General features: G+C 71.3%; 54 protein-coding genes, 1 tRNA gene and 1 pseudogene (1 of these 56 running past the window's edge). 30 read left to right on the top strand and 26 right to left on the bottom strand.

Translation table 11 applies throughout. The features are described 5' to 3' along the window. Positions 1 to 317 precede the first annotated feature (317 nt). Both AB0E98_RS15005 and AB0E98_RS15000 read left to right on the top strand, forming a co-directional pair. A complete protein-coding gene (locus tag AB0E98_RS15005) occupies positions 318 to 965 on the top strand; it encodes a 50S ribosomal protein L25/general stress protein Ctc (RefSeq protein ID WP_361702299.1) in 648 nt (215 codons plus the stop codon). A gap of 7 nt (positions 966 to 972) precedes the next feature. Further along, on the top strand, positions 973 to 2,388 hold the full coding sequence (locus AB0E98_RS15000; protein ID WP_361702297.1) for a glutamate decarboxylase: 1,416 nt from the start codon (positions 973 to 975) through the stop codon (positions 2,386 to 2,388). A 2-nt stretch (positions 2,389 to 2,390) separates the two neighbouring features. On the opposite strand, the gene AB0E98_RS14995 is transcribed toward AB0E98_RS15000, so the two are convergent. After that, entirely contained in the window at positions 2,391 to 3,038 is a 648-nt protein-coding gene (locus AB0E98_RS14995; protein ID WP_361702296.1) for a response regulator transcription factor, read from the bottom strand. Further along, a complete protein-coding gene (locus AB0E98_RS14990) occupies positions 3,035 to 4,240 on the bottom strand; it encodes a sensor histidine kinase (RefSeq protein WP_361702294.1) in 1,206 nt (401 codons plus the stop codon). The genes AB0E98_RS14995 and AB0E98_RS14990 overlap by 4 nt, the downstream gene beginning before the upstream one ends. A gap of 205 nt (positions 4,241 to 4,445) precedes the next feature. Between AB0E98_RS14990 and AB0E98_RS14985 the strand changes: the two genes are divergently transcribed. Continuing rightward, a complete protein-coding gene (locus AB0E98_RS14985) occupies positions 4,446 to 4,994 on the top strand; it encodes a heme-binding protein (RefSeq protein ID WP_361702292.1) in 549 nt (182 codons plus the stop codon). Between the two features lie 98 nt (positions 4,995 to 5,092). Here the strand turns inward: AB0E98_RS14985 and AB0E98_RS14980 are convergent, their stop codons facing one another. Then, positions 5,093 to 6,280, bottom strand: a complete 1,188-nt coding sequence (locus AB0E98_RS14980; protein WP_361702290.1) for a glycine C-acetyltransferase — start codon at positions 6,278 to 6,280, stop codon at positions 5,093 to 5,095. A 63-nt stretch (positions 6,281 to 6,343) separates the two neighbouring features. Next, entirely contained in the window at positions 6,344 to 7,384 is a 1,041-nt protein-coding gene (gene tdh / locus AB0E98_RS14975; RefSeq protein ID WP_361702288.1) for an L-threonine 3-dehydrogenase, read from the bottom strand. A 94-nt stretch (positions 7,385 to 7,478) separates the two neighbouring features. On the opposite strand from tdh, the gene AB0E98_RS14970 reads away from it, so the two are divergent. The 3 genes from AB0E98_RS14970 (at position 7,479) to AB0E98_RS14960 (ending at position 10,838) form a co-directional block, all read left to right on the top strand. Next, positions 7,479 to 8,393 carry a LysR family transcriptional regulator gene (locus AB0E98_RS14970; RefSeq protein WP_361702286.1) on the top strand — a complete coding sequence of 305 codons (915 nt, stop codon included), beginning with the start codon at positions 7,479 to 7,481 and terminating at the stop codon, positions 8,391 to 8,393. Positions 8,394 to 8,574: 181 nt separating this feature from the next. Continuing rightward, complete coding sequence (locus tag AB0E98_RS14965; protein WP_361702284.1) at positions 8,575 to 8,898, top strand: putative quinol monooxygenase; 324 nt, start codon at positions 8,575 to 8,577, stop codon at positions 8,896 to 8,898. A 146-nt stretch (positions 8,899 to 9,044) separates the two neighbouring features. Beyond that, on the top strand, positions 9,045 to 10,838 hold the full coding sequence (locus AB0E98_RS14960) for a choice-of-anchor A family protein (RefSeq protein WP_361702283.1): 1,794 nt from the start codon (positions 9,045 to 9,047) through the stop codon (positions 10,836 to 10,838). Positions 10,839 to 10,856: 18 nt separating this feature from the next. Here the strand turns inward: AB0E98_RS14960 and AB0E98_RS14955 are convergent, their stop codons facing one another. Further along, on the bottom strand, positions 10,857 to 11,987 hold the full coding sequence (locus AB0E98_RS14955; RefSeq protein WP_361702281.1) for a dispase autolysis-inducing protein: 1,131 nt from the start codon (positions 11,985 to 11,987) through the stop codon (positions 10,857 to 10,859). A gap of 118 nt (positions 11,988 to 12,105) precedes the next feature. Here AB0E98_RS14955 and AB0E98_RS14950 point away from each other — a divergent pair. Beyond that, positions 12,106 to 12,179, top strand: a tRNA-Lys gene (locus AB0E98_RS14950). Between the two features lie 70 nt (positions 12,180 to 12,249). Here the strand turns inward: AB0E98_RS14950 and AB0E98_RS14945 are convergent. Then, a complete protein-coding gene (locus AB0E98_RS14945) occupies positions 12,250 to 14,508 on the bottom strand; it encodes a germacradienol/geosmin synthase (RefSeq protein ID WP_361702280.1) in 2,259 nt (752 codons plus the stop codon). Positions 14,509 to 14,715: 207 nt separating this feature from the next. Here AB0E98_RS14945 and AB0E98_RS14940 point away from each other — a divergent pair, with 207 nt between their 5' ends. After that, positions 14,716 to 15,414, top strand: a complete 699-nt coding sequence (locus AB0E98_RS14940) for a VC0807 family protein (protein WP_361702278.1) — start codon at positions 14,716 to 14,718, stop codon at positions 15,412 to 15,414. Positions 15,415 to 15,427: 13 nt separating this feature from the next. Here the strand turns inward: AB0E98_RS14940 and polX are convergent, their stop codons facing one another. Further along, the gene (polX, locus tag AB0E98_RS14935; protein ID WP_361702277.1) at positions 15,428 to 17,155 is read right to left on the bottom strand and encodes a DNA polymerase/3'-5' exonuclease PolX; all 1,728 of its coding nucleotides are present in this window, start codon (positions 17,153 to 17,155) and stop codon (positions 15,428 to 15,430) included. Continuing rightward, positions 17,139 to 17,327 (bottom strand): hypothetical protein, encoded by a 189-nt coding sequence (locus AB0E98_RS14930; protein ID WP_361702276.1) that lies wholly within the window; start codon positions 17,325 to 17,327, stop codon positions 17,139 to 17,141. The genes polX and AB0E98_RS14930 overlap by 17 nt, the downstream gene beginning before the upstream one ends. 180 nt (positions 17,328 to 17,507) lie before the next feature. Here AB0E98_RS14930 and AB0E98_RS14925 point away from each other — a divergent pair, with 180 nt between their 5' ends. Beyond that, positions 17,508 to 18,269, top strand: coding sequence for a polysaccharide deacetylase family protein (locus AB0E98_RS14925; protein WP_361702275.1), 762 nt, complete (start codon positions 17,508 to 17,510; stop codon positions 18,267 to 18,269). Between the two features lie 58 nt (positions 18,270 to 18,327). Further along, on the top strand, positions 18,328 to 19,179 hold the full coding sequence (locus tag AB0E98_RS14920) for a peptidoglycan-binding protein (RefSeq protein ID WP_361702273.1): 852 nt from the start codon (positions 18,328 to 18,330) through the stop codon (positions 19,177 to 19,179). Between the two features lie 9 nt (positions 19,180 to 19,188). On the opposite strand, the gene AB0E98_RS14915 is transcribed toward AB0E98_RS14920, so the two are convergent. Continuing rightward, positions 19,189 to 20,424, bottom strand: coding sequence for a serine hydrolase domain-containing protein (locus AB0E98_RS14915; protein ID WP_361702271.1), 1,236 nt, complete (start codon positions 20,422 to 20,424; stop codon positions 19,189 to 19,191). A gap of 185 nt (positions 20,425 to 20,609) precedes the next feature. Between AB0E98_RS14915 and AB0E98_RS14910 the strand changes: the two genes are divergently transcribed. The 3 genes from AB0E98_RS14910 (at position 20,610) to AB0E98_RS14900 (ending at position 22,986) form a co-directional block, all read left to right on the top strand. Then, on the top strand, positions 20,610 to 21,758 hold the full coding sequence (locus AB0E98_RS14910; RefSeq protein WP_361702270.1) for a hypothetical protein: 1,149 nt from the start codon (positions 20,610 to 20,612) through the stop codon (positions 21,756 to 21,758). A gap of 193 nt (positions 21,759 to 21,951) precedes the next feature. After that, positions 21,952 to 22,722: a MerR family transcriptional regulator gene (locus AB0E98_RS14905; protein ID WP_361702268.1), complete on the top strand. Its 771-nt coding sequence runs from the start codon at positions 21,952 to 21,954 to the stop codon at positions 22,720 to 22,722. Positions 22,723 to 22,848: 126 nt separating this feature from the next. Further along, positions 22,849 to 22,986 carry a hypothetical protein gene (locus AB0E98_RS14900; protein WP_361702266.1) on the top strand — a complete coding sequence of 46 codons (138 nt, stop codon included), beginning with the start codon at positions 22,849 to 22,851 and terminating at the stop codon, positions 22,984 to 22,986. A 35-nt stretch (positions 22,987 to 23,021) separates the two neighbouring features. Here the strand turns inward: AB0E98_RS14900 and AB0E98_RS14895 are convergent, their stop codons facing one another. After that, positions 23,022 to 23,762: a class I SAM-dependent methyltransferase gene (locus AB0E98_RS14895; protein ID WP_361702264.1), complete on the bottom strand. Its 741-nt coding sequence runs from the start codon at positions 23,760 to 23,762 to the stop codon at positions 23,022 to 23,024. A 213-nt stretch (positions 23,763 to 23,975) separates the two neighbouring features. Here AB0E98_RS14895 and AB0E98_RS14890 point away from each other — a divergent pair, with 213 nt between their 5' ends. After that, complete coding sequence (locus tag AB0E98_RS14890; protein WP_361702263.1) at positions 23,976 to 24,434, top strand: hypothetical protein; 459 nt, start codon at positions 23,976 to 23,978, stop codon at positions 24,432 to 24,434. Between the two features lie 84 nt (positions 24,435 to 24,518). Here the strand turns inward: AB0E98_RS14890 and AB0E98_RS14885 are convergent, their stop codons facing one another. Next, a complete protein-coding gene (locus AB0E98_RS14885) occupies positions 24,519 to 25,304 on the bottom strand; it encodes a hypothetical protein (RefSeq protein ID WP_361702262.1) in 786 nt (261 codons plus the stop codon). Positions 25,305 to 25,502: 198 nt separating this feature from the next. On the opposite strand from AB0E98_RS14885, the gene AB0E98_RS14880 reads away from it, so the two are divergent. Beyond that, the gene (locus AB0E98_RS14880; protein WP_361702260.1) at positions 25,503 to 26,216 is read left to right on the top strand and encodes a VIT family protein; all 714 of its coding nucleotides are present in this window, start codon (positions 25,503 to 25,505) and stop codon (positions 26,214 to 26,216) included. 94 nt (positions 26,217 to 26,310) lie between these two features. Here AB0E98_RS14880 and AB0E98_RS14875 read toward each other — a convergent pair whose 3' ends face one another. From AB0E98_RS14875 to AB0E98_RS14865, 3 genes are all read right to left on the bottom strand, one after another. After that, positions 26,311 to 26,766: a WYL domain-containing protein gene (locus AB0E98_RS14875; protein ID WP_361702259.1), complete on the bottom strand. Its 456-nt coding sequence runs from the start codon at positions 26,764 to 26,766 to the stop codon at positions 26,311 to 26,313. Positions 26,767 to 26,943: 177 nt separating this feature from the next. Next, positions 26,944 to 27,813: an LLM class flavin-dependent oxidoreductase gene (locus AB0E98_RS14870; protein WP_361702257.1), complete on the bottom strand. Its 870-nt coding sequence runs from the start codon at positions 27,811 to 27,813 to the stop codon at positions 26,944 to 26,946. A gap of 74 nt (positions 27,814 to 27,887) precedes the next feature. Next, on the bottom strand, positions 27,888 to 28,331 hold the full coding sequence (locus tag AB0E98_RS14865) for a hypothetical protein (RefSeq protein WP_361702255.1): 444 nt from the start codon (positions 28,329 to 28,331) through the stop codon (positions 27,888 to 27,890). Positions 28,332 to 28,561: 230 nt separating this feature from the next. Between AB0E98_RS14865 and AB0E98_RS14860 the strand changes: the two genes are divergently transcribed. Beyond that, a complete protein-coding gene (locus tag AB0E98_RS14860) occupies positions 28,562 to 29,989 on the top strand; it encodes a hypothetical protein (protein WP_361702253.1) in 1,428 nt (475 codons plus the stop codon). Positions 29,990 to 30,156: 167 nt separating this feature from the next. Continuing rightward, a complete protein-coding gene (locus AB0E98_RS14855; protein WP_361702252.1) occupies positions 30,157 to 31,182 on the top strand; it encodes a methyltransferase in 1,026 nt (341 codons plus the stop codon). Positions 31,183 to 31,215: 33 nt separating this feature from the next. Here AB0E98_RS14855 and AB0E98_RS14850 read toward each other — a convergent pair. Further along, positions 31,216 to 31,452 (bottom strand): annotated as a pseudogene (locus AB0E98_RS14850) (GNAT family N-acetyltransferase); the annotation flags it as partial. Positions 31,453 to 31,501: 49 nt separating this feature from the next. Then, positions 31,502 to 33,082, bottom strand: coding sequence for an FAD-binding oxidoreductase (locus AB0E98_RS14845; protein ID WP_361702792.1), 1,581 nt, complete (start codon positions 33,080 to 33,082; stop codon positions 31,502 to 31,504). A 164-nt stretch (positions 33,083 to 33,246) separates the two neighbouring features. On the opposite strand from AB0E98_RS14845, the gene AB0E98_RS14840 reads away from it, so the two are divergent. After that, positions 33,247 to 33,960 (top strand): ribonuclease H, encoded by a 714-nt coding sequence (locus AB0E98_RS14840; RefSeq protein WP_361702250.1) that lies wholly within the window; start codon positions 33,247 to 33,249, stop codon positions 33,958 to 33,960. A gap of 10 nt (positions 33,961 to 33,970) precedes the next feature. Here the strand turns inward: AB0E98_RS14840 and AB0E98_RS14835 are convergent, their stop codons facing one another. Then, the gene (locus AB0E98_RS14835) at positions 33,971 to 35,596 is read right to left on the bottom strand and encodes an ADP-ribosyltransferase domain-containing protein (RefSeq protein WP_361702248.1); all 1,626 of its coding nucleotides are present in this window, start codon (positions 35,594 to 35,596) and stop codon (positions 33,971 to 33,973) included. Positions 35,597 to 35,796: 200 nt separating this feature from the next. Between AB0E98_RS14835 and AB0E98_RS14830 the strand changes: the two genes are divergently transcribed. Next, a complete protein-coding gene (locus AB0E98_RS14830) occupies positions 35,797 to 36,474 on the top strand; it encodes a macro domain-containing protein (RefSeq protein WP_361702246.1) in 678 nt (225 codons plus the stop codon). Between the two features lie 17 nt (positions 36,475 to 36,491). Here AB0E98_RS14830 and AB0E98_RS14825 read toward each other — a convergent pair whose 3' ends face one another. Next, a complete protein-coding gene (locus AB0E98_RS14825; protein WP_361702244.1) occupies positions 36,492 to 37,454 on the bottom strand; it encodes an asparaginase in 963 nt (320 codons plus the stop codon). A gap of 87 nt (positions 37,455 to 37,541) precedes the next feature. Next, positions 37,542 to 38,072, bottom strand: coding sequence for a GNAT family N-acetyltransferase (locus AB0E98_RS14820; protein ID WP_361702242.1), 531 nt, complete (start codon positions 38,070 to 38,072; stop codon positions 37,542 to 37,544). A 170-nt stretch (positions 38,073 to 38,242) separates the two neighbouring features. On the opposite strand from AB0E98_RS14820, the gene AB0E98_RS14815 reads away from it, so the two are divergent. The 3 genes from AB0E98_RS14815 to AB0E98_RS14805 all read left to right on the top strand — a co-directional run bounded on the left by AB0E98_RS14815 (position 38,243) and on the right by AB0E98_RS14805 (position 41,112). Beyond that, a complete protein-coding gene (locus AB0E98_RS14815) occupies positions 38,243 to 39,418 on the top strand; it encodes a serine hydrolase domain-containing protein (RefSeq protein ID WP_361702240.1) in 1,176 nt (391 codons plus the stop codon). Between the two features lie 130 nt (positions 39,419 to 39,548). Then, positions 39,549 to 40,766: a hypothetical protein gene (locus tag AB0E98_RS14810; RefSeq protein WP_361702238.1), complete on the top strand. Its 1,218-nt coding sequence runs from the start codon at positions 39,549 to 39,551 to the stop codon at positions 40,764 to 40,766. 112 nt (positions 40,767 to 40,878) lie between these two features. Beyond that, a complete protein-coding gene (locus AB0E98_RS14805) occupies positions 40,879 to 41,112 on the top strand; it encodes a hypothetical protein (protein ID WP_361702236.1) in 234 nt (77 codons plus the stop codon). 86 nt (positions 41,113 to 41,198) lie between these two features. Here AB0E98_RS14805 and AB0E98_RS14800 read toward each other — a convergent pair whose 3' ends face one another. Beyond that, on the bottom strand, positions 41,199 to 41,696 hold the full coding sequence (locus AB0E98_RS14800) for a hypothetical protein (protein ID WP_361702234.1): 498 nt from the start codon (positions 41,694 to 41,696) through the stop codon (positions 41,199 to 41,201). Positions 41,697 to 41,971: 275 nt separating this feature from the next. Continuing rightward, positions 41,972 to 42,574, bottom strand: coding sequence for an ArsR family transcriptional regulator (locus tag AB0E98_RS14795; RefSeq protein ID WP_361702232.1), 603 nt, complete (start codon positions 42,572 to 42,574; stop codon positions 41,972 to 41,974). Positions 42,575 to 42,625: 51 nt separating this feature from the next. On the opposite strand from AB0E98_RS14795, the gene def reads away from it, so the two are divergent. Beyond that, positions 42,626 to 43,303 (top strand): peptide deformylase, encoded by a 678-nt coding sequence (gene def, locus AB0E98_RS14790; protein WP_361702231.1) that lies wholly within the window; start codon positions 42,626 to 42,628, stop codon positions 43,301 to 43,303. Between the two features lie 79 nt (positions 43,304 to 43,382). Here the strand turns inward: def and AB0E98_RS14785 are convergent, their stop codons facing one another. Further along, the gene (locus AB0E98_RS14785) at positions 43,383 to 44,027 is read right to left on the bottom strand and encodes a class I SAM-dependent methyltransferase (RefSeq protein WP_361702229.1); all 645 of its coding nucleotides are present in this window, start codon (positions 44,025 to 44,027) and stop codon (positions 43,383 to 43,385) included. Positions 44,028 to 44,348: 321 nt separating this feature from the next. On the opposite strand from AB0E98_RS14785, the gene AB0E98_RS14780 reads away from it, so the two are divergent. From AB0E98_RS14780 to AB0E98_RS14765, 4 genes are all read left to right on the top strand, one after another. Next, a complete protein-coding gene (locus AB0E98_RS14780) occupies positions 44,349 to 47,171 on the top strand; it encodes a LuxR C-terminal-related transcriptional regulator (protein WP_361702228.1) in 2,823 nt (940 codons plus the stop codon). Positions 47,172 to 47,388: 217 nt separating this feature from the next. Next, positions 47,389 to 48,024: an RICIN domain-containing protein gene (locus AB0E98_RS14775; protein ID WP_361702226.1), complete on the top strand. Its 636-nt coding sequence runs from the start codon at positions 47,389 to 47,391 to the stop codon at positions 48,022 to 48,024. A gap of 101 nt (positions 48,025 to 48,125) precedes the next feature. Then, a complete protein-coding gene (locus tag AB0E98_RS14770) occupies positions 48,126 to 49,004 on the top strand; it encodes a ribosome-inactivating family protein (RefSeq protein ID WP_361702225.1) in 879 nt (292 codons plus the stop codon). Between the two features lie 382 nt (positions 49,005 to 49,386). After that, the gene (locus AB0E98_RS14765; protein ID WP_361702223.1) at positions 49,387 to 49,761 is read left to right on the top strand and encodes a ricin-type beta-trefoil lectin domain protein; all 375 of its coding nucleotides are present in this window, start codon (positions 49,387 to 49,389) and stop codon (positions 49,759 to 49,761) included. A gap of 54 nt (positions 49,762 to 49,815) precedes the next feature. On the opposite strand, the gene AB0E98_RS14760 is transcribed toward AB0E98_RS14765, so the two are convergent. The 4 genes from AB0E98_RS14760 to AB0E98_RS14745 form a co-directional block, all read right to left on the bottom strand. Beyond that, positions 49,816 to 49,956: a hypothetical protein gene (locus AB0E98_RS14760; protein ID WP_361702221.1), complete on the bottom strand. Its 141-nt coding sequence runs from the start codon at positions 49,954 to 49,956 to the stop codon at positions 49,816 to 49,818. Positions 49,957 to 50,030: 74 nt separating this feature from the next. Beyond that, positions 50,031 to 50,453, bottom strand: coding sequence for a hypothetical protein (locus tag AB0E98_RS14755; protein WP_361702220.1), 423 nt, complete (start codon positions 50,451 to 50,453; stop codon positions 50,031 to 50,033). After that, positions 50,450 to 50,884, bottom strand: a complete 435-nt coding sequence (locus AB0E98_RS14750; RefSeq protein WP_361702216.1) for a MarR family transcriptional regulator — start codon at positions 50,882 to 50,884, stop codon at positions 50,450 to 50,452. Before AB0E98_RS14750 ends, AB0E98_RS14755 begins: the two co-directional genes overlap by 4 nt. A gap of 134 nt (positions 50,885 to 51,018) precedes the next feature. Then, positions 51,019 to 52,284, bottom strand: coding sequence for an MFS transporter (locus tag AB0E98_RS14745; protein WP_361702215.1), 1,266 nt, complete (start codon positions 52,282 to 52,284; stop codon positions 51,019 to 51,021). Positions 52,285 to 52,398: 114 nt separating this feature from the next. Here AB0E98_RS14745 and AB0E98_RS14740 point away from each other — a divergent pair, with 114 nt between their 5' ends. The 3 genes from AB0E98_RS14740 to AB0E98_RS14730 all read left to right on the top strand — a co-directional run. Next, positions 52,399 to 52,863, top strand: a complete 465-nt coding sequence (locus tag AB0E98_RS14740) for a helix-turn-helix domain-containing protein (RefSeq protein ID WP_361702213.1) — start codon at positions 52,399 to 52,401, stop codon at positions 52,861 to 52,863. Positions 52,864 to 53,005: 142 nt separating this feature from the next. Further along, the gene (locus AB0E98_RS14735; protein WP_361702211.1) at positions 53,006 to 53,467 is read left to right on the top strand and encodes a hypothetical protein; all 462 of its coding nucleotides are present in this window, start codon (positions 53,006 to 53,008) and stop codon (positions 53,465 to 53,467) included. 53 nt (positions 53,468 to 53,520) lie between these two features. Continuing rightward, positions 53,521 to 55,462, top strand: the 5' portion of a protein-coding gene (locus tag AB0E98_RS14730) for an NACHT domain-containing protein (RefSeq protein WP_361702209.1). Its footprint extends 32 nt past the window's final position; only the first 1,942 of its 1,974 coding nucleotides appear in the window; the start codon lies at positions 53,521 to 53,523; the stop codon falls past the right edge of the window.

The raw sequence follows: 55,462 nt of genomic DNA, 5'->3' as shown, positions 1-55,462 counted from the left end.
GCACCCGGCGACGGCCGGCTGCGGAATGCTGCGCGCCACGATGATTTCACCGTGCTTTCCGGCCGTCACCGGTGATTCACAGGTGACGGCCCATGAGCCGAAGCGCGGCCGCCCGGCTGTGCTCCGGCGTGCGGAGAGGGCGCGCGGACGGGTGGTTCGCCCCGTCCGCCCGGCCCCGGCGACACGGCCGTCGTACGGCATCGGGAAATGGGTTTCTCGGCCGAACGGAGCAATCAGGAATTTCCCGGGCGCTCCGCCCGGATGAACCCGGAATAAACTCGGCGGCCGGAGAGACTCGAATTCCGAGGAGTGCCCTCATGGCCGAAGTGAAGCTTGCCGCCACACCGCGTACCGACTTCGGCAAGGGTGCCGCCCGGCGTATCCGCCGCGACAGCAGGGTCCCCGCCGTCGTCTACGGCCACGGCGCCGCCCCGAAGCACGTCGCGCTCGACGGCCACGCGCTGTGGATGGCCCTGAAGACGCCGAACGTGCTCATCCGGCTCGACATCGAGGGGGGCAAGAGCGAGCTGGTGCTCCCCAAGGCCATCCAGCGCGATCCGCTCAAGGGATTCCTGATCCACGTGGACCTCCTGGCCGTGAAGAAGGGCGAGAAGGTCACCGTGGAGGTGCCGGTGCTCACCGAGGGCGAGCTGGCACCCGGCGGAAACCTGCTGGAGCACATGCTGGACGCGCTGCCGATCGAGGCCGAGGCCACGCACATCCCGGAGTCGTTCACCGTCTCCATCGAGGGCCTGGAGGCCGGTCACACCATCCGCGCCGAGGACATCGAGCTGCCGCGCGGCAGCTCCCTGGCCGTCGACGGGAGCACGGCCCTCCTCCAGGTCGTCGCCGCGCAGGCGGAGGAACTCCCCGAGGAGGAAGAGGAGGCGGAGGAGGGCGCCGAGGCCGCCGCCCCGGCCGAGGAGGGCGAGGCGGAGCAGCCCGCGGAGGGCGGCGAGGGCTGACCCGCGGATGGCACTGCACCGGGGCAGGGACGACCGGCACGCCGCCCGCGGCTACGCGGTCAACCCCTTCTACGGGGAGGCGGACCCGGTCTCCTCGATGGCGCTGGAGCCGCCCCGGCACCGGCTGCCCGACGGGCCGACGACCCCCGGCGCCGCCTATCAGTTCGTCCACGACGAACTGATGCTCGACGGCAATTCCCGGCTCAACCTGGCCACCTTCGTCACCACCTGGATGGAGCCCCAGGCCGGGGTGCTGCTGGCGGAGTGCCGCGACAAGAACATGATCGACAAGGACGAGTACCCGCGCACCGCCGAGCTGGAGCGGCGTTGCGTGGCCATGCTCGCCGACCTGTGGAACGCCCCCGACCCGGCCGCCGCCGTCGGCTGCTCCACCACCGGCTCCAGCGAGGCGTGCATGCTCGCAGGCCTCGCCCTCAAGCGCCGCTGGGCCCTCGCCCACCCGGACCGCTACCCGGGCGGCGGGGCCCGGCCCAATCTGGTGATGGGCTCCAACGTCCAGGTCTGCTGGGACAAGTTCTGCAACTTCTGGGAGGTCGAGGCCCGCCAGGTGCCCATGGAGGGCGACCGCTTCCACATCGACCCGCGGGCCGCCGCCGAACTGTGCGACGAGAACACCATCGGCGTCGTAGCCGTGCTCGGCTCCACCTTCGACGGCTCCTACGAACCGGTCGCCGAGGTCTGCGCCGCGCTGGACGCCCTCCGGGAACGTACGGGCCTGGACGTTCCCGTCCACGTCGACGGCGCGTCCGGCGCGATGATCGCCCCCTTCCTCGACGAGGACCTGGTGTGGGACTTCCGGCTGCCGCGCGTGGCGTCCATCAACACCTCCGGCCACAAGTACGGCCTGGTCTACCCGGGCGTCGGCTGGGCCCTGTGGCGGGACCGGACGGCACTCCCCGATGAGCTGGTCTTCCGCGTCAACTACCTGGGCGGCGACATGCCCACCTTCGCCCTCAACTTCTCCCGCCCGGGCGCACAGGTCGCCGCGCAGTACTACACGTTCCTGCGGCTGGGCCGCGAGGGCTACCGGGCCGTCCAGCGCAACACCCGCAAGGTCGCCCGCGACCTCGCCCGCCGCATCGGGGAGTTCGGCGACTTCCGCCTGCTGACGCACGGCGACGAACTGCCGGTCTTCGCGTTCACCACGGCCGACGGCATCGCCAACTTCGATGTCTTCGACGTCTCGCGCCGGCTCCGGGAGCGCGGCTGGCTCGTCCCCGCCTATACGTTTCCCCCCGACCGCCAGGACCTGTCGGTACTGCGGGTCGTGTGCCGCAACGGGTTCTCGCAGGACCTCGCGGACCTCTTCGTCGACGACCTGGGGACCCTGCTGCCCGAGCTGCGCCGGCAGGAGGCTCCGCTGGACCGGCCGGAGCGGGTGGCTACGGCGTTCCACCACTGACATCACTCGGGAAGCAGCCGCTGCTCCTTCGCCACGGCCACCGCGCCCGCCCGGGTGTCCACGCCCAGCTTGGCGTAGATGCGGCCCAGGTGGGTCTTGACCGTGGCCTCGCTGATGAACAGCGCCCGGGCGATGTCACGGTTGCCGAGGCCGCGCGCGAGCTGGCCCAGGATGTCGCGCTCGCGGTCGGTGAGCGTGCCGGTGGCGGGCCGGGCGCCGCGCAGCCGGGCCATGACCCGGCCGGCGACCGGCGGGGAGAGCGCCGTACGGCCCTGGGCGGCGGCCCGGACGGCCGCGAAGAGCTCCTCGGGACGCTCGGCCTTCAGCAGATAGCCGGTGGCCCCGGCCTCCAGGGCGCGGGTGACGTCGGCGTCCGTGTCGTAGGTGGTGAGCACCAGCACCCGTACCCCGCCCGGCTCGGCCGTGATACGGCGCGTGGCCTCCACCCCGCCGATGCCCGGGCCCAGCTGGAGGTCCATCAGGACGACGTCCGGCCGTAGCTTCGCCGCCGTGGCGACGGCCTCCTCGCCGGTGCCCGCCTCGCCGACGACCTCGATGCCCGGCTCGCTGGCGAACAGGGCGCGCAGCCCGGCGCGGACGACGGCGTGGTCGTCGCACAGCAGCAGGCGGACGGGCGTGGTGGCGGTCATGGCAGCTCCGGGGAGTCGGGGGAGACGAGGGGGAGGGCGGCGGAGACGACCGTGCCCTCGCCGGGCACGGACTCCACGCTCAGCCTGCCGCCCAGCCGGCCCGCGCGGGCCCGCATCGCGGGCAGCCCGTGGCCGCGCCCCGGGCCGGCCGCCGGGGCGGCGGAGGCGTCGAAGCCCCGCCCGTCGTCGGCGACGTCGAGGACCACCTGGTCGTCGAGCCAGGTGAGGGTGAGGGCGGCGGTGCTCGCCCCCGCGTGCTCGCGGACGTTGGCGAGCGCGCCCTGCGCGATCCGCAGCAGCGCCGACTCCGCGCTCTCCGGCAGGGCGACGGGCGTCCCCTCCAGATGGAAGCGCACCGTGAGCCCGGGCACCGGCTCCCGCTCGGCCAGGGCGCGCAGCGCCTCCTCCAGGGGCACCCCGCCCGCCAGGTCGGCGGGGGCCAGGTCCTGGACGAAGCGGCGGGCCTCGGCCAGCCCGCGGGCGGCGACGTCCGCCGCGGCGCGGACGTGGTGACGGGCCGTGCCCGGGTCGGCCGTCCAGATCCGGTCGGCCGCCTGGAGCAGCATCTGCTGGCTGGACAGGCCCTGGGCCAGGGTGTCGTGGATCTCCATCGACAGGCGCTGCCGCTCGGCGAGCGCGCCCTCCCGGCGCTCGGTCGCGGCCAGCTCGCGGCGCGTGCGCAGCAGATCGCCGATCAGGGCGTCCTGCCGGGCCCGCTGTCGCTCCATGTGCACGAAGGCGGCGGTGGCCAGCGCGGCGACGGTGGGCGGGGCGACGACGAGGTTGGGGTCGAAGCCGAAGAGACTGATCTGCGCGGCCACGACGAAGACCGTCAGCCCCGCGATCAGCGCGAGGGAGGCGCGGACGGGCAGGGTGCGCAGGGCGGTGTAGACGAGCGGGACGGCGCACCAGGCGAAGCTCGGGGCCGCGACCACCAGCACCACCCACACCCCGACGACCGCGCCGAGCCACAGCCGCCGCCGCGTCGGGGCGGCGTCGTCGAGGCCCGCGCCGAGCACGTAGAGGATGCCGAGCAGGGTGCTCAGGGCGATGATCCACGGGGTGTCCGGCTGGCCGGGGTGGCGGATCAGGAAGCGGACGAGGGACGCGCCGAGGAGGAGGAAGAAAGCGGTGTGCCGGACGACGGCGAACCACCGTGCGTCGGGGTCGCGGTCGGGGAGCGGTGGGGCGGTGCCGGTCACGTACGTCTGTTCCTTACGAGAACGAAAAGGGTGCCGTCTCCTGTCCTAACCCGTGGCGGTTCCCCTCGCATCATCCGATCGGTCGACCCCGTGTCGTCCGAACCGCTCGCCGATGCCCGCCGGACCGACGACCGGAAGAGGTTGTGATCGCTTCGAGGATGGTGATGTCCCGATCGGCTCCGATCAGTTCCAGCAGGAGTTCCCCATGAAGAGCCAGAAGTTCTCCGTCCGCGCCCGTGTCATCACCGGCAGCGTGGCGGTGGCCGTCGCCGGTGCCGCCACCTTCGGCGCCGTCGCTGCCACGGCGGCCCCCGCCCCCGCCGGCGCCCCGGCCCCGTCCGCCAAGGGCCTGGTCCAGGTGAACCGCCTGTCGGTGGACGCGGCGACCAAGGCCGCGCAGGCCGCGCTCGCCGCCGCGAGGAAGGACGGACAGAAGGTGTCCGTCGCCGTCGTCGACCGCGACGGCAACACCGTGGTGACCCTGCGCGGCGACGGCGCGGGCCCGCAGTCCTACGAGTCCGCCGAGCGCAAGGCGTACACCACCGTCTCCTGGAACGCCCCGACCTCGGAGCTGGTCAAGCGGCTCCAGCAGACGCCGAACCTCAAGGACATCCCCGGCACCCTCTTCCTGCCCGGCGGTACCCCCGTCCAGGACAAGGGCGCCCCGGTCGCGGGCATCGGCGTGGCGGGCGCGCCCAGCGGCGACCTCGACGAGAAGTACGCGAAGGCGGGCGTCGCCGGCCTCGCCGAGTAGGGCGGGCGGCCGCCCGTACACGCCGTGGGGCCCGTCCCGGTGATCCGGAACGGGCCCCACGGGCGTCGCATCGCTCAGGACATCGCTCAGGACATCGCTCAGGCCGAGGCGACCAGCGCGTCGCGGACCTCGCGGAACGCGGCGACCGTGCGCATCACGTCCTCGCGGGAGTGCGCGGCGGACAGCTGGACGCGGATGCGCGCCTTGCCGTTGGGCACGACGGGGTAGGAGAAGGCGATCACGTAGATGCCCTTCTCCAGCAGCGCCGCGGCCATCTGACCGGCCAGCGCGGCGTCACCGATCATCACCGGGGCGATCGCGTGCTCGCCCGGCAGGATGTCGAAGCCCGCGGCGGTCATCTCCGCGCGGAAGAGCTTGGTGTTCTCCCGCAGCCGCGCCCGGCGGTCGCCGGACTCGGTCAGCAGGTCGAGCACCCGCAGCGAGGCGCCGACGATGGACGGCGCGAGGGAGTTCGAGAAGAGGTACGGGCGCGAGCGCTGGCGCAGCAGCTCCACGATCTCGGCGCGCGCGGCGACGTAGCCGCCGCTGGCCCCGCCGAGGGCCTTGCCGAGGGTGCCGGTGATGATGTCGACCCGCTCGGTCACCCCGAACAGCTCGGGGGTGCCGCGGCCCTCCTCGCCGACGAAGCCGACGGCGTGCGAGTCGTCGACCATGACGAGGGCGCCGTAGCGCTCGGCCAGGTCGCAGATCTCGTCCAGGGGGGCGATGTAGCCGTCCATGGAGAAGACGCCGTCGGTGACGATCAGCTTGTGGCGGGCGCCCTCGGCCTCCTTGAGGCAGCGCTCCAGGTCGGCCATGTCACGGTTGCGGTAGCGGAAGCGGGCCGCCTTCGACAGGCGGATGCCGTCGATGATGCTCGCGTGGTTGAGCTCGTCCGAGATCACCGCGTCCTCGGCCGACAGCAGCGTCTCGAAGACACCGCCGTTGGCGTCGAAGCAGGAGCTGTAGAGGATCGTGTCCTCCATGCCGAGGAACCGGGAGATCTTCTCCTCGAGCTCCTTGTGCGGCGCCTGGGTGCCGCAGATGAACCGGACGGAGGCCATGCCGAAGCCCCAGTCGTCCAGGGCCTGCTTCGCGGCGGCGATGACCTCGGGGTGGTCGGCGAGGTCGAGGTAGTTGTTGGCGCAGAAGTTCAGGACCTTGCCGTCGCCCACGCTGATTGCCGCGGACTGCGGGCTGGTGATCACGCGCTCGGACTTGTACAGCCCGGCGTCACGGATGCCCTGAAGCTCCTTGCGCAGGTGCTCGCGCATGTTGTCGAACACGGGGGGACTCCTCGTGGTGTGGTCGTACGCCAGGGGATGACCGGCGTCGGGGGCGGGACCGGGTCAGGGCAGGGCCGGACGGGTCCAGTCGATGACGATCTTCCCGCACTGGCCGGAGCGGGCCGTGGCGAAGGCCTCGGCGTACTGCTCGAAACCGAAGCGGTGCGTTATCACCGGCGAGATGTCGAGGCCGCTGCGCAGCAGCACGGACATCGCGTACCAGGTCTCGAACATCTCGCGGCCGTAGATGCCGCGCAGCGTCAGCATGCGGGTGACGACGGTGGCCATGTCGATGGCCACATCGCCGGTGGGCAGGCCGAGGGCGGCGATCCGGCCGCCGGGGGACATGGTCGCGATCATGTCCTGGAGGGCGTCGGCACGGCCGGACATCTCCATGCCGATGTCGAAGCCCTCGGTCATGCCGAGCTCCGGCATGACGTCGGCGATGCGCCGCTCGCTGACGTCGAGGGCGACGGTGGCGCCCATCTTCTCCGCCAGCGCGAGCCGGTAGGGGCTCACATCGGTGATCACGGTGGAGCGGGCCCCGGCGTGGCCCGCGACGGCCGCGGCCATCATGCCGATCGGGCCGGCGCCGGTGATGAGGACGTCCTCGTTGAGCACCGGGAAGGACAGCGCGGTGTGCACGGCGTTGCCGAACGGGTCGAAGATCGCGGCGACGTCGATGTCGATCTCGTGCCGGTGGACCCAGACGTTCGACTCGGGCAGGACCACGTACTCGGCGAACGCGCCGTCGGTGTGGACGCCCAGGCCGATGGTGCGGATGCACAGGTGGCGGCGGCCGGCCATGCAGTTGCGGCAGGTGCCGCAGACGAGGTGGCCCTCGCCGCTGACGATGTCGCCGGTGCTCACGGTGGTCACGCCGGGGCCGGTCTCGACGACCTCGCCCGCGAACTCGTGACCGACGACGAGGGGCGCGCGGACCACGCGGGCCGCCCAGTCGTCCCAGCTGTCGATGTGCAGGTCCGTGCCGCAGATGCCGGTGCGCAGCACCTTGATCAGTACCTGCCCGGGACCGGCCTCGGGGGTCGGTACCTCGGTCAGTTCGAGACCCGGCCCGGCCGCGGTCTTCACCAATGCCCTCATGGGGGATCACTGTGGCGGCTGTGGACTGTGAAGTCCATCAACGTTATGCGGTGACACCTGTGAAGCTCGGCTTCACAGATGCGATAGTGGACAAATGATCGACCCCCGCCGGCTCAGGGTGCTGAGCGCCCTCGCCGACCACGGCACCGTGACCGCGGCCGCCCACGCCCTGTACCTCTCGCCCTCGGCGGTCTCCCAGCAGCTCGCCGCCCTGGAGGCGGAGACCGGGCACGCCCTGCTGGAGCGGCGCGGCCGTACGGTGCGGCTCACGGCGGCCGGCAGCGTCCTGGCCGGGCACGCGGTGGAGGTCGCCGCCCAGCTGGAGCGGGCCGAGGCCGACCTGGCCCGGTGCTCCACGGGCCTGGTGGGCGAGGTGACCGTCGCGGCCTTCGCCACGTCCATCACCGAGGTCGTCGCCCCCGCCGTGGCCGGCCTCGGCCGGCGGGCGCCCCAGGTCCGGGTGCGGGTCAAGGACGCCGAGGGACACGCCAGCGCCCGGCTGCTGCTGGACGGCGAGGCCGACATCGCCGTGGCCGTCGAGCACCGGGACGCCCTGGCGTCCGACGCCGGGCGGCTGCTGCACGCCCCGCTCTACGAGGAGCCCTTCGACGCCGTCCTGCCGCCCGGCCACCGCCTGGCCGACAAGCCGGAGGTGGACCTCACGGACCTGCGGGACGACCCGTGGATCACCCCCTGGCCGGGCAACCCCGTCCACGAGGCCGTGGTGCGGGCCTGCGAGGAGGCCCGGTTCCGGCCCCGCGTGGAGTGCCTCTCGGACGACTTCTCGGCGGTCTGCGCGCTGGTGGCCGTCGGGGCGGGCGTCGCGCTCGTACCGCGCTCGGCCCTCCACGGCATCCGCCCGGCGCTCACCCCCGCCGTCCGCCCGCTGCGCGGTCCGGGCCCCACGCGCCGGGTGTTCACCGCGGTCCGCCGGGGCAGCGAGGGGCACCCCCTGCTGAGGCTGGCGCTGTCGGAGCTGCGGGAGCGGGCGGCCGCCCTCACGGCGTGAGCCGGGCGGCGGCCCGGGCGACCGCGGCCTGTGGTGACTGCGGCCCGGGTGACCGCGGCCCGGGGCCACCGCGGCCCGTTTTCCGGCAGGGCCGGAATCGGCGGCACCGGCGTTCGCGGGCCGCACGGGGCCGGGGCACGATGGTGTTCGATTCCGTCGTACGCATCCCCCGGGAGCACGCATGATCTTCATCGCCGTCAAGTTCACCATCCGCCCCGAGCGCAGCGCCGAGTGGCTGGACCTGGTCAAGGACTTCACCGAGGCCACCCGCGCGGAGGAGGGCAACGTCTTCTACGAGTGGTCCAAGAGCGTCGACAACCCCCACCAGTTCGTCCTGCTGGAGGCGTTCAAGGACGGCGCGGCCGGTGAGGTGCACGTGGCCTCCGAGCACTTCAAGACCGCCATGGCCTGGATGCCCGACGTCGTCGCGAGCACGCCGGAGATCATCCACGTCGAGACGCCGGGCACCGGCTGGTCCGCGATGGCCGAGGTGACGCCGCGGTAGTGAGGCCGTCCGGCTGAGCGCGCCGGGGGACGGGGCTGTTCGGGTCACGACCCGGCGCGTCGGAATATCTGAAGAGATGGTCAAAGCCATAGTCGGGATCGTGTGACGAAAACGTCGATAAAACGATTAGACCAGGTGGAGACAGAGTGAACGCAGCCACGGCCAGGCCCCCCAACGATCCCCGGACCCGCTTCCGCACCCGCTGCGCGACCTGGCTGCGGCGCACGGCCGCGGGCGCCGCCACCGCGGCCGCCGCACTCGGCGGCCTGGCCCTGCCCGCCCTGGCGGCCCCGCTGCCCGGCGGCCTCGGCCCCTGTCTGCCGGGCAGCTGCCCCCGGACCTATCCCGCCCTCAACAACAGGACGTTCACGGGCCGCGACGACAACATCAACGTCTTCACCGGCGGCGACTTCCGGGTACGCGGCGGCGCCGCCGGGGCCGAGGGCCGGGTGGTGACCCTCGGCGACTTCGACGTGAACAAGTCCTCCGGCGGCGCCCTCTACAACGTGGGCGTCGTCGGCGTCGGCTCCCGCGTCCCCCCGTCCGACGGCGCCGACTTCCTGACCGCCGACGGGGACGTCCTCGTCGCCCCCGGTCAGCGGCTGGACGCCGAGCGCGGCGTCGTCCGGCACGCGGGCGACGTATCCGGCCTGGTCATCGGCGGCGACGCCGCGGCCTCGGACGCCGCCCGGCCGTACGCCGGGCTGCGCGAGCAACTCGCCGTCGCCGGCCGCTGCTACGCCCGCGGCGTGGACGGGAAGGCCCGCCCGGCCACCGGCACCGCGCGCAACACCGGCACGGAGACCGTGTTCACCGGCAACGGCACCTCCCGGCTCCAGGTGTTCCACGTCGGCTTCGACCTCGTCGGCCGCGACGGCGGCCAGCAGGCCATCCGCTTCACCGGCATCCCCACCGGCGCCACCGTCCTGGTCAACCTCGAAGGCCGCTCCCGCGTCGTCAACACCTTCAGCGGCGGCAGTACCGACGACAACCCCCTCAACCGGCTGCGCGGGCACCTGCTGTGGAACCTCCCCGACGCCCACCGCGTCGACTTCCTGGGCACCGGCCAGTTCCAGGGCAGCGTTCTCGTCGGCGACCCCACCAGCGAGACCACCGTCACCCTGCCGGGCATGAACGGCCGCTTCTTCACCGCCGGTTCGCTCACCCACACCTCCGCCACGGGTGGCGCCGGCGGCCAGCAGTTCCACGCCTACCCCTTCACCGGCGACCTCCCCGACTGCGCGCCCCCGCCCCGGCCCACCGGAGAGGTGACGGTGGTGCAGCGGGACACCCAGGACGGCCGGCCCCTGCAAGGCGCCCGGTTCCAGCTCTGGCGGGAGACCAACGGCGTCCAGGGCCTCCAGACCTCCGGCGACCGCCCCGACACCCGCTCCGCCGACGAATGCGTCACCGACACCCACGGCGAGTGCCGCATCACCGTGGAGCCCGGCGCCTACTACTGGCAGGAGCTCCGGCCCCCGCCCGGCTACCGGCTGCCCGAACGCGCGGCGTTCGGGCCGCTCGTGCTCACCGCCGCCAACGCGCCCGAGGGCGTCTCCCTCACCGTCGGCAACACCCCGGCGCCGGACTCCTACGGCTCGATCCACCTGGTGACCAAGGACACCAGGACCGGCCGGCCGCTGCCGGGGGCCCGCTTCGAGCTGTGGCGGGAGACCAACGGCCGCCCGGGGCTCCAGATCGCGGGCGCCGCCCCCGACCGCCGGGCCGACCCCGGCTGCGCCACCGACCGGGCCGGCCGCTGCGCCTTCCGGGGCCTGCCGCCGGGCGCGTACTACCTGCGCGAGACCGTCGTGCCCGGCGGCTATCTCGCGCCCCCGGAGCGGGCCTTCGGGCCGTACGCGGTGACCGTCGCCAACGCGCGGTCCGGCATCACCGTGACGCTGAAGAACTCCCCGCGCGAGCCGGGCGGGCACGCGTGATGTGACGTGACGCGCGGGTCAGTCGACCCGCACCTCCTCCACGCCCAGGTACATCACCTCCGGCCGGGCCGGGTTGAAGGCGATCGCGGAGACGCCGTCGTAGGCGTTGTGCGTCGCCGTCACCCGGCCCGTCGAGGCGTCGTAGCGGAACAGGTCGGTGCCGTAATTCCGGAAGTACGTGCCGTACGCGAAGTGGAGGACCTTGGAGTCGACCGGGCTCGGCGCCAGCAGCGTGCCGTTGGTGAGCTTGACCGCGGCGGAGTCGTCGACGGCCTTGGTGTACGTCAGGCCGCCGTCCGTCGACCGGTACAGATGCCGCCCCTCGGAGGACGAGCCCGGCGCGGCCTCCACCAGGTCGATGCCCAGGGCGTAGACGACTTCAGGGTCGGCGGGGGAGACGGCGGCGTCGAAGAGGTTCGCCCGCCCGCCGTCGGCCGACAGCCCGCGCGCCGCCCGCCAGGTGACGCCCCCGTCGGTGGTCACGGCTCCGCCGGCCGCCATGCCGCCGGCGACGGCGTGATCGGGGTCGGCCGGGTCGAAGGCCACGCCGTAGACGCTCGCCGTGCCGCCGAACGCCGGGCTGCCGACACGGCGCCAGGTGGCCCCGCCGTCCACGGAGTCGTACAACTGCCCGTCGCTCCCCGCCAGACGCACATGGCCGGGCCGCGCCCGGTCGATGCCCAGACCGCTGACGCGCGCGGTCGGCGCTTTCAGGGGTGTGACGGTGGTGCCGTCCACACGGGCGAGGTAACGGCCGTTCTTCTGCCAGGCGAAGGCCCGGCCGCCGGGCGCCGCGGCCAGCCGCACGGACGCGCTGCCGAGCGTGGCGACGCGCTGCCAGCCGCAGCCGGCGTCGGTGGAGCGCAGCAGGACGTCGTTGTGGGTGGCGAGCAGGGTGCCGGGGGTGTCCAGCGCGACCAGGCCGTGGGTGTAGCCGGTGGCCTTGAGGGTGCCGGTGGTGGGCGCGAGGGTCCTGCCGTCGTCGGTGGTGAAGGTGACGGAGCCGTCACCGGTGACTCGGGTACAGGAAGGTGCCGTCCAGGAAGCCGGTCCGGTCGCCGCGGTGGTGGGCGGCTGCGTGGAGGCGGGCGTCTGGACGAGCGTGAGGGCGGCGGCCGCCGCGGTGGCGGCGATACCGATCCGCTGCATGGGATCTCCTCTGTGGGCAAGGGGTGGAGCCAACCGGGCGATCATGCCCCTGGGGCGAGGAGGGCAACCATGGGCCGATGGCACCAAGCATGTCATCCGATCGGGTAGTATTTCTTTCGCGCCGCTAGCTCAGTTGGCTAGAGCGGCTGACTCTTAATCAGCAGGTCCGGGGTTCGAGTCCCTGGTGGCGCACTGAACGAAGGCGAAGGCCCCCACCGGATGGTGGGGGCCTTCGCCGTTTCCACGGGGCGCCAGCGGGATGTCAGCCGCGCAGGAGGGTCGCGATCCGGGTGCCCGAGGTGCCGATGCCGGCGGGGGCGCCCAGAGGCGTTCCCACGGGCGGGGCGACGGACGCGGCGGGGGTGCCTGCGGCACGGCGGCGGATCAGGTCGTCCTCGCCGTAGCGCCGGCACTCCCGGTGCCAGGTGAGGATGGCCGCCAGCCAGTCCTTGAGCTCCTGGACGTGGCCGTCCAGGGCGATACGGGCCTTCGCGTCGAGCCCGAACTCCTGGCAGAGGACGGGCAACTGCGTGGCGACGATGTGGAGGAACTCCCGCATCCGGGACCTCAGCAGGTCGGCGACGATGCCGAGGGCCTTCTCGCGCCCGCAGTCGAAGAAGTTCTGGACGACCAGGACGGCGTTGTGGACCTCGCCCTCGAACTCGATCTCCTTCTGGTAGGAGAAGACGTCGTTCATGAGCGTGGCGTAGTCCGAGGCGGCGTTCTCCAGCGCCTGGACGGGCCGTGACGCGAGGACTTCCGGGGGCAGCGCCTTGCCGTGGCGGAGCCGGGAGAGCGTCATGGTGAGCGGGGAGCCGAAGGTGTTCCGGCGCATCTCGATGTAGTCGACCGGCTCGGGGATCTTGTTCATGCGCTGGTTGGCCAGCTCCCACTGCCAGCTGTCCAGCATGCCTTCGACCGCCCGCCGGAACGCCTCGCGGTCGGCGGGGGGCATGGGCGTCACCGTCCGGACCCAGATGTCGGCCAGGCCCCGCTCCAGGCAGTTCAGCGGTGTATCGGTGACGACGGCGTCCAGCGGCATGAACAGCCTGAGCCGGTCGGTGCAGTCCTTCGCCGCCGTCAGGCCGTCGGCGCGCCGCCCGAAGTGCGCGGGGTAGACGTCGTCCCCATAGGTGCCCCAGATGAGCCAGTCCGTGGCGAGGTCCAGTTCGTCGGGGCCCGCCTCCGGGCTGATGCCGGCGGCGCACAGCCCCAGGTCGAAGTCGTGGAGGTTCCCGTCGTCCCAGTGGCCCGCGAGGGGGTCGGTGGGGGCGGGGACGGTGATGCCCATGCGGCGGGCCCAGTCGACGCCGTGCCGGCGGGTGGCTTCGAGGTGGGGGTTGTGCCGGCTCTGGAAGGGCATCTCGAAGTCGGGGAGCGGCAGCGGGCCCACCTTCTCGAACGGGACGTGCGTGAACCCGCGCAGCCGCGCGGGCAGTGCCGCCAGGATCGAGGGCACCAGCAGGGCCGCCGAGGTGCCGAGCCCGAGCGGCCCGCCCAGCAGGGCCTCGGGCACCCGGAGCGTGCCCGTGGTGCTCTTCATGTAGCGGCTGGAGCGAAGGTGCCATTCGTGGCCGCCGGCCTGCCAGTCCTGGAGGCCCTTGACGTAGGCGAAGACGTCGGCGTAGGCCTGCGCGTCCAGCCCGTGTTCCAGCAGGACGGGGCCGACCTCGGTGAGGGCGGTGTGCTCGAACTGCTGGAGGCGGGAGGTGAGGAGGTCGCCCACGGCGTCGGCGGCCCGCTGGGTGTCGCAGCCCAGGAAGCGCTCGAAGACGAGGACGGCGTTGGCGAGTTCGCCCTCGCTCTCGGTCTCGCGCTGGTAGGAGAAGAGGTCGTTGCGCAGGTGGACCGAGTCGGCGAAGGTGTCCTTCAGGACGCGCAGGGGCCGGGTGGCCGCCACCGCGTCGGGGACCTCGGCGCCCGCCGCGTACTCGACGAGATGCGCGGACCAGGGCGCGCCGCCGACCTTTCGGCGCATCTCGATGTACTCGACGGGGTTGGCGACACGACCCTCGTTGATGTTCGACAGCTCCCACATCGACTCCTCGAGCAGATGCCAGGTGCTCTCCCGGAAGCGTCGCCGCCACTCCGGCGACATGTCCGGGACCGTACGCGCCCACAGGTCGGCCAGGCCCGCCTCGACCTGGTTGGTGGGCTCCGGGGCCGGGCCGTCCGGGCCCAGCGGCATAAAGGCGTGGAGGCGGTCGAGATAGGCGCGGGCGCCGTGGGTGTCGCCCGTGCGCTTGAACCTCGCCAGGAAGTCGTCGTCGAAGAAGAACACCCACACGTACCAGTCGGTGACCAGGTCCAGCTCGGGGCCCGGGGCGTCGGGGTGGGTGTAGGAGCACAACAGGGCGTAGTCGTGGGAGTCGAGATCCTCCTCGTCCCAGATTCCCGATCCCTCGATCATTCCCATGCGCCGCGCCCAATCCTTCGAATGCCGCCGCGCGCCCTCGAGATGCGGATTGAGACGGGCCGGGTGCGGTGTGTAGAAGCGGGGCAGCTCGAAGGGGTTGGGCATCGCGTGCGCGGCCTTTCGGTGCGGGTGCCGGTGCGGATGGGGTGACCGGGGGCACGCTATGACGGGGAGTGGGCGAGGAGACCAGGGAAAGTAGGATTTCCGCCCAATATGGTGAATAAATGCGGGGTTGAGATTAACGATCTTGCTGTCGATGACGCCTTTCCCCTACAGTCCCCCCGTTTTACTCGTTTGATCTTGGGGGAATCGATGACCGTCGCGTCATCCGCGCCGTCCCGGCGCTTCGGGCCCGGCGCCATGCTGAGCTGGGCCGTGTCCATCGTCTGCAATGTGGTGCTGCCGTTCGTCACCTACAACCAGCTCACCGAAGCCGGCTGGAGCGACTTCTCCGCCCTGGTGGCCTCCGGTATCTGGCCGGTCGTGGACATGGTGATCTATCTGATCTGGCACCGGCGCGTCGACGAGTTCGCCGTGATGACCCTGATCTTCCTGGTGCTGACCGTCGCCGTCACCGGCGTCGGGCCGCACTCGGCCCGCCTGCTGCTGGTCAAGGACTCCCTGATCACGGGCCTCTTCGGCGTGGTCTGCCTGATCAGCCTGGCCGCCCCGCGCCCGCTGATGTTCTACCTGGGCCGGAAATTCGGCACCGACGGCTCCACGAACGGCATCGCCCAGTGGAACGGCCTCTGGCAGCACGAGGGTTTCCGGCGGTCGATGACCCGGATCACCATGGTCTGGGGCCTCGGATACATCGTCGAGGCGATCGCCCGCGTCGGACTGTCCTACGCGCTGCCGACCGGCGCCATGGTCGCCATGAATTCCGTTCTGGCCTATGGCGTTCCCGCCCTCCTGATCGCCTGGACCATCACCTATTCCAAGCGCGCCCGCGCCAAGGGCCGTGCTCAGGCCGCTGCCACCGCGGCGGAAGAGGCCATCGCGGTCGCCTGAGTCCGAACCCCCGTCATTTCGGGGACAGGAAACGGCGCAGCCTTTGCAGCGGCCAGGTGTTGATGATGTCGTCCTTGGTCAGCCAGCCCCGCTGCGCCGTTCCCACGCCATAGCGCATATACGGAAGATGCGTGGTGGAGTGCGCGTCCGTGTTCACCGCGAACTTCACCCCGTGACGCCCGGCCCGCAGAATGTCCTCGTCGCACAGATCGATCCGCTCCGGATGGGCGTTGATCTCCAGAGCGGTGCCGGTCCGCGCGCAGGCCTCGAATACGGCGTCGAAGTCGGCGTCGATTCCGGGCCGTTTGCCGAGGAGCCGGGTGGTGGGATGCCCGATGACCGACACATAGGGGTTCTCGCAGGCGCGCATCAGCCGCCGTGTCAGCTCCGCCCGGCTCTGGTCGAAGTGCGAGTGGACGGACGCGACGCACAGGTCGAAGCCCGCCAGGAACTCACCGGGCCAGTCCACCTCCCCGTCCGGCCCGATGTTCAGCTCGGCACCGTGCAGCAGCCGCATCCGCCGGTGCTTCCCGTCGAGTTCCCGCACCCGCTCGCGCTGCGCGAGCATCTTGGCGTCCGTCATCCGCTGCATATACAGGTCGGGGGCGTGGTCGGTGACGGCGTAGTAGGAGTAGCCGCGCCGCGCGGCGGCGGTGACCATGTCCTCCAGGGACGCAAGCCCGTCCGTGAGGTCGGTGTGGGTGTGGAGGTCGCCGCGGATGTCGCCGTCCTCGACGAGTTCGGGCAACTCGTCGCGCAGCCCCGCCGCGACCTCGCCGCGGTCCTCGCGCAGGGTGGGCGGGATCCAGGGCAGGCCCAGCCGGGCGTAGACGTCCTCCTCCGTCGCCGAGGTGATCCGCCGTCCGCTCCTGGCGTGGAACAGCCCGTACTCGGACAGCTTGTACCCATGACGGACGGCGAGTTCACGGACGCGGATGTTGTGCGCCTTGGAGCCGGTGAAGTACAGCAGCCCCGCTCCCCAGGAGCCGGGCGGCAGGACGCGCAGGTCGACCTGGAGGCCCTTGGTGGTGCGGATCGAGGTCTTCTTCTCGCCGTGCGCGATGACCTCGGCGGTGTACGGGAGGGCGGCGATCGCCTCCATGAACGGGCCCGAGCGGGTGGCGGCGACGAGGATGTCGATGTCCCCGATGGTCTCCCGCATACGGCGCAGCGACCCGGCGTACGCGCACCCCTCGCAGCCGTCCAGCCGCGAGAGCTCGGCGACGATCCGTTCCGCGACGTCCATGGCGGCGTCGAGGAGGATGCGGCCGCCGGAGCCTCCGGCCTTCTGCATGAGGGCGATGCCGTGGAGGATGTTCTCCTCGGTCCGGGGCCCGAAGCCCTTGAGGTCGCGCAACTTCTCGTCGTGGATGGCGTCGAGGAGCTGTTCCACGGAGGAGACGCCCAGCTCCTCGTAGAGCGCCATGGCCTTCCTGGGGCCCAGCGTCGGGACGGCGATGAGCTCCCGGACCCCGGGCGGGATCGCCGCCCTGGTCTCCTCCAGTGCCGGGATGCGGCCGGTGCTCAGATACTCCAGGACCTTGTCGGCGATGGACTTCCCCACGTTCGGGATCTCCCGCAGGCCCTCGGCGTCGAGGGTGGAGACGTCGGTGGGGAAGCCGCCGATCGCGCGGGCGGCCTTCTCGTAGGCACGTGCCTTGAAGGCGTCGCCACCGGTGATCGCGACGAGATCGGCGTACTCCTGGAGCAGCGCCTCGACCTCGTCATTGGGCCGGGCCATAGGTCAAGCGTGCCACCGGGGTGGTGCCGCGCAACCGGTTGCCCGGCCGCGCGGGCGCGGGGAGCCGGCACGCGGTGGAGGTGGGGGTGCCGCTGTCGGTGACCCCGGGCGAGCCGGGCAGGAGGCCGAGTACGGCGGCGGTGCCAAGGGTCATGACAGGGGTGCGGCGCATGAAGTACCTCTTATCCGGTCATCGGCTTGGACGTACGGGGTCTGCCCCCGGGGCTGTGACGGCACGCGCCGTATCGCCCGTACGGGGGAAGGAGAATCGATCTCTCGGCACGGCGTACGAGCGGGTGGCACCGGATCGCGTGAGATCGTCCCGGGTTTCCCGCGCGGGAGGAGCACGCACATGTCCTGGCCCCGTCGATGGACGGCGGTCGCGGCCGCCGCCCTGCTGCTGGCCGTGGCCGCTCCGGGCGCGGCGGGAGAGCCCGTTGCCGGTTCCGGTTCCGTTTCCGGGCGGCCGGGGTGTGCCGGGGCGGCGCTCCGGCGCGTCCCCACGGACCGGAAGGTCATCGCGCTGACCTTCAACGCGGCGTGGAACGAGGACGGTATCGCCCGGGTCCTGGCCGTGCTCCGGAAGGAGCGGGTGCCGGCCATGTTCTTCCTGACGGGGGACTTCGCCGACCGCCATCCGAGGGCGGCCCGCGCGCTGGCCGCCCGTCACCCCGTGGGCAGCCACTCCTACAGCCATCCGCGGTTCCCCGGGCTGTCCTTCCGAGAGGAGCGCCGGGAGGCCGTCCTGGCCGCGCGGGCCATCCGCCGGGCCACGGGCCGTACGCCCGTGGCCTTCCGTTTCCCCTACGGCGAGTTCACCGAACAGAACGTCCGCGACGTCAACGCCCTGGGGTACCCCGTCGTCGAGTGGGTGGACGACACGGCGGGCTGGCGTGGACCCGACGGGGGCGTGACGGTGGACATGGTCGTCGGGCGGGCGGAGCGGGCGTTCTCACCGGGGGCGATCATCCAGATGCACGTGGGCTCCACGGACGCGCGTCACTCCGTGCTGGACGCCGACGCCCTGCCGCGGATCATCGCCTCCGCCCGCGCCCACGGATACGGCTTCGCAGGCCTGGGACGGCTCGCACGGCGATGCCGCGTGCGCGACTGATGTGCGCGGCCGAGAATCCGGGATGAGACTTGAAACAATCGACGTCAGGAGTCGGACCATGGCCGAGATATGGATGCCGCAGGCCATCAACATGGACCTCGGCGACCACGCCCCTTACGACCAGGGTTTTCCGCCGAAGGCCATCGCGCACATCACGGCGGACCGCCCTGCCACGGCAGAGAATCCGATGGACCTCGTCCCCTTCACCAGTCTCCAGAATTTCTTCACCCACGACGGGAAGGAAAAGGCACCCCACATCCTCTGGGACCCGTTCGCCGGCGCCTTCGCCCAGTTCTTCCCCGCGACGTCCCGGAGCAAGGCGGTGCACGACCTGGCGGGCGGCACGCGGACCGACCGCGCGGGAAAGGTCGTCATTCAGATCGAGGCGCTGTTCTTCCCGTTCTGCCGCGTCAACGGCACGGTGTTCCGGCAGCTGGCCGACACCCCGTGCAAAGGGTGGCCGGAACTCAACGCATGGGTGCGTTCCTGGGAGGTTCCGGATTACTGGCCCATGGGGCACCCCGTGGATTTCACCTCCAATCGCTCCGAGAGCATCTGGGAGACCCAGGGCGGCTGGTACGCGCACGCGCAGGTACCCGAGAACACCCATGTGGATCCCGGGTCCTGGCCGGCCTTCGTGGACCAGCCGCAGACCACTACCGAGCCGTTCCCCGGCGCGTCCTTCTTCCACACCGGGCAGAGATCACCGGTCATCGCCGCGATGCACGGCCGGCTGGTCGCCGAGGGCTGCGACCGGTATCAGCCCGGCGATGTCGCCGACCTGTGGGAGACGGACGACATGGAGTCCTACGCCGCCTGGCAGCAGAAGCTCGGATTCTCGGGACCCGACGCCGACGGCATTCCCGGCAAGTCCAGCTGGGACCGGCTGCGGGTGCCCCATCTCGTCTGACACAGAGCGTCAGCGTGTGGTCCCGCAGAACTCGGCCTCCGCCAGGGCGAGCGTGTCGAAGGGCACCCCGAGGGCGTTGCCGCCGAACGCGGCCGTGTGCGAGGCGTCCCGGACGCTGCTCACCGTGGAGACCGCCCCCTGGATCCCGCCGTCGTGCCCCCACACCGTCACCCCGCAGGACAGCTTCCGCGCGCTGATGCCCAGCCCGTACCGCGCCGCCGGGCGCAGCCCGGTGTCCACCGTGGTCAGCATCTCCGCGAGCTGGCGGGCGGGCAGGAGCCGGCCGCGCAGCAGCGCCCGGTAGAAGGTGTTGAGGTCGCCCACGGTGGAGATCATCTCGCCGGCGGCCCAGGCCTCCGTCGGGTTGATGCCGGTGACGTCGTGGAACGGGGTCCCCGGCTCGTCCGGGAAACGGATGTAGCCGCGTCCGCCGGGCCGGGGGAGGGCGGCCGACCGGCCGGGTACGGAGGTGGCGCGCAGGCCCAGGGGCCGCAGGACACGGTCGCGGATCTCCCGGCCGTAGGGGTGGCCGGTGACCTTCTCGATGACCATTCCGGCCAGCACGTAGTTGGTGTTGGAGTAGCTCCAGCCCCTGCCGGGGGCGAAGACCGGCGGATGGGACACGGCCGTGCGCACCAACTGCCCTGGTGTGTAGGTGTCGAAGCGGTGGTGGAGGAAGTCCCGTTCGAAGAGCCGTTTGTGGAGGGCGGGGTCCGCCGCGTAGTCGAAGATCCCGCTGGTGTGGTCGAGGAGTTGGCGGAGGGTGACGGCGCTCCCGTCGTTGCCGTGGCCGCGCACGACGCCAGGGAGCCGGCGCTCGACGGTGTCCGTGAGCCGGATCCGGTGCTCGGCCTCCAGTTGCAGCATCACGGTGGCGACGAACGTCTTGGTGTTGCTGCCGATCCGGAACCGGTCGCGCGCCCGCGGCGCCCGTGGCCGCCCGAGGTCGGCCGTTCCCGCGGCCCCGTCCCAGACGCGGTGCCCGTCGCGCCCGTCGCGCGCCTGGCCGACCACGCCGGGCATCCCGGCCCGTACGAGCGCCTCCATGGCCGCCCGGGTCCGCTCGTGCGCACGGCGGTCCGACGGGACGGACGACGAGGTGCCGGACGACGAGGTGCCGGACGACCGGCCGCCTGTCGCCAGGGCACCGGACGGCAGGGCACCGGACGCGCCGGACGTACCGCCGATCAGCGCCACGGCGGCGAGCAGGGACAGCGGAACGCTGCGGACGGTGCGCTTCGACATGACTCTTCGCTACCGCAGCCCACCCTCCGCTCATCGGATGAGCGGAGGAAGTCATCCGTACGGGTAGGAAGCCTCCGCAGGGGTAGGAGCGCAGCACCCGTGCACCGGGTGGACCCGCTCGATTGGCCGTTCGGCCATGCCTCTGGTGAGCTGGAAGACACCCCGCAGGCCCGAGGAGGACCTTGATGGACATCGGCGAGCTGACCGACGAGACGCTCCGTGACCTGCGCCGTGAGCGCCCGTACCCGGCGGTTTCACTGCTCCTGCCGACCACGCGGCGCGCCGGCACCAGCACCGAGGACCAGGTCAGGCTGCGCAACACGGTCACGGAGGCCAAACGACGGCTCGCCGAGGACCCGAGGGTCACCCGGACCGCGCGGATGGACGTCGAGGCGCAGATCGACGCCGCCCTCAAGGAGGTGGACCTCGCCCACGCCGACGACGGCCTGCTCATCCTGGCCGCCCCGGGCGAGCACCAGGTCTGGTACCTGCCCCGCACCGTGCCGCAGCGCGTGGTGCTCTCGGACACCTTCCTCACCCGCAACCTGGTCGCGGCCCGCCTCTCCGAGGAGCCGTACTGGGTGCTGGTGCTCTCCGAGGCCGAGACCCGGCTGTGGGACGGCGCGGGAGACCACCTCGTCGAGACCATCGGCAATGGCTTCCCCGTCCGTCCCTCCCTCCCCGACCACCAGGACGCCCTGCCCGGCGCGAACTTCGACAAGGTCGGCAACCACTCCCTGACCGCGCGCGGGGAGGCCCACGTGGAGCGCGAACGCCAGTACGCGCGCACGGTCGTCGGCGCCCTCATGCCCGTACTGGACCGCGAACCCCGGCCGTTGTACGTCGTCGGGCTGCGCGAGCAGATCGCCCTCCTGGAGAAGCTCTGCCCCAGGCCCGGCGCGATCACCGCCCGGACCGAGCAGGGCGGCGCGATCGGCCTGTCCGCGCACGCGCTGGCCGAGGTGCTGCGCCCGGCGTTCGAGGAGCGTCGCGCAGCACGGCAGGGGGAGGTGCTGCGCCGCCTCAGCGACGCGCGGGGCCAGAAGCGCTTCACCTCCGGGCTGGACGAGATCTGGCAGACCGTCCGCCAGGGCCGGGTGGCGCTCCTCGCGGTCGAGGACCATTACCAGATCACCGCCCGCGTCGACGGCAACGGCGGCTCCCCGGTGCGCCTGGAGGAGCCCACCGAGACGCTGACGGCGGATCCCGCCATCCGTGAGGACGTCGTCGACGAGATCGTCGAGGCGGCGCTGAACAACGGGGCGGACGTCGAGTTCGTCCGGGACGACACGCTCGCGGAGGAGGACCGGCTGGCGGCGGTGCTGCGGTACTAAGCGCTCCGCCGGAATCGCGATTCGGTCGTCGCGGGCTGGTGGGGGCTGGTCGCGCCCACGCGGCGGTAGCCGAATACCGACACCACCCCGCGCCCCTTACGGGGCCCGGTACCGCACCGGACTTCGACAAGAGGGAGAGGGGTCGGCCGCCCCGACTTGAACCTCACGCCGCGTGAGGATGCATCGTTGTCCCATGACCGCTTCCACGACCTGGAAGGTCGGTCCGCTCGCCGAGGCCAGCGGGCTGACCGTCCGGACACTGCACCACTGGGACACCATCGGCCTGCTCAGCCCCTCCCGGCGCACCGCCGGAGGGCACAGGGAGTACACCGAGGACGACGTCGTCCGGCTCTACCAGGTACTCGCGCTGCGCGGCCTGGGGCTGGGCCTGGAGACCATCGCCGTCTGCCTCGACGCCGGGGTGGACCCCGCGCGACTGGTCCGGGACCACCTGGCCAAGGTGGAGGCCTCCATCGCCGCGCTCGACGTCCTGCGGCAGCGGCTGCACCTGCTCGGCGACAGACTGGCGGCCGACCAGTACCCGACGACCGGCATGCTGCTCGACGCCCTCCACGCCATCGGCGGCACCGGCCCGGAGGGCGAGCACACGCTGCGCCGCCACCTGGACGACGATCAGATGCGGGTTCTGGAGACGCGCGCCGCCGCCCTGGGGCCCGCGATGCACTACCTGCTGGAGGTCGAATGGCCGGAGCTCTACCGCCGGGCCGACCGGCTCCGCACGGCCGGGACCCCTCCCACCCATCCGAAGGTCCGGCGCCTGGTGGCGCGCATGGACGAGCTGAGCGCGCTGTTCTCCGGCGGCGACGCGGGGATCGCCACCGGCGTGCGGGACGCGTGGCGTGACGATCCGGCCGCGATGTCCGGCGACCCCGAAGCCCCGGCCGACGACTGGCGGGAGCTGGCCGGCTACCTGGACGCCGCCCGCCGCGACCCGGCCACGTGAGGGGTGGGGCCGTTCGAGGGGCCCCACCACCGCTGTCCTTTTTCTCGTCCTCTCCCACCCAGGAGCCCGGCCGTGAGCCACCGCCGTACCCGTATCCGACTCGCACTGATCGCTACATTCCCCACCGTGCTGACCGTTCCGGTCCTGGCCCTCCTGGCGGCGTACGGTGCGGTCCCCGGAGAGGTTCTCCTGGCCGTGCCGGTGGCGCTCGCCGTCCAGGCCGTTGTCAACTTCGTGCGTTCCGGGCCGTCATACCGAGGCTGAACCTCACGCGTTCCGCATCCCGCCGTCATTCGAGATCAGGCGGCGCTCTTCTCCCAGACCGAGACATGCCGGCGGCTCTCGCCCGTGAACGGCGCCCGCGACCAGCTCTCCCACCGGTCGCGCAGTCGCAGCCCCGCGAGCCGGGCCATCAGGTCCAGCTCGGCGGGCCACACGTAGCGGAACGGAGTGAACGAGTGCTCGGCGCGCCCGTCGACGATCGTTACGTAGTGCGAACTCATGGCCTGAGTGGCGACGTCGTACGTGTCGAACGCCCAACCCGCCGGACCGATGCGGAACGGCACGGCGCTCTGGCCCGGTGGCAGCCTGCGCAGGTCCGGCACTCCCACCTCGACGACGAAGCAGCCGCCGGGCCGAAGATGGGCCGCGGCGTTGCGAAAGCAGGCCACCTGGGCGTCCTGTGTCGTCAGATTGTTGATCGTGTTGAAGACGAGATAGACGACCGCGAACGTGCCCGCGACCCGTGTCGTCGCGAAATCGCCGATCGTCACGCTGATGTCGTCGGCGCCGGGCTTGGCGCGCAGCCGGGCCACCATGGCCCGGGACATGTCGATTCCGTGCACCGGAACGCCTCGGCCGGCCAGCGGCAGCGCGACGCGGCCGGTGCCGATACCGAGTTCGAGCGCCGGGCCGTCGCCGGCGAGTTCGGCCAGCATGCCGACTGCCGGGTCCACCGCCTCGGGGCGGAACATGTCCGCCTCCGTCTCGTCGTAGGAGTTCGCGACGTTCTCTCCGAAGTAGCCGTCCTCATCGAGCATTTCAGGACCGTACCGCTCCTGATTCCGCCGACGCGCCTGGTTTTTCATCAGGAGTAGCTGGTGGAACGCTCAATCCTTGGCCAAAGAACAGTACGAACCCGTCATGGGTGAAAGGAGTGGTTCTACGCCACCGGGGGAGCTGCGAGAGTCCGTCTTCAGTAGCCCCCTCACCTGGGGGCCCGTGGAAGAACGACTCGACGAAGGGACCCTTTCGTGGGGAAGAAGACAGCCACGACACTCGCGGCCGCCGCACTGATGGCCATCACCCTCACCGGCCAGGCGAGCGCGGCCCCCCTCGGCCACACCGCCTCCACGACCGAGGCGAGCGGCGCCAGAGCCATGGCGTCACAGGTGCTCTACGCCCCGTTCGTCCTTGAGAGAGACCAGTCGGTGACGTCCGACACCGCCCGGCTGGTCATGCAGTCCGACGGCAACCTCGTCGTCTACGACGAGTTCGGCCGGGCCCGGTGGGACTCCAGGACCGTCAACAGCGGTTGGCGTGCGGTGTTCCAGGAGGACGGCAACTTCGTCGTCTACACCCGCTCGGGCAAGGCCGTCTGGTGGTCGGGCACTGCCGGTCACCCCGGGTCGCGCCTGGCCGTGCAGGACGACGGCAATGTCGTTATCTACGACGGCAGCCAGGCGATCTGGAACACCAGGACGGCTCACTGACGGGCCGCTGACGACATCGATCGACGTCATTGTTCGACGACGTCGATCCGGCGTCCGGCGGTCGCCTCGCGGCCGCCGGACGTGTCACACCGCCCGGCGCAGGTGGTTCCGGGCGAGCTCGGTCATGACCGTCTGGGTCTTCGACGCCTGCTGCGGAGCGGGCCGGAGGCCCTGCTCCAGCACGGTGCGCTCCAGGAGCTCCTGGGCGCCCGGGGCGTCGGCGTGCGGGGCGCGCAGGGACAGCTCGAGGAAGCACGGGCCGTCGTCGACGCTCCAGAACTCGGCGGTGAGCGGCCGGTCCAGGTCCTGGCGCGAGAGCTTCCACCTGACGGCCCTGACCGGGCCGAGAGCGACGGCGTCCCGCAGGCCGTCGTCGGTGACCCCGGCGTGCGCCAGCAGGTCGCGTTGGTCGCGGGTGAGCGGGGGCGGCCAGGCGGCGGTCCCGCGCCCCTCGCCGGCGACGGGGGGCTCGTAGTTCCCGTCCACCTTGAGCGAGGCCGACCAGACGCGGTCACCACCGCTCCAGTCCTCCTCGACCTTGAACTCCCAGCCCTTCCCACCGCGGTTCTCGCGCCATTTCGAGGGCAGCGCCGCCGGGTCGCACGGGCGGAGTTTCGCCGTGAGGTCGCTCTTGCCGTCCTTGCCGTCCTTGCCGCCCCTGTCCGGCCTGCGCAGCCGGACGATGGCCCCGGCCTCCGCCAGCGGGAGGCGGATGCCGTCGCCGTCCGCCCACGGGGCATCCCAGAAGTAGATGCCGAGGTGTTTCCCGTTCCCGGGGTCGAGCCCCAGGGACCGGCGTGCGTCCTCCGCCGTCTCACCAGCGAGGATGATCTTGATTTCGGCCTCGGCGTTCCTGAACGTATCCGCCATGTCGCCTTTTATGACACATGGTGAGTGCGCGCGCCAACTGTCGTGCCATCTGTCGTGCCGACTGTCTTGCCGACTGTCATGCCAACTGCCCGGCAATCACAGGAAATTCGTGAACCCCATCGCCGTCGAACCGGCGGATCCGCCACGCTCCGGCGCGCCGCGCAGCGGTCCCGCCCGGCCCGACGGGATCCTTGCCCCGTGAGTGATCAGGACTCGCCGCATCACGGAGGGCCCGTCCAGGCCACCGAAGGGCGGCTCAACTGGCTGCGCGCCGCGGTCCTCGGCGCCAACGACGGAGTGGTGTCCACCGCCGGCCTCGTCGTCGGCATCGCCGGTGCGACCGAGGAGCGGGGCACCCTGCTGACCGCCGGAATGGCGGGACTGCTGGCCGGTTCGCTCTCGATGGCCGCGGGCGAGTACGTGTCGGTCTGCGCCCAGCGCGACGCGCAGCGGGCCGCGCTGGAGCTGGAGGAGAAGGAGCTGCGCGCGCATCCCCGGGCCGGGTTCGCGGCACTGACCGCCGCGCTGGAGCGGCGCGGCCTGAGTCACGGCGTGGCCCACGCCGCCGCCGGGGAACTCAGCAGGAACGACGCGTTGCGGGCCCACGCGCGCGTTGAGCTCGGCATCGATCCGGACGACCTCACCAATCCCTGGGCCGCGGCCGTGGCCAGCTTCCTCTCCTTCACCGCCGGTGCTCTGCTGCCCCTGCTGCTGATCGTGCTGCCGCCGGCCGACTGGCGGCTGCCGGTGACCGTCCTGTCCGTCCTCGCCGCCCTCGTCGCCACCGGCTGGGCCGGCGCCCGGCTCGGCGGCGCCACCGTCCGCCCGGCGGTGCTGCGCAATGTGATCGGCGGGGCGCTGGCCATGGCGGTGACCTACGGGGTCGGCACACTGCTGGGTTCGGCAGTCTGACCGTCTGACCGTCTGACTGTCGGACGCCTCGGTGTCCGTACGCGGCCTCCGGAACCACCGGCCCGCCGGGCCCACCGATCCTCGCCGGGCGGGGTCAGGCGGCGGCGCGCAGGGCGCGGTCGGCGGCGCGACGGAGGTGGTCGAGGACGGCGGGGTCGGCGTCGAGGGTGCAATCGGTGTCGAGGCCGGCCAGGGTCTTGGCGATACGGGGCAGATGGTCGTCGGAGGCGTCGAGGCGGCAGGTGGCGTCGTCGATGGGCTTCAGGCGGGTGGCCAGGCCGCGGGTGCGGGCGCGGACGTGGTCGGCGGGGGCGTGGACGGTGGCGACGGCGCGGTAGCGGGTGGGGGCGGAGGAGAGACGCCCGGCCACGAACGCGGCGGGGTCGTCGCCGGGCACGGGACGGGGCGGGACGCGTCGGCCCGTGGGCCTGGCGTCCGTGACGCGGTCGGACCGTCCACGTCGAACCCGAGGAGGACGGCGAGGCCATGGCCGGGCACGAGGCGATGGCGATGTTGCCCTGCCCCCTCCAGTCCACCTTGAAGCCGCCACCGAGCATCACGCACCGGTCCGATTCGATGCCGGCGGTGTCGATGCGCGAGATCGTCCTCGCCCACGCATGTGAGGACGGTGTTCCGCAGGACGGGCGTCAGCGGCCGCGACGAACCGCTCGCCACGCTCGGAGCGTGGCGGAAGGGGCCCGCTGCCCGGTGGCAGGTGCTGCCGGTGTCAGAGTCGGGGCGGTCCCTGTTCGGCACGGCGGAGGACCGTGCCGAGGTGGGAAAGTCGCGGGTCGCGGATGGGGAGCCGTTCGTCCCACCAGGTGGCTCCCGCGTCGAGGAGGGGCCCGATGACGTCCCGCGCGGCGGCCGTGTCGTTCGCGGGGGACACACCTCCGACGACCACCTCGAAGGGCGCGTCACCGCGGTCGTCGGGCCGGTGCCGGCCGACGTAGGCCACCAGGTCGCGCAGCTCGTCCACCGGAGGGGTGCTGCCGTGCCCCGCCGAGTCGAACAGGGGCACCGCGCCGTCCCAGCGGGCCGCGCGCCGCATGGGCCTGCGGCGCGGCCAGAAACCGGCTGTCCACACCGGCGGGCGCGGGCGCTGCACGGGCGTCGGCAGCAGCGCCACGTCGTCCGCGTGGAAGTGGCGGCCGTGGTGGGTGACCGGCTCACCGGTCCAGTACCGCTCCAGGAGGCCCAGCCCCTCGTCCAGGCGCTCGGCGAGCAGGACTTCGTCGGTGGGTTCGCCGAAGCTGCCGTACTCGTCCTCGACGGGCCCGCCCAGGCCCGCCGCGAAGATCACCCGGCCGCCGCTGATCCGGTCCAGCGTCGCGACCTGTCGCGCCAGTTGGTGCGGTCGCCGCCGGGGCACCGGCGTGACCAGCGTGCCCAGCTTGATACGCGTGGTGGCCAGCGCCGCCGCCGTGAGCAGCATCCACGGGTCGCCGACGGGGCGGGGGGAGCCCTTGTGGTGGACGACGTGATCCCACAGGAACAGGGCGTCCCACCCCGCCTCCTCGGCGGCCACGGCCAGGGCCGCCACATTCCTGGCGTCGGCGAAGTCGCCGAAGTTGGGTACGTTCACCGAGAACCGCATCCTGGCATCGTGGGCCCCGAGCACGTCTTCCCGCAACGGTTCCGCGGTGACAAGGGCCATGTCGGAGCCCGGAGTCAGAACGTCTGGTCGGTGTTCCAGGCGGCCTGGCTGGTGGGGTGGGCCAGGTCGGTGGAGACGCCGCCGAGGCGGCGGTCGGGCTGGAGGGAGCCGATGTAGCGGCCCCTGGAGCCGTCGGACCAGGGGATGACGAAATAGATGTAGTTGCCGTCCACGAACCCCTGCTCGATCGTGCCGGTCGTGCCGCTGCCGGGGTTCGTGGCGGTCCCGGCAAGGTTTCCCTGAGCGTCCTGGGTCACCTTCAGCGTGGCGATGAGCATGTTGCTCTGGTAGATCGACCAGGTCCCGCCCGCGTTGAAGCCGGGGGCCTTGACGAGCTGGATCTGCCGGTGGGTGGTGGGGGTGATGGTGGTGGCGTCCGCCGCGAGGGCCAGGGTGGTGCCGCCGAGGCCGACGGCGAGCGCGGCGGCGAGGACGGTGGAAACGAGTCCGGTGCGCATGCGGTTCCCTTCGGCGAGGGGGACTTGTCCGGTATGAGCTGGTACTTGAGCGTCGCGAGCATGGCATGGGCGGGCCGTCGCACACCAGAGGAAGCCGAATCGTCGGACAATACGGGCGCCCGAAAGGCGCGCTGCCCGGTTGAGTGAACTCCCGAGTGAACGACCTGCTCCATGGGGACCATCCGGTGGGAACGGAACGGCCGGGACGGCCGTGAGAGCAGGAGCGTGCGATGCCGGCCACCCGGATCGCCCCGTTCACCGCGCCGACCGCCAAGTTCCCCGCCGACAACGCGAGCAATCACCACACCCTGCTGCTTGTCAACTTCGACCGGGACGTGGACGTCTTCACCGTGGGCCTCACCTGGAAGGGACGGCCCGGTCTGGACCCGGTCCTGGTGTATTCGCTCCACTACCGCGAGGGCCTGCCCGACGACAACACCTCGCCGGTCGTCCGGCGCCTCGCCTTCCAGTCCTCCGGCGGCGCCGGCATCCAGGCGCAGCTGGCGTGGGGGACCGTGATCGAGCAGGTGAGCGTGTCGGCCGCGCGGGACGGGATCCGGTTCCGCGACGTCTCCGCCACCTCGGGGTTCGAGAACATCGACATCGCCGTCAGCCGCCTGGGGCTGGTGCTGTCCGGCGACACGGCGCTGGTGAACGTCAAACGGCTCCACGTCGCGTCGGCCCAGTACGACTTCGTGTCCACCGGAGCGATCGGTGTCGTCGCCCGGGACTGGCTGATCGGCACGGGGATCTCGTTGGTGCCCGTCATGCTGACGTCAGCCGCGTCCTACGGCTCCTTCCACGGCACCGGCATCGCCATCAGCTCGGAGGACGTCGGGCGCATGCCGCCGGGGGAGCGGAAGTGGCAGGCGGCGGTGATGACGTCCTGCCTGACCGGATTGCTGCTGGAGAGTTCGACCCTCCAGACGTCCTTCAGCGACACCACACAGTGCCCCTGCGTCATCATCGACAGCCCCGCGGCCCTCTCGGCGGACGGCAACTACACCTTCGTCAACTGCGACTTCCAGCCCAGCCGTGACGCGCACTCCGTCTTCCTCCTGTCCGGCGAGGCCCGGCCCCACCCGGTGCGGATCATCGGCGGCAGGAAGTCCGCGCCGGAGACCGGCCATGAGATTCCCTGGACGCTCCCGCAGCAGGCCCCTTACGTGTCGTTCGTCGGCGGCGCCATCTCCACGACGGACAGCGGGCTGACGCAATGGCAGGGCACCAAGGACTGGATCTTCGCCTACGACGCGGCAACCGGCCTGCTCACGGCCCGTGAGCACGAATCCCGGGCCACGGGCTCGCCGCCGGCGGGCGGCACCACCGAGCTGGGCGCGATGCCCCTCGCCACGGGAACCACGCTCGTCCGCGCCGAGGTCATCGCCACCGGCCCGCTCGGCAGGGCGGCCCGATGGATCCTCGAACAGGGCTTCTTCAGAGCGGCCGGAGGGACGACCGTCTCGACCTGGGTCGACCAGCCCCGCGTCACCGAGACCTTCGGCTCCGACGGCGGAGCGCCTCCGGCCGGCTGGACGCCGCCCACCCTCGCGGTGTCGAGCGGCGACGTCGTCGTCCGTTGCACAGCGCCGACCGGGCGGAAACTCTCCTTCACGGTCAGGATCCGCGCTGTCGAAGCGCTGTCCTCCACGCCCTGAACGACGGGCGTGCCAAGGCCGGACCTCGTCGGCCTCGTCGTTGAAATGGGCACGAAGTGGCGTGAGATGCCCTGGCGGCCGAGCGGACGGCACGGCCATCGTGGTGTCGTACGGCCCGGCATATGCGACCGGCCGGCACTTCGGAACCGCTTCTGGAGGCAGCCCCGATGGACCACACCACCCCCTCCGCCCCCGATCCCCTCGCCGCACACCTCACCGACTACGCGCTGAGCTACCTGCACTCCGCCGCCCTGCGCACGGCGGCACGCATCGGCGTGGCCGACCACCTCGCCGACGGCCCCCGCGGCGTGGGCGAGCTCGCCGCGCTGACGGGCACCTCCGAAGGACATCTGCGACGGATCCTGCGGCTGCTCGCCACCAAGGACGTCTTCCGCGAGGACGACAAGGGCGCCTTCCACCTCACGCCCCTGGCCGAACGCCTGCGCTCCGACACCCCGTCCTCGTTACGCGAGGCCGTTCTCATGGCCACGGACGACTCCTTCACGCGACCCGCCGCGCGGCTGGAGGACAGCGTGCGCACCGGACGCTCCGTCTTCGACGAGATCTACGGCGCCCCCTTCTTCGAGTACCTGTCCCGCGAGCCCAGCGCGGGTGAGGCGTTCGACCGGGGCATGGCCAGCGTCTCCACCGGCGAGGACGACGAGGTGGCCGCCGCGTACGCCTTCCCCGAGAAGGGCACGGTCGTCGACGTCGGCGGCGGGCGCGGCGGGCTGCTCCACCGGACGCTGGTGCGCAACCCGGGGCTCACGGGCATCCTGTACGACCGGGACGCCGTGCTGCGCGGGCACTCGCTCGACGTACCCGAACTGGCCGGGCGCTGGGAGGTCCGGCCCGGCGACTTCTTCACCTCGGTCCCGGCCGGTGCCGACGTCTACCTCCTCAAGCGGATCCTGCACGACTGGCCCGACGAGGATTGTGTCCGCATCCTGCGCACGTGCCGCGCCGGAATGACCGCCGGCAGCCGGCTGCTCGCAGTCGACTCCGTCATCCCGCAGGACAACACCCCGCACCCCGGGAAGGCCCTCGACGTGCTGATGATGACCACGCTGAACGGCCAGGAGCGCGGGGAGGAGGAATTCCGCCGGCTGTTCGCGGAGGCGGGGCTGCGGCTGGTACGCGTGGTGCCGACCGGGACGGCCGTGTCGATCGTCGAGGCGGCTGTGGCGGCCTGACGCGACGCCGCGGCCGGGCCGGCATCGCCCGGCTCAGACAACCGCCAGGCGGTGGACCTGCCGCGAGCCGCCTTCGGGGCCGGGGTCCGCGGCTTCGGCCGGGGTGAAACCGAGGCGCTCGTGGAAGACGCGCGCACCACTGGCGGCAGCGCCGGGGTGGCCTGCACCGGAGGCGACCACCCCGACGCTGCCCGGGCCCAGTACGAACCTGCGGGTCGCGTCGGTCATCGGCGCCCGGCCCACGCCCTTTCCCCGTTGTTTCTCCGAGACAGGAGCAGTCCGTCAGGCCGAACACTTACAGAGCCTGCCCGTGCGTGCGTCACAGCGCCTGCGGGAAGTCGAAGACGCGCTTCGGGTCGTACTGCCCCTTCAGCTTCGCCAGCCGGTCCGCCGCGTCCCCGTAGTAGGCCTTCCGCCAGTCCGTCAGGCTCGGGTCCGTGTAGTTCTGGTAGGCCGCACCCGAGGCGTGACGGCGCATCGCCGTGTGCGCCTCCTCAAGCCAGGCGGTCCGCGCGGTACCCGGACCGCCCGCAGCCCACGAGGTCAGGTACTGGGCCAGCATGCGCGAGCTCCGGTGCACGAAGGCCGTGTCCAGGGGCTTGACGCGGTTGACCGCGCCGCCCAGGGCCGTCAGCTGCACCGAGGCGCCACCGCTCTTGACGCCGCGTCCGAAGCGTTCCAGCTGATCGAGCAGCGTCCGGATGCCCGCGTCGTCCAGCGAGCGGTCGAAGAAGTCCGAGCGCGCCGCGTACGTCTCGCGCTCCAGCTTCCCGGAGGTCTCGCGGCCGGGCGTGCTGCCCGGGAGGTGGCACTGCTCGGTGGACTTGTCGCCGCAGCCGGCGTAGGCGCGGACCGTGTCGAGGTAGGCGCGGCGGCGCAGACTGACGGTTCCGATTCCGCTGCCGCCGCCGCTCGCCCCGGCCACCTTGCCGATCAGCTCGTCGTAGGCGTTCTCCAGGTCCCCGTACGAGCCGATCGAGAACGCGGCGACGGATATCCGGGGGGTGCCGCCCGCCGCGGCCGACAGGTCGCAGGCGGACCAGATCTCGTCCGGCCTGCCCGGTCCCCACTCCTGCCACGCCCGGACGACGGCCGCGGCCTTGGACCAGGGGAAGGAGACGTATCCCGTCACTCCCTCGCCGACCGCGTGGGTGCGGAAGCGGAGCTCGGTGACGACGCCGAAGTTGCCGTTGCCCGCGCCGCGCAGGGCCCAGAACAGGTCGGCGTCGCGGGTGGCGTCGCAGTCGAGGGTCTTGCCGTCGGCGGTGACGAGAGTGGCGCCGGTGAGGTTGTCGCAGGTGAGACCGTAGGCGCGGGAGAGGACGCCGTGTCCGCCGCCCAGGGTGAGCCCGGAGACCCCGACGGTGGGGCAGGACCCCGCCGGGATGGTCACGCCGTGCGCGGCCAGGCTCGTACAGACGTCGATGAGCTTGGCACCGGCGCCGATGACGGCGCTGGACGCGGACGGCGTGCGGACGCTCCTGAGCCGTGAGACGTCGATGACGAGCCGACCGTTGCCGCTGGACCAGCCCGCGTAGCTGTGGCCGCCGTTGCGGATGGAGACGGGTATGGAGAAGCGGCGGGCGAAGGCCAGGGCTTCGGCGATGTCCGGGGTGCCGGCGACGTAGGCGATCGCGGCCGGGCGGAGGGCGTCGAAGCGCGTGTTGTAGAGCTGACGGGCGGCGGTGTAGTCGGCGTCGTCGGGGCGTACGAGGCCGCCGGTGAGGCCCTTGCCGAGGGCGGTCCAGTCGCTCCCCGCGACGGCTGCCGCTCTGGACGCGGCCCACGCGTCGCTGGCCCTCTTCGTACCGGCCGTCGCCGAGCCGGTCGTCGCCGTGGCGCCCCAGGCGGCTGTCGCCGCCAGTCCGGTACCCGCTGCCAGGAGTGTGCGCCTGTTGATGGCCATGCCGATCCCTGCCCCTTTGGTGCGTGTGCGCTGATGTACGTGTGCACTGATGTGCTGTTGCGCATTGCCGAGTCCCCGTTGATCAAACAGATGGGTCGGCAGGGGCAGGTGGTTCCGGCCGGGAGCGACCGATGGCGAACGGCTGGCACCATGGTGGGATGCACGAACAGATCACCGCCGCGTGTGACGGCGCGTCGAAGGGAAACCCCGGGCCCGCCGCCTGGGCATGGGTCATCGGGGACGCCACCGGCGAGGTGCACCGCTGGCAGGCCGGACCGCTGGGCACCGCGACGAACAACGTCGCCGAACTCACCGCGCTTCAGGAGCTGTTGGAGTCCACCGACCCGGCCGTTCCCCTGCAGGTACGGATGGACTCCCAGTACGCCATGAAGGCCGTGACGACATGGCTGCCGGGCTGGAAGAGAAAGGGGTGGAAGACGGCCTCCGGCACCCCGGTGGCCAATCAGGCGCTCGTGATGCGGATCGACGAGCTGCTGACCGGCCGCACCGTCGATTTCGTGTACGTACCGGCCCACCAGGTCGACGGCGATCCTCTCAACGCCGTCGCCGACGCGGCCGCGAGCCACACCGCCCGTACCCAGCGGGAGGCCGGCACCTCCTTCGGCTCCGCCCTGCCGGAACCGGAGGCCGGGGCCGCGGCCGGGCCCCGGGCCGGCAGCCGTGCCCGGAAGCCCTCCTCGGAGCCGGGGACGGGGACGCGGCCCCCGTCGAGCGGCCGGACGAGGGGATCGCTCAAGGCGAGGTTCCCCGGGCGCTGCCGCTGCGGAAAGCCGTACGCGAAGGGCGAGACGATCGCGAAGAACCCCGACGGCTGGGGACACCTCGCCTGCGCCACGACCGCGACCGACTGACGGAACCCGTTCAGGACACCAGGGTCTGCTCCTCCAGCTCGGTCAGCTTTACGGTGCACAAGCCACCGCGTTCGGTCTTCACGTCCGTCACCTTGAGCTGCGTGCCCGGCGGGAGGATGAATTCCTCCTCACCCGTGAAAGCGGAGAAATTCTGGATACCCACGGCCCGGACCGGCCGCACCTCGAAGAGCGTCCGCTTGCCGCGGCTCCCGAGGAACGACCGTGCCACACCGAGCTTGGACGTGCACGAGGAAACGCCCCACCAGGTGACGGTCCGGCCGACCGGGTACTGCGCGCGCAGGTCCAGTGACACCCCGCGCCACAGCGGTTCCGTTCGGGCGGGAAGCCCCGACACCGCCGAGAACAGCAGCCGCAGATACGGGAGGTACGGAACGAGCTTGCTCCGGTCCGGGGCGCGCAGAATGGCGTTGATCTCCCGGTAGAACGCGGATTCGCAGGTGTAGAGGTAGAGGGCGGCGATCGCGTCGGCGGACAGACCGCCGACCGCTTCGTCCGCCCGCCTCTTGCCGAATTCGTGCGACAGGTCGACGTGCCGGTTGAGCCCGGACAACAGATCGGCGACCGGGGCGACGGCGTCGTGGAAATCCATCAGTGGCGTGTCGAACACGCCGGTGATCTCGGGGAGGGCCAGGCCCTCGTCCTTGACGCCGGCGAGCCGTTCCAGATACAGCTGGTGCAGCTCCATGGTGGACGCGATGAACGCGCCCATGCGTTCGGCGATGCCGCCGTCCGTCCCGCCGGCCTCCGCCGCCGCCTCGTTCCATCCCTTGTCCGGCAACCAGTCGATCTCGTCCATGCCCAGCGACGCGAGGGCATCGTTCACCACGGCGAAATGCTCGCCTTCGCAGAATATGTCGCCCTGCGCCGCGGGATTGGCGTGGTCGACGTGCCGGACCTCGACCTCGGGGTACTTCTCCTGGAGCTGGAGGACGACCTTCTTGAGGCTGCGCGCGTGAGCCCCCCACCACGCGAAGACGACACCGCGGTCCTCCTCGCCGGCATTCTGCTTGGCCTTGAGGATCTCTTCGACGATCCGCTCGGCGACCGGACGCCAGAACGTGGTGTGCCGGTCGGGCCCCCTCGATCCATCACTGCCGGCCGTGAGCGCCGCGTTCAGCAGCAGCACACCTTGTGTGAGCATCGCCTGGAACCATTCCGGCGGCTGGACGGTGTCCTGCTTCTTCAAAAGCGCGCGAATATCCGCGATAGGGGTCTTCTTGGGTATGCCGTACTTCCACATCGCCGCCGCCTTGATGATGCAGCGGATACTGACGACCCGTCCGAACTGACTGTCCTTCCAGTCATGGAAGGTGTTGTCGAACATGGCGATGCCGGTGGCGCTCTCCGGCCGTGGGTAAGGGTTCTGGCCGAAGACGACGACCTTCCATTTGTGCGGAGGATTGGGCTTGAGCGCCTGGAAGGTCAGCTCACGGACGGGGACGACCTCCGGGCCACGGCCCGGACCGATGAAGGCGGCCGCGTCCGGCTGCGCCTCGATCACAGGCTTCAGCAGCGGAAGCCACGGTTCACCACCGCCCTCGAAGAGCTCGGCGAGGGCCAGCGGGTCGTTCGGGCCGGGCGTGGCCGGTGTGGTGGGGGCGTGGGCATCGCTCATGGCGCTGGGACTCCGGTGGTCGTGGGAGCCCGTCGGAAGGCCGACGGACCCCACCGCTGTGCGGGAACCCCACTGTTATACCGGGGGGGTCCGACAGCGGTGTCGGAGCCGGAGCCGGGGCCGGAACCGCCTTGTCAGTGGGGCGCGGTAGCGTCGTGAACGACCGAGGGCCGTATCCCCGATCGGAGTGGAGCATGACCATGGACCGTACGCAGTCGCCGCTGAAGGTGGTGCTGACCGACATCAACGCGTCGGTGGTGGAGGCGTGGCGGGCGGCGTTCGCCGACACCCCCGGGATCGAGATCCGCAAGGGCTCGATCCTCGACGAGAAGGTCGACGCCTGGGTCACCCCGACCAACTCCCGGGGCCGGATGGACGGCGGGGTCGACGCGGCCATCAAGCGATACCTCGGCGCGGGCATCCAGTTGCGCGTGCAGCGGGCGATCCGCGACCGGTTCGCGGGAAACCTGCCGGTGGGGAGTGCGGTGTGCGTGCCGTCCGGGGCCGTCGACCCGAAGTTCCTGATCTCGACGCCGACGATGGAGCAATCGGCACAGAACGTGAGCGAGACCCTGAACGTGGCCCTGGCGTGCGCCGCCGCGTTCCAGGCGGTACACCGGCAGAACAAGGAGGCGCCGGGCAGTATCGCGTCGGTGGCGCTGGTCGGCATGGGCGCCCGGACCGGCCGCGTGCCGGCCCGGGTCTGCGCGAACCTCATGTGGACGGGCCACACGCTGTTCCACGACTACCACTTCGAGGACTACGACGAACTGCGCAGCACGATCACCGCGCAGCTCGACGACATCGAGAACGCCCCCGTCGAGGAGCGCGTACGTATCACGCCGCCGGCAGCCCGGCGAACCCGCTCCCGCGGCTGACCGGCGTCCTGGGCACCTCACCCCCGTAGGGCGAACGCCTCCTCGACGTCGCCGCGCCCGGCGCCGGCCGCCAGCAGCAGCCGGAGCAGCACCCGGGCCTTGTACGGGTCGAGGAAGCCGCCGTCGATCAGCCCGCGCCGCCGCAGGTCCGTCTCCGAGCCGGGCGCGCTGTAGGTGTTCCGCAGGGCCGAACCGCTCCCGGTGCGCGATGTCAGCACGACCGGCATCTGCTCGGCCAGCGCGCCGAGCCGGGGCGCGAGCGCGCCCGGCACGTGACCGACGCCGAATCCGGCGACGACCAGGCCCCCGTGCGTGGTCTCCAACCCCTGGAGCCGAGTGCCGTCGTCGTCCAGGGTGACCACGTGGAGGGCGACGCGGGCGTCCGCGAGCCGCTCCCGGTCGAACCCGGCCGGCAGCGGTTCGTGCCGGCGCGGGGTGAGGAGCATCCGTACCCGGCCCTCGACGACATGCCCGAGGGGGCCGGTATTCGGCGAGGCGAAGGTCGCGGTGCTCGTACTGTGCGTCTTGCGCACCCACCGCGCCGCGTGCACCTCGTCGTTGAGGACCACCAGCGCACCCGCGCCGCGCGCCTCGCGGGCCGTGGCGACGCGCACGGCGGCGAGCACGTTGGCCGGCCCGTCCGCCCCCGCCATGGCCGGCTGCCGCATCGCACCGGTCAGTACGAACGGCGCCTCGTGCGGCCACACCAGGTCGGCCAGGAAGGCCGTCTCCTCCAGTGTGTCGGTGCCCTGGGTGACGACGACGCCGTCCGCGCCCTCGGCCACGGCCCGCGAGGCGATGGCGACGACGTCCAGGACCTGCGCGAAGGTGAGGCTTCCGCCGGGCACGGCGTGCACGTCCCGCACGTCCAGGGAGACCCCCAGCTCTGCCAGGCCCGGTACGGCCGCGGTGATCTCGGCCCCGCTCAACCGCGCTCCCCGGCCACGACCCGGCACCGAAATCGTGCCTCCGAGTGCCAACAGTACGATGCTCAACGCCTGCCCCCTCGTCCCGTGTCACCGCCGGGCGAAGCCCGCCGGACGGCCCAACCTACAGCGCCCGCGCCGTCAGCCGACCTGTCGGGCCAGCACCTGTCCCGGCCAGGACCCGGACAGAAAACGGGCGGTGGGAGTGAAACCGTTGCGCCCGTAGAACGCGACCAGTTCACCCCCACCGCCCGCCCAGCAGTCGACCCGCAGCAACTCGGCACCGGCTCTCCGGGTCTCCTCGACGGCATGGTTCAGCAGCGCCGCCCCGATACCCAGGCCGGCGTACCGCCGGTCGGAGACCAGCAGCCGGACGTACCGCTCGGGTTCCCCGGCCGGCGCGATCGGCATCTGCGGGCTGGGCCCGGAGTCCAGCACCATGGCTCCGACGGGTGTCCCGTCCAGCTCCGCGATGTAGGGGGCGTTCTCGGTCACGTACCGCTCGACCCGCGCCACTCCGCCGGGCTTCCGCGAATACGGTGTCGTGCCCCACTGCTCGGTGTTGCCACGATCGTTCATCCAGGCCACCGCGGAGTCGAGCATGTCGAGAATGGCCGGTGTGTCGGCCAGGCCGCCCGGTCTGATCCGTATGTCATGTGTGGTGTCGTTCACGGCGAAAGCTTAAGCAGCGTGTGGCGCGGGGCGGGCCGTGCCGGGGGTTAGCCCTACTTGAGGTGGGGCGGCTAGCAGGATCGCCGCGGGTTGCCGCATCCGGAAGTGTTGGGTCCAGCGCGTACCGCTGATTTCCCAACCATTCCAGTCCATTCCACAGGAGTTGACTCATGCGTGAGCAGGCATGGAGCACGTTACGTTCATCCGGGCGGCGGCGGGGCGGTGGTGACCGGCGCAGAGCCGTGCCGGCCGCGGTCGCCGTGGCCGTCGGCGTGATGACGATGGGCGCCCTTGCCCCCTCCGTGGCATCCGCCGCCACCGCCAGGCCGGACACCGTTCAGCAGGGTCTGAACGCGCTGGTGAAGGCCGACGGTATGCCCGCCGCGCTGGCGGGAGTCAAGGACCGCGACGGCCGCACCCGCAACTACACCGCGGGGGTCGGTGACCTGGCCACCGGCGCGAAGGTGCCCGTCGACGGTCAGGTGCGGATCGGCAGCAACACCAAGACGTTCACCGCCGTGATCGTGCTGCAACTGGTCGGCGAAGGAAAGATCGGCCTCGACGAGCCGATCGACACCTACCTCCCCGGCCTCGTACGCGGAGAGGACATCGACGGACGCCACATCACCGTCCGCCAGCTCCTCCAGCAGACCAGCGGACTCCCCAACTACACCAAGTACGACCTCCAGCCCCGCTACTACGAGCCCCGCGACCTCCTCGACATCGCCCTCCAGCACAAGGCCGACTTCGCCCCCGGGACGAAATGGGCGTACAGCAACACGAACTACCTGTTGGCCGGCCTGATCATCCAGAAGGTCACCGGCCACGCCCTCGCGGCGGAGATGGACCAGCGCATCGTCAAGCGCATCGGGCTACGCCACACCTACCTCCCCGCATCCGGCGACGCGACCATCCGGGAGCCCCATCCCAAGGGCTACTACCGGGAGTCGGCGGGCGAACCGCTGCGCGACGTCACGGAGACGGAGCCCTCCTGGGCCTGGGCGGCAGGCGGGATCATCTCCACCAACTCCGACCTCAACCGGTTCTTCACCGCGCTCCTGGGCGGGCGTCTCCTCCCGGACGCCCAGCTCGCCCAGATGCGCACCACCGTCCCCGCCGAAAGCCTCTTCGGCCCCGGTGCCCGATACGGACTGGGAATCGTGAGCAGGCCGCTGTCGTGCGACGGTGTGTACTGGGGTCACGGCGGTGACCTCCCCGGATACGAGACCCGGGGCGGTGCCACCGACGACGGCCGCGCCGCCAACGTCGCGGTGACCGGCAAGCCGGCCGACGAGGCGGCCATGAAGCGCGTGGAGAAGGTCGTGGACACGGCATTGTGCCGCTGAGCCGTGCGGGGCGGTGCGGGGCGGTGCGGATGGCCGATGGCATCGCCCCCAGGCCGACCGACCGCACCGACTGCTAGAATGAACGCGTTGGCCTTCGGCGCCCCGACGGGTGCGCTCGGAGGCTTTTTTCATGCCTTCCGACACATCCGTACCCGTTACGCCTCCCACCACCAGCTACCGCGCCCTACTGCGCAACCGTGAGTTCGCCGGCCTGTACGTCGGCCTCACACTGACGGTCGCCGCGAGCACCCTGTCGGGCTTCGCGCTCGGCACGCTGGTCAACCGCCAGACGCAATCCCCTTTTCTGACGGCCGTGAGCATGTATGGCGCCACGTTCGCCACGGTGCTCGGCGCACTGACACTGATGTCGGTCGCGGACGGGAGCCGTCCGCGCCGGACCCTCCTTTCGCTCCAGTGCGTCTCACTGGCGGGGGCCGCCGCACAGGCGGTTCCGGGGTTGCCGCTCGCCGCCCGGTTCGGGTTGCTGCTGGTCGTGGGTTTCTTCCAGTCCCTGGAGACCGGCACGCGGATGGGACTGCTCGCCGAAGTGATACCGAACTCCGCGTACGCGCCGGCACGTTCGCTGATGAACATCACCTCGGGTGGCATGGCCGTCCTCGGCTACGCCATCGGCGCCGTGTTGCTGCGGCATCTGAGTCCGCGAGAAGTCTTCGTCGTCGCCACGGCTCTGACCGGAGCCGGGCTGGTCGTCGTGGCGGCGACCATCCGGGAACGCTCGATCCGGCTCACCCGTCGCCCCGGACTGCGACAGACCTGGACGACGAACATCGCGCTCTTCTCCCGCTCCGGCCGGCGGGCGCTACTGCTGAACCTGTGGGTCCCCAACGGACTGATCGTTGGTTGCGAAGCACTGTTCATCTCCTATGACCCACGCCTCGCCAGCGCCCTTCTGGCCGCCGGCTCGGCCGGCATGCTCCTCGGAGACCTGACTGTGGGGCGGCTGCTCACGGCTGACCAGCGACGCCGCTGTGCGTTCGCTCTCCGGTTGCTGCTCGCCGCCCCGTACCTGCTGTTCGCCGTCCACCCGCCCACGCTGGTGGTGACGGCCGCGGTGTTCGTCGCCAGTGCCGGATTCGCGGCCACCCTGCCGCTCCAGGAGCAGCTCCTCGCGTCGACCCCGGATCCGGTCCGAGGCCAGGTCCAAGGTGTCGAGTCCGCCGGTCGGATGACGTGGCAGGGCATCGGAGCCGCCATTGCCGGTGGCGTCGCGCAATACCTCACTCCCGGGACCGCGATCACAGCTCTGGCCACGGTGTCCGTCGCCATTACTGTCCTCTCCCGCCCCTTCGTGGCCCGAACCCGTGCGGAGCCCGGGCCAGGCGTGTGACGCCCTATCCGATGTTGGTTCTCACGTCCGCCGAATGGGGAAGGTCAGATCAAGTTCGCATTGTGTCCGACCGGACCCGGTGCGATGGCCACACACTGACGTGGAGGTAGACATGGCCGGATTCCTCGACAGGGCCAAGGAGCAGGCCCAGCAGGCTCTCGCGCAAGGGAAGGAGAAAGTGGAAGAGGTGCAGGCTCAACGGGGCGGAGGGGAATTGCTGAAGAAGCTCGGCGCGGCCTACTACGCGGAGAAGCGCGGATCAGGCACGGCCGACGCGACGCAGGAGGCCCTCAACGCCCTGGAAGCCCACATCGCCACACATGGGGACGGCTTCCTGCGCGGGTAGCCACCAATACCCTGGCCCGATTCGGCAGGCCTGCCCGGACCGGTGACGACCGGCTCCGGGCAGGCGGCAGGGGTCGTGGGCAGAGCTCAGTGTTTGACGAACAATTCAAGGTCGTTGCGGCCGTCGCAGAAGACGTAGTCGAACTGCTCATTGACCAGCTCGTGCCAGTAGTTGTTCGTGTCCAGCGCCCAGATGCCGAATTTATTGACGCTCACGCACTTCTGACGCCCCGGCGGGGTATTCGGAGTGATCACGGTCAGCGTCAGGCTCGTGAGGTCCTTCCAGAACAGGTGCTGCCCCGGCTTCGGCCCGCCCAACAGGTTGACCCTGCTCCAGGTGTTCTGGAAGTCGCCGAACTTCTGGAGACGCTCCGGGTCGGTCTCGCAGCCGTTGTTGTTGGTCCGGACGAGCCTGGTCCACGTGTCGCTGCCGGACGCGGGGTCCCGGTAGCGGGCCGTGACCCATGAGGGAATGCATTCATTGGTGTTGGACAGCGCGGTGACGTCGAACCACATGTTGAACGCTTTGAACTCCTCGGCGCCGACAGCCGACGCGGGCGATACGTTGGCCAGAAGGGCGCTCAACGTGACTCCCGGCAACATCGCCAACGCTCTTCGGCGCGCCCGAGACCTGGGTCTGCTCATAACGAGCCCTTTCCTTTCCGCCGCCCCCAAAAGACCTCGACCTTGCTGATCAATCTGCACTGCGTCCGTATCTGCCTCGGCAGAGGTGATCGCGACCTACTCTCCTGCTCTCCATGAGCTCCGACAAGCGCGTGATCTGGACAGATGCGGCGCGGCGCCGGCATGGCGGGCGACAGCGGCCGACGGGCACGGCGGCGCGACGTCGTGGTGTTGCCTCAAGCCGGGTCGTCGGCTCCTTCGGGCTGGTCCGCCTCCTTCGCCGCGTGGGGAAGCAGGGGGAACAGCCTGGTGATCAGCGCCACCGGGGCGGCGTCGGCGGGGCGGGCCAGTGGGCGTTGCTCGCGGTCCTGGTAGGGGGCGAGCGCTCGCCGGATGGTCTCCGCGACCCGGCTCATCTCCTCGGGCGTCAGATAGGCGACGGCGCTGAAGGCCTCGTCCCGGCGCCATTCGGGCGGCGCCTGGTCGCGTCGGCCGAGCCAGCGCTGCCAGCTCTCGTCCTCAAGTCCGCGGGCGAGGTCGCCGAAGCCTTCGGCGGACGGGACGCCCATGGCTGCCGGAGCGGGCCGACGCAGGCGCCAAGGGCGAGCCCGGCCGCCGTTGTGAGGGGCTTCTTCGACGTGTCCGTGCCGCGCGAGCTGTCGCAGGTGGAACGAGCAGAGCCCGGAGCTGTAGCCGAGCCGGACGGCCGCTTCGGTCGCCGTGAGGGTACCGACTTCGGCGAGCAGATCGAGGAGGGCCGAGCGGACCTCGTGCTCCCGCAACCCCTCACCCGCCCTGGCGGACCGGCCGGATGGGGTGGTGAGATCTTCTTCAGTCACTTTGCAAAGTCTGCTACTTTGCAAAGAAGTTGGCAAGAAGAGGAGACAGCGATGCCCGTCCGTCACGATCCGTCCCATATCGCCGATCGGCGGGTCCGTGTGGAGGGCCGCCCTGTCGACTCGTATCCGGTTCTGCCGCCGGAGGCGGAGCGGGGTTCGGCGCGCCGGGTCACGGTGGTCGGCGAGGAGGTGCTGAGCCGTCCGTGCCGGGAGGTGACCGAGTTCGGGACGCCGGAACTGTCGGCGTTGATCGACGACATGTTCCTGACGATGCATGTGGCCGACGGCGCCGGCCTGGCAGCGAATCAGGTCGGCGTCGATCTGCGCCTGTTCGTATATGACTGCCCGGACGACCAGGGGGTCCGGCATGTCGGCCACATCATCAATCCGGTTCTGGACCTGCCCGGACCGGGGGAGCGCCGGCTCGTCGACGACACCGAGGGCTGCCTTTCCGTGCCCGGCGCCGTCATGACGGTTCCCCGTACCGATCGTGCCGTCGCTCGTGGATTCGACAGGGACGGCAACACTCTCGTCATCGAGGGGACGGGATACTTCGCCCGGTGCCTGCAACACGAGACCGATCATCTCGTCGGCCACACCTATCTCGACCGGCTCTCCAAGCGGGAACGCAAGGACGCTTTGCGGCAGATGGACGACCGCCGCGAGGACGTTTTCGCGCGACGTGCCGACAAGGCCGCTGCCTTGAGCCGGCGACGTCTCGGCGCGTGAGAGTGCGACTTCCCCGTGGGTAGGATCCCCGGCGCGCTCTGGTCGCGCCAAGGCCCCCGGAAGGGCGTGCGCGCGGTGGTTACTGATCGTTCATGCGCATCAGCAGATGCCCCCGCCGGTATCGTTCGTCCTCGCGCGGCTCACGAAGCATTCGGCCGACTTCGTGGAATCCGGCTTCGCCGGCCAGCTCCGCCATGTCGTCGATCGGCCATCGATAGGCCGTCGTCACCTTGTGATCGAAAGCCGTGACCGGCTCGTCCTCCGACTCGAAGAAAGCGAGCAGGAGATGGCCACCGGGCGCGAGCACCCGCCGGAACTCCGCGAAGTACGAGGGCACGTCCCGCGGCGGGGTGTGGATGACCGAATACCAGGAGACGATGCCGTTCAGCTCACCGTCGGCCAGGTCCAGGGCATCCATGGAACCGACCTCGAACCGCAGATCCGGGTGGGCCTCACGGGCGAGATCGATCATCACCGGCGACAGGTCGATGCCGAAGGCGTCCAGTCCCAGTTCCCGTAGATGCGCGGTCATATGGCCGGGACCGCAACCCAGCTCGGCGACGGGCCCGGCGGTGGAGGTTCGCACGAGCTCGGCGAACGCGGCGAGCACCGCGCGGTCCAACGGGAGGGCGTCGAGCGAACCACGGACGAATTCGGCATAGCGGACGGCGACTGCGTCGTAGGCGTCCGCCGTCGTACGGAGGTGCGGGGAAGGTTCAATCACGAGCGAGCACCCTATGACCTCGCTCCGCCGCACTGACGACTGGCCCGCCGTCCAGGTGCCGCCAAACCGGTTGCCCGGCGCGTGGCCACGCGGCTGGGCCAGATCTGTCCGACGGGATGCCCGGCGCCGAGCCCGGTCCCGACGGTGGTCTGAGGGTGCGGGCAGCGGGTTCGTGAAAGGCCACGCCGGCATGGCTGAAATCGCATATTTCCCGTGCAGGTGTGACCGGTACGTATCCTTCCTGGTCATCCCTACCCGTCCATCATTCATCGGAGGGGGGTACGTCGAACGAGGTCGTATGACCTAGGCGAAGGGTTGAGCGTGGGCAATGTGCTTCTCGAACGGGACGAGGTGTTGGCGGAGGCGGCGAGGGCCGCGGAGTCCGCACGCTCCGGGAATGGGCGCTGGCTCATGGTCGGCGCGACGACGGGCATGGGCCGCACCGCCCTGCTGGAAGAAGTGGTACGGCGGGAGGCGGTGGGTGGCGGCATGCGCGTCCTGCACGCGCGTTGCTCCCCGGAGGAGTCGGCGTTCCCCTTCGGGCTCGTACGCCTGATCTTCTTCGAGGCCGGAATCGAAGCCGAGGACATCCCCTTCATGAACCCGCCGGCCGCCGAGGAACAGCAGACCTTCCACTCCCTCGTGACCTCCCTGGCCCGGGCCGCCGACCGACGGCCCGTACTCCTGGCCGTCGACGACCTGCACGACGCCGACACGGTGTCGCGGCGCTGGATCGGCTACCTGGCCCGGCGGCTGACGGGCCTGTCCGTGCTGTTGGTCCTCACCGAGTGCCATGAGAAGAGCCTTGAGAAGGGTGCCACCGCGTTACCCGGCGCGACGGGTACGTCCGTGACGCTCCGCCCGCTCGGCCCCGCGACCGTCACCCGCCTCGCGCTCGCCGGCCCGGCACGCACCCGGAAGCATGACGCCGACCGGGCCGAGCTGTGCGTCCGGGCGTGCGCCGGCAATCCCGAACTGGTGCACGCCCTCCTCGCCGACCTCCGCGAGGGCCCGCCGCCCAGCCGGTTGTCCGACCTGGCCGGACGCCGCTACCGGGACGCGATCGGCCACTGGTTACGGGTCCGGGCCACCCCGCGTTCGCGCCGGGTCTCCTTGGCGCTCGCCGTCGCCGGGGACGGCCCCGCGGCACTCGGCGGAAGACTGCTCCACGAGGCCGCCGACCTCGGCCCGGACAGCCATGACGCGCCCGGCCTCAGCCGTCTCTTCTCCCACCCCTTGGCACGCGAAGCCGCCCTCGCGGCCGCCGAACCCGCCGAACTGGACGCGCTGCGCCGCCGTATCGCCCGTCTGCTCGACGAACAGGGCGCGCCCGCGACCCATGTCGCCGCTCATCTGCTCCACACCGACCGGCCCGGGGAGGAGTGGATGACGCAGTCCTTGGAGGACGCGGCCGAGGACGCCGTCCGCGACGGCCGGACCGACGAAGCCACCACCCTCCTCCGTCATGCCCTCACCGCTCCGCTCGCCCCCGGCCGCCGCGCCGGTCTCGCCCTGCGCCTCGCCGCCCTGGAGCTGCCCCACAGTGTCGACGCCGGCATCCGCAGGTTGCGCGCGGCCCTGGAGCTTCAGGCGGACGGCCATGAACGCGCGGCCGTCGCACCCGCTCTCGGCGCGGCGCTCGTGGCCCGTGGCCGTACGGAAACCGCCATGCACGTCATGCGCCAAGCGGGCAGTGCGGTGGAGGACGACGAGCTCGTCCGCGTGCTTCAGAGCACCGCTGCCCTCATGGCCTCCCATGACGCGATCGCCTGGCGCAACGCCGTCGCCCGCATGCGGGAGTTGGCGGCGACGGCCCCCGCCGCCATCGAGCCGCTCGCCTGCGGCCTGGTCACCGAGTACGAGGTGGGGGCCGGCGAGCTGTCGGCGGCCGATGCCATGGCCCGTGTGCTGCCACGGCTGAAGGCGCCGGTGGAGCCCCGGCTCCGCACCGGCTGGCTGGGCAGCGCGGCCACCTTGTCGCAGTGGGCCGACCGGCTGGACGAGGCACGCGCGCTCGCCGACGAGTGCCTTCCCGCGCCGCCCGTGCTCCCGGACCTGACGGACATCGGTCAGCAGTGCCTGATCAGCGTACGGGCCGAGGCGGCCCTGTGGATCGGCGACTTCCGGCGGGTGGTCGCGGAGAACACCCCGCTCCTCGACGCCTGTACCGGGCAAGGGCTGCGTATGCCCCACCTGGTGTCCATGGTGGCACTCGCCCACTACGAGCTCGGCCACCGTGCCCATGCCCGGCAGCTGGTGGCCGCCCTCGACGAGGTGAGTGCGGACAGTTCCTGGGAATGGAACGAACTGCGTCATGCCAAGGCCCATATGCATATGGCCGAGGGGAGTTGGCAGGCCGCCCTCGACGGCTACCTGTCCTGCGGCCGCGGGCAGAGCGCCCGCGACTTCGTCAGCCCTGTGGCCACGCCGTGGCGGTCCGGCGCGGCCCTCGCCCTCGTGAGGCTCGGACAGCCGGTGAGGGCCCTGGACCTCGCCGAGGAGGAACTGCGCCACGCGCGGACCTGGGGGACTCCCCGTACGGTCGGCCGGGCACTGCGGGCCCACGGCGCCGCCATGGGCGGCCGCCGGGGACTGGACTCCTTGCACGAGGCGGTGGCCGTGCTGAGACAGGCACCGGCACCCGCGGAACTCATCGAAGCCCTGCTCGACCTGGGACACGCGCGGATCGACGCCGGGAACGGCCGCAAGGGCCGGGACGATCTGCACGAGGCCCATGCCCTGGCGCTGCGGCTCCTCGCCCCCGACCCGGTCTCCGCCGGGTACCGACAGGCCGCGGACGCCACCGCCGCCCCTCCGGTCAACGGACGTCTGATCCGCGCCACCGAGAACGCTCTGCGCACCGGGGGCTCCCGCAGGACCAACCGTGCCACGATGGGCAGCGCCGCGCTCACCGTCGCGGAACGGCGCATCGTCGATCTCGCGGCCACGGGACGGACGAACGCCGAGATCGGTGCGGCGCTCCATCTGGCCCGCCGCACCGTGGAGACCCACCTCACCAACGCCTACCGCAAGCTCGGCGTGACACGCCGCACCCAGCTGGCGTCCCGCTTGGACGGGGCGGGCGCCGTTTCCTCCCCTGCCGCGTCCTCTCCCGTCGCGCGGGACATGACCGCGCTCGCCTGATCCCGAGGCCGCTGCCGTCGGTGTGCGCCGGCTGTGGACCCGCTGTGTTCGTGGTCTTCCACGATGCCCGGGGGCTCGATTGCCGGGCATCGTGGGAGCCGCGCCGGGCAGCGCCGCCGAGGGCCGCCGCACCGACTGCGGTCCGAGTGCGGAGCCCGGCGCCTTCCCACCGGACATGTGCGAGCCGCCGACGGCTCGCGGGAGAGGGGTAACCACCATGATGACGATTGCGCGCAGGTCCGTCCGGCGTTCCGCGGCCGTGCTGTTCGCCACGGCGGGCATCACCGCGGGGCTCGCCCTGCCCGCCACCGCCGCCGGGGCGTCCGGCACGGCCGTACCGGACGCCCCGCGTGCGGCGCAGCAGGCGCAACCGGAGGCCGGCGCGGCCCAGCAGCTGGCCGGGTTGCAGGGGAACCAGCTGTGGAAGCTGCGCAAGAAGGGCGACAAGTACGAGATCGCCAACGTCCACAGCGACATGTGCCTGAAGGCGAAGGGCGGCTCGCCCGACAACGGGGCTCCCATCGTCCAGGGTGACTGTGGCACGGCCGCCGAGAAGCTGTGGAAGGCCGAGGCGACGGACAACGGAACGTACATCCAGCTCCGTAACGCCTACTCCAACAAATGCCTGAGCATCGAAGGCGGCAGGGCGGTCAAGGGCGCAAAGATCGTCCAGTGGGACTGCCTCGGTGGCGGCAACCAGAAGTGGTGGGACACCGACAACATCACCGCTGACGCGGGCTGGTGGATCAGCGGTGCCACGCCGGGCGGCTCTCCGGTCTGGATGTGTCTCGACATGCCGGAGAACAGCACCAGTTCCGGTACGCAGGCGATCGTGTGGGAGTGCGCCAGATAACGCTTCCTCCGGCGTGCCTCTTCCGGCTGTCGCTTGTCGCAAAGACATCGCGATATTCGAACTTTCGCTCTTTCGCTGAAGATTTCCCGTAGGAGTTCATCATGCGTGTGCCACGCCGTCCTTTGAACGCCGCCAACGCCGCCGTCATCGCCGCCACGACCGTGGCCGCCGCCGTCATGGCCACCGGAGCCGCCTTCGCGGCCCCGGGGCCGGCCGGGCCGGCGGTCATGGCGCCCCCGGCGGCCCAGGCCGCCGTCGCCTACCCGAACCCGGTTCTGGACACCGAGAAGGCCACTGCCAAGGACTACCGCAAGTTCGTCCAGGATCTGCGGCTGAGGGCCACCGGTGGCAAGGTCTTCAAGGACAGGATGTACGCGCTCGACCCGGGGGCGACCAAGGACCTCTTCCCCGTACGCCTGACCACGGCCAAGGGCTCCGTGGACCTCGTCGTCCGTGCCAGCGACCTGTACGTCGTGGGCTGGTACACGGAGCAGAACAACACCTTCCATTCCATCAAGGAAGGCAAGACCAACCCCGTTTACATGCCGAAGAAGGACACGAAGCAGGACCCGCTCAAGTACGACGGGGCCTACGGCACCCTCGAAGGCCGCGCGAGCGGGAAGGCCACGCGTCTCAATGTTGTTCTCGGCAGGGAGAACACCAAGCAGAGCGTCATCAACCTGATGTCCACGCCGGCCGACGGCGGGGAAGCCGCCAAGGCCCTCCTCGTCCTTGTCCAGGAGGCCAGCGAAGCCGCTCGATTCACCAAGATCGACGCGCTGGTCGCCGCCGGCTGGACCGGAGGATCCGTCGGTGAGCGCGCGCTGATAAACGATCTGGAGAACGACTGGGGGAACTTCTGCACCTGGGCCGTCAAGAAGCTCAAGAACCAGCCCGTGGAGCCCCACACCCTCAAAGACGGCAAGACGTTCGCGACCCTTGACGCAGCCCAGGAATACCTCGCGATAGTCAAGCAGTAGCGATCCGGACCGGGTGGAAGGCCGCTGCCTCGTGGCGAGGCGGCGGCCTTGTCGTATCGCGCCGTGATGCCGTGCGGACGGATACGGCGGTGCTCCGACCGCCGTGGCGGGGGCCCGGGCGGCGTGTTCTGCCCTCACGAAGGCGGGCTTCCGCCCGTAGTGTGCCCTTCGCACGACGCACGACGCGCATCCCATCGTCACCTCACATCTGGAGGCACCCGTGCGCATGTCGAAACGTCTGCCGACGTCGCTGGCGGCCTTGGTACTGGTCGCGGGCGGTTTGGTCACGACTTCGGCCGCGTCCGCCACGGCGGGGACCGGGATGAAGACCGGGGCGGAAGCCGGGGTGAAGGCCGCGAAGCCGCCGGTCAAAGTCGGTTTCATGATCGCGTCGAAGATGAACAACAGATGCATGGAGGTCCGGGCCGGGAACACCGGCATCGGCGCGCTCGTCGACATGTGGGACTGCCAGGGCTCGCCGCAGGAACGCTGGTACTGGGACGGCCGTACGATCCGCAGCGACGTCAGCAACCGGTGTCTCGACGTCGTCGCCGGCAACGCCGAGAACGGTGCCGCCCTGAACATGTGGGACTGCTACGGCGGGGCCCCGCAGCAGTGGGAATGGTACGGCGACCGCCTGCGCAACCCCAACTACAACAGGTGCCTGACCATCGCCAACGGCAACTGGTGGGTGGGCGCCGCCGTCATCCTCTGGGACTGCAACCAGGGCACCAACCAGTCCTGGTACACGACCTGAGGCACCGTCCGGCCCGTTGGGCAGGGGCTTTCCGGACGATGCGCGGGAAGCCCCTCAGTGCCCCGTCCAGTGGGCGGATGCCGCGGCGATCTGTGCGACGGTGGCGGGTACGGCGTCGGCGTTCGCTCCCAGCCCGTACGTGACGTTCCGGGCGGCTGCCCTGGCCGCGCTGCTCCGCACGATGGCGGTGATCATCTTCGACCTGGCTCTGAGAGCCGCGCCCGGGCATCGCGCCGCAGGCCACCGCTCCAGGGCGGCCGGTCCGGAAGTCAGCCGGCCGGCTGCCAGGGGAAGGGGGCCAGATCGGGCTCGACCCAGCCGGCCCTGGCCGTGGCGTCGGCCAGCGTACGCGGCCGGTAGAAGTGGGTGAGCAGCTCCTTGTCGAGCAGTTCCGGATGGCGTGCGGCGAAGGACTCGAAGTCGTCCTCGCCGGTCGTGTGGTGTCCGACCAGCTCGACCCAGGCCCGGCTCATGGTCACGTGGAACTTCTCCGGCGCCCCCGCGCCGGCGGCGGCGCGGCGGATGCCGTCGCTCACCAGGTCCACCGCCGCGGCGGTGCCGTACCGGCGGACCGCCAGCCAGGTCAGCCGGACGTGCTGGCGGTGGCCGAAGCGGTCTGCTCCCGCCATCGCCTCGCGCATCAGTTCCGTGAACGCGCAGGGAGCGTCGGGACCGGTCGTGTGTGTGTTCATGCGGATGCCTCGGTCAGGGCCCGGAGGGCGGCGTGGAAGCCCGCCACCTCGGCGGGGGAGAGACGCTCCAGGGCGCGCCGCTCCAGAGCGGTAAGGGTCTGCTGGATGGTGCCGGCGGTCAGCCGGCCGGTGGGCGTCAGCTCGATCAGCACGGAGCGCCGGTCCCCGGCGCGGGTGCCGCGGGTGATGTGGCCGCGCCGTTCCAGGCGGTCCAGAACGCCGGTCAGGGTGGTGGGCCGGGTGCCGGTGGCGGCGCCGAGCTCGGACACGGTGCGGCCGCGTCCGTCGGCGAGGTTGGCGAGGGCGTTGATCTCGGAGGGGGTCAGGTCGAGGTCGACGAGCTCGGCGGCGATCAGCTGGAGCGTGGCATGGGTCGCGCGTTGCAGGGCGAGGAGCGCGGACCGCTCCGGTGGCACGTTTTCGGACTTCACGTTTCCGGATAGTACGGTTCCGTAGTACTGGGCCGCAAACGGGCTTCCCGCGATGCCGTGACCTTCGCCGTACGGCGGTCCGGCGAAAGACCGCAGGGGACCTGCGGCCCTGCCTGCCGGCGAGAGCAATGGGACTACAGGTCGATTCTCCGTCGTGAAAGGCGAGACGCGGCCCGGCTGTGGGCGTTCCGCGTGGTCGCCCACAGCGCGAGGGCGGCGCAGCTGAATGCCGTCCCCAGGACGGACACCCCTGTCCATCCGGCCGCCGCGTACGCCAGTGAGGAGCCGGCGGCGCCGAGGGCGCTGCCGGCCGAGTAGAAGACCATGTAGCCGCCGATGATCCTGCTTCCCGCGTCCGGGCGCACCGTGTAGACGAGGGACTGGTTGGTGACGTGCACGGCTTGGACGGCGAAGTCCAGGAGGACCGCTCCGATCGCCAGCGCCCACAGCGACTGCCGGGTGAGTGCCAGGGGGAGCCACGACACCGCGAGCAGTCCCAGGGCGGCACCAGTGGTCCGTTGCGCGAGACCGCGGTCGTTCCAGCGGCCGGCCTTTCCCGCGGCCAGTGCCCCGGCCGCTCCGGCGAGCCCGAACGCGCCGATGGCGGTGTGCGTCAGCGACCACGGTGGGCTGCTGAGGGGCTGGACGACGCTGCTCCACAGGGTGCTGAAGGCCGCGAAGACCAGGAGCGCCAGCGTGCCGCGTATCCGGAGCAGGGGATGGCGGGCGAACAGGGTGACGGTGGATATCAGCAGGCGCCGGTACGGCAGATCGGCCGTCGGCGGTCGGCTCGCCGGCAGGGTGCGATGCAGGAGCACGGCGAGGGTGGCGGTCACCGCGGCCGAGCAGAGATAGACGGCGCGCCATCCGGCCAGGTCGGCCAGTATGCCCGCCACCGTGCGGGCCAGCAGAATGCCGGTGATCACCCCGCTGGTGACCGCTCCGACGACTCGCCCCCGAAAGGCCGGAGCGGTGAGAGAGGCCGCCGCGGCGACCATCGTCTGGGCGACGACGGCGAGCGCGCCGACCGCCGCGAGGGCGGCGAACAGGGCGGCGGTCCCGGGCGCCGACGCGACGGCCAGCAGCGCGGCGGCGAGGAGGCCGAGCTGGAGCGTGACCAGCCTCCGCCGGTCGACCAGGTCGCCGAGCGGGACGAGTAATAACAGGCCCGCCGCGTATCCGAGTTGGGTGACCGTGACGATGGCGCCGAGCAGGCCGGAACCGAGCGAGAACCGCTCGCCGAGCGTGACCAGCAGGGGCTGGGCGAAGTAGACGTTGGCCACCGCGCTGCCGCAGGCGACGGCGAAGAGCAGGACCAGGCGGGTGGGCGGCGGTCCGTCCGGTGCGAGTGCGGTGTGCGCGGTCGTCCGATTTCCCGCCGTCGAGCAGTTGTTCGGCATGCGGCATCCTCCTGATGGTGGTTGCAACTTGCCACCTATCGGAGACTCTAGGGCGCCTGGTAGCATGTTGCAACCAGGTGTGTTGCCGGATGTGTTGTGAAGGAGGCGGGCCCGATGGTCGCCCGTACGCGATTCGACGCCGATCCCTGCCCCGTCGCCCGGTCGGTCGACGCCATCGGCGACTGGTGGTCGCTGCTGATCGTGCGCGACGCCTTCGACGGCAGCCGCCGCTTCGGGGAATTCCAGCGCAGCCTGGGCGTCGCCAAGAACATCCTCACCACCCGGCTGCGCGTGCTGGAGCAGGCCGGGGTGATGAGAACGGCGCCCGCCTCCGACGGCAGCTCCTACCGGGAGTACGTGCTCACGGAAAAGGGGCGCGCCCTCTTCCCCGTCGTCGTCGCGCTGCGCCAGTGGGGCGAGAGCCACTGTTTCGAGCCCGGGGAGGCGCACTCGCGGCTCCTCGACCGCCGGACCGGGCGTCCGCTGGGCCCGTTGGAGATCCGCGCCGGCGACGGTCGCCCGGTCGGGCCGGACGAGACGGTCGTCGAGAAGCCCGGAACCGTTGAGGGCGCCGATTGACCGGCGGGACACGGTGCGGCGCAGAAACCTTTCTCGATCTCGCCTTCCCCCGGATTCGGCCAAACCGCCGTGCTGTCGCCCCACAAGCCGCTTGAATGCGTCTCCATCTACGGTTCCTGGCTCTGGGGGTTCGATGACGGGTGTGGAGATAGCGGTCGGGTACTTCGCCGCGTGGGCGTTCCGCAAGGTGCGGCGGGTGGCCGGCGCGGCGGACGCGGAAGCCGACCGGGTGCTGGACGCCGGCATGGCGCGGGTGCACGATCTGGTCGGCGCCCGGCTGGGAGAGGACTCCTCCGTCCGGCGGATGGAGGCTGAGGTCGAAGCGGGCCGCGAGGAACCCACCGAGCGGACCCGCCGGCACATGGAACTGGCCCTGGAAGAGGCCATGGAGGCCGACGAGGACTTCGCCGACCGGCTGAACCGCCTCGTCGGCGAGCTCGAACGTCACCGGAAGGCCGCGGGAGGCGCCCCGGCGGGCGACGGCTTCATCACTGCGGGCGGGAACGTCGAGGTGCGCGCGGACAACTCCTCGCTCATCGCCCGCGACATCTCGGGCACGGTGAACCTGGGAAACCCTACGGACCCGGGGCCGGTCCGGCGCTGACCGGCCCCGGGGAAGAACCGGAGCATTCCGCCGTTCACCTGCAAGGCTCCGTGATGGCCAGGGTGATCGGCAAGGTCGTCCAGCACGTGACGGTTCCACGCGACCCGGTCCGGGAACGGCTGGCCGTCCTGGCGCGCGCGGTGCACGACAGCGAATGCGAGCAGTGGCACCGGCTGGTCGGCGGTGACGTCAAGCGGATCGACCTCTCCTACACCCGGCACCCCACGGCCGGCCGGATGGCCGTCGGCGCGGCGACCTCCGGACGGCTGCTCGGGGCCGACCACGCCCACGGCGCCGGCCCCGACCACGCCCACAGCGCCGGCCCCGACCACACCCACGAGAACGACGCCGGTGGCACGGAGACCCCCGACGTCGTCGGCTACTTCCGCCGTATCGACCCCCGCCGGCTGCTGATCACCGGGCTGCCCGGCGCGGGCAAGACCACGCTGGCCCTCGGGCTCGTCACCGAACTCCTCGAACGGCTCGAAGCGAACGAACCGGTCCCCGTGCGCCTGTCGCTCTCCCGCTGGAACACGGACACCGGCCTGGACGCATACCTGACGGAGCAGCTCTCCGAGACTTACGACATGACGCCGAAGGAGGCCGCTCAACTGGTCCGTCGAAGACTGGTGCTGCCGGTGCTCGACGGCCTGGACGAACTCGACCCGCTTCGGGAAGACGGCACCCCCGATCCCGGAGCGCCCAGGGCCCGGTCCGTCCTGGCCGCGCTGAACACATACCGGGGCAGGGAGGGGAGCCGGCTCGGCCCGGTCGTCCTGACCTGCCGCACCGACCACTACGAGGCGTTCGGCACGCATCCCGGCGCGGACGGCGGCCAGTTGCTGGACGCGGCCCGCATCGAGGTCGACCCCGTACCCGCGGCCGACGCCCACGCGTATCTGAAGGACCGCACCGCGGACCCCGACCGCTGGCGAGGCCTGCTGGAAGCCCTGGAGCGGGAACCGGACGGGACCCTGGCCCGAACCCTCTCGACGCCCTGGCGGCTCTGCCTGGTCGCGACCGTCTACCGTATGTCCGGGGACCCGTCGGAGCTGCTCGGCCACCCCACCCCCGGACGACTCGACGCGGACCTGCTCGCCCGCTTCGTGCCGGCGTCGGCGCTTCTCCACCCGGAGTACCCGGAGTACACGCCCGAGCGGGTCCACCACTGGCTCCACCGGCTCGCGCGTCACCTGGAGAACCCGGACGGCGAGGCGAGCCGCGAACGGACCGCGCGCGACAGGACGGACATCGCCCTCCACCGGCTGTGGCCCATGGGCGGCGCCGAACGGGTCCGCCGACTCGACGGCTTCCTGGCCGCGGGCTTCTACACGCTCTTCGTCCCCCTGATCCTGAGCCTGCCGTGCCGGGCGGACATCTCCGCCCCCGTCGCCTTCGGGGCGTACCTCGTGTGGTGCGGGGCGACGGGCAAGAAGGCCGGCGCGCCGCACCGGCTGCATATGCGAGGCCTGCGCGGCCGGTCCGGAAGGCGCACCCTCGCCTGGGTCATCGGACTGAGCCTCGTCTGCGGGCTCGGGTCGGGGGTCTTCTTCACGGTCTACTACGGGCTTCCGGCCGGCCTCGCGTCCGGGGTGTCACTGGTCGTCCTGTACTTGCTGTCGGGCGCGATGACACGTACGCCGTCGAGGGCCGCGCGCCCCGGTGACCTCGTCTTCGACGACCTGGCCGCACGGTCTGTGCAAGGGGTCGCTTACGGGCTGATGCTGGGTATCCCGTTCGGGACGATGTTCGGCACACCGGTAGGCCTGTCCATGGGCCTCGTGGGCGCCTTGACGATGAGCGGCGGAGCGGGCCGGAGGTACCTCGCCTTCCTCCTCTGCGCCCGCTGGGAGAAGATCCTGCCCTCACGGCCGGGTGTCTTCCTCGACTGGGCCTGCGAGGCAGGACTGATGCGGCTGTCCGGCCCCGCCTACCAGTTCCGCCACCAGGAACTCCAGCACTGGCTGGCCGCCCACCCGCGACCCGCGGGGGAAG

This window comes from Streptomyces sp. NPDC037389 (genome assembly GCF_040636475.1).
Classification (GTDB): Bacteria; Actinomycetota; Actinomycetes; order Streptomycetales; family Streptomycetaceae; genus Streptomyces; species Streptomyces hesseae.
The sequence above is the reverse complement of the archived record's forward strand: the minus strand, read 5'-3'. Positions and strand labels throughout refer to the sequence as shown.

Coding starts and splice junctions, on each gene's coding strand:
- AB0E98_RS15005 (WP_361702299.1), top strand. CDS start 318: ATGGCCGAAGTGAAGCTTGCCGCCACACCGCGTACCGACTTCGGCAAG.
- AB0E98_RS15000 (WP_361702297.1), top strand. CDS start 973: ATGGCACTGCACCGGGGCAGGGACGACCGGCACGCCGCCCGCGGCTAC.
- AB0E98_RS14995 (WP_361702296.1), bottom strand. CDS start 3,038: ATGACCGCCACCACGCCCGTCCGCCTGCTGCTGTGCGACGACCACGCC.
- AB0E98_RS14985 (WP_361702292.1), top strand. CDS start 4,446: ATGAAGAGCCAGAAGTTCTCCGTCCGCGCCCGTGTCATCACCGGCAGC.
- tdh (WP_361702288.1), bottom strand. CDS start 7,384: ATGAGGGCATTGGTGAAGACCGCGGCCGGGCCGGGTCTCGAACTGACC.
- AB0E98_RS14970 (WP_361702286.1), top strand. CDS start 7,479: ATGATCGACCCCCGCCGGCTCAGGGTGCTGAGCGCCCTCGCCGACCAC.
- AB0E98_RS14965 (WP_361702284.1), top strand. CDS start 8,575: ATGATCTTCATCGCCGTCAAGTTCACCATCCGCCCCGAGCGCAGCGCC.
- AB0E98_RS14955 (WP_361702281.1), bottom strand. CDS start 11,987: ATGCAGCGGATCGGTATCGCCGCCACCGCGGCGGCCGCCGCCCTCACG.
- AB0E98_RS14945 (WP_361702280.1), bottom strand. CDS start 14,508: ATGCCCAACCCCTTCGAGCTGCCCCGCTTCTACACACCGCACCCGGCC.
- AB0E98_RS14940 (WP_361702278.1), top strand. CDS start 14,716: ATGACCGTCGCGTCATCCGCGCCGTCCCGGCGCTTCGGGCCCGGCGCC.
- polX (WP_361702277.1), bottom strand. CDS start 17,155: ATGGCCCGGCCCAATGACGAGGTCGAGGCGCTGCTCCAGGAGTACGCC.
- AB0E98_RS14930 (WP_361702276.1), bottom strand. CDS start 17,327: ATGCGCCGCACCCCTGTCATGACCCTTGGCACCGCCGCCGTACTCGGC.
- AB0E98_RS14925 (WP_361702275.1), top strand. CDS start 17,508: ATGTCCTGGCCCCGTCGATGGACGGCGGTCGCGGCCGCCGCCCTGCTG.
- AB0E98_RS14920 (WP_361702273.1), top strand. CDS start 18,328: ATGGCCGAGATATGGATGCCGCAGGCCATCAACATGGACCTCGGCGAC.
- AB0E98_RS14915 (WP_361702271.1), bottom strand. CDS start 20,424: ATGTCGAAGCGCACCGTCCGCAGCGTTCCGCTGTCCCTGCTCGCCGCC.
- AB0E98_RS14910 (WP_361702270.1), top strand. CDS start 20,610: ATGGACATCGGCGAGCTGACCGACGAGACGCTCCGTGACCTGCGCCGT.
- AB0E98_RS14905 (WP_361702268.1), top strand. CDS start 21,952: ATGACCGCTTCCACGACCTGGAAGGTCGGTCCGCTCGCCGAGGCCAGC.
- AB0E98_RS14895 (WP_361702264.1), bottom strand. CDS start 23,762: ATGCTCGATGAGGACGGCTACTTCGGAGAGAACGTCGCGAACTCCTAC.
- AB0E98_RS14885 (WP_361702262.1), bottom strand. CDS start 25,304: ATGGCGGATACGTTCAGGAACGCCGAGGCCGAAATCAAGATCATCCTC.
- AB0E98_RS14870 (WP_361702257.1), bottom strand. CDS start 27,813: ATGCGGTTCTCGGTGAACGTACCCAACTTCGGCGACTTCGCCGACGCC.
- AB0E98_RS14865 (WP_361702255.1), bottom strand. CDS start 28,331: ATGCGCACCGGACTCGTTTCCACCGTCCTCGCCGCCGCGCTCGCCGTC.
- AB0E98_RS14860 (WP_361702253.1), top strand. CDS start 28,562: ATGCCGGCCACCCGGATCGCCCCGTTCACCGCGCCGACCGCCAAGTTC.
- AB0E98_RS14855 (WP_361702252.1), top strand. CDS start 30,157: ATGGACCACACCACCCCCTCCGCCCCCGATCCCCTCGCCGCACACCTC.
- AB0E98_RS14840 (WP_361702250.1), top strand. CDS start 33,247: ATGCACGAACAGATCACCGCCGCGTGTGACGGCGCGTCGAAGGGAAAC.
- AB0E98_RS14835 (WP_361702248.1), bottom strand. CDS start 35,596: ATGAGCGATGCCCACGCCCCCACCACACCGGCCACGCCCGGCCCGAAC.
- AB0E98_RS14830 (WP_361702246.1), top strand. CDS start 35,797: ATGGACCGTACGCAGTCGCCGCTGAAGGTGGTGCTGACCGACATCAAC.
- AB0E98_RS14815 (WP_361702240.1), top strand. CDS start 38,243: ATGCGTGAGCAGGCATGGAGCACGTTACGTTCATCCGGGCGGCGGCGG.
- AB0E98_RS14810 (WP_361702238.1), top strand. CDS start 39,549: ATGCCTTCCGACACATCCGTACCCGTTACGCCTCCCACCACCAGCTAC.
- AB0E98_RS14805 (WP_361702236.1), top strand. CDS start 40,879: ATGGCCGGATTCCTCGACAGGGCCAAGGAGCAGGCCCAGCAGGCTCTC.
- def (WP_361702231.1), top strand. CDS start 42,626: ATGCCCGTCCGTCACGATCCGTCCCATATCGCCGATCGGCGGGTCCGT.
- AB0E98_RS14775 (WP_361702226.1), top strand. CDS start 47,389: ATGATGACGATTGCGCGCAGGTCCGTCCGGCGTTCCGCGGCCGTGCTG.
- AB0E98_RS14770 (WP_361702225.1), top strand. CDS start 48,126: ATGCGTGTGCCACGCCGTCCTTTGAACGCCGCCAACGCCGCCGTCATC.
- AB0E98_RS14765 (WP_361702223.1), top strand. CDS start 49,387: ATGATCGCGTCGAAGATGAACAACAGATGCATGGAGGTCCGGGCCGGG.
- AB0E98_RS14760 (WP_361702221.1), bottom strand. CDS start 49,956: ATGATCACCGCCATCGTGCGGAGCAGCGCGGCCAGGGCAGCCGCCCGG.
- AB0E98_RS14755 (WP_361702220.1), bottom strand. CDS start 50,453: ATGAACACACACACGACCGGTCCCGACGCTCCCTGCGCGTTCACGGAA.
- AB0E98_RS14745 (WP_361702215.1), bottom strand. CDS start 52,284: ATGCCGAACAACTGCTCGACGGCGGGAAATCGGACGACCGCGCACACC.
- AB0E98_RS14740 (WP_361702213.1), top strand. CDS start 52,399: ATGGTCGCCCGTACGCGATTCGACGCCGATCCCTGCCCCGTCGCCCGG.